This is a genomic window from Vibrio sp. ArtGut-C1, from assembly GCF_002105475.1.
Classification (GTDB): Bacteria; Pseudomonadota; Gammaproteobacteria; order Enterobacterales; family Vibrionaceae; genus Vibrio; species Vibrio diabolicus.
In genome coordinates, this window is the sequence record NZ_NCTH01000006.1 from 173,014 (window position 1) to 224,268 (window position 51,255).

Below are 51,255 nucleotides of genomic sequence, written 5' to 3' on the forward strand. Positions count from 1 at the left end.
AGAAACCGCCTCTATCTTTGCAGAAAACATCGTTCGTGATCATTTGATTTCGAAAGCGGAGAGCGTTGATGAAAAGCTAGAGATGTTGTGGGAAGAGTTGTCATCTGCGCTAGCTTTAATGATCAACATTCCGGTTCGCTACGAGTTTGAGAAATCGTTCTATGAACGCCGCCAGGATGGAGAGTTAACCGCAGATGAATTCTGTGAGTTGATGTCTGAAACTTGGAAAGAATGGTATGGCGACGTAATGAGCGAGCCGGATCCGTACTTCTGGGCAAGCAAGTTACATTTTTCTATCGATAGTGTGAGCTTTTATAACTACCCATACCTATTTGGTTTCTTATTCAGCAAGGGTATTTATGCACAGCGAGAAACCAAAGGCGGAGCGTTTTACACCGATTACATCAATTTGCTGCGCGACACCGGCTGCATGATGGCCGAAGATGTTGTCGAAAAGCATCTATCGATGGATTTAACTCAACCAACGTTTTGGCAGCAGAGCGTTGAGCTAGTGCGTGAAAAAGTCGATGAGTTTGAGCGTTTGCTCGCACAGCGCGGCTAAGTTTTTCGCATTGTTGATGCATAATCTGCTTTATAGCTACAAAAATTTGATCAAATCATAATGATCTTAATCAGGGCTGTGGTAAAGTTCACAGCCCTAACACTTTGTAATTGTTTAAAAATTAAACGCCTCAATGCTTGATTTGAGTGCCTGGCGCGAAAAGGTATCGGATTTTCGAGGGAAATAGTGATTTCTACTCATAAGTGAGATCGCAGCAACAAAAATCCTTTGTACAATTTATTAACATACCCGCCGTGCTATTAAGGAGTAACGCATGACGAAGTCTCTCTTTCGCCAATCGTTTTTAACTGACACGTTAGATGTTCATATCGATGTTGCACCAGCGGAGCAGGTGCTTTCTAACGGTGTAAAACTTAAACTCTATCAGCGTGGTGTATTAGAAGTAATCCCTGCGAATTATACTCAGGATACGAAGAACATCATCATCTCTTGTGGGGTTCACGGAGATGAAACCGCACCGATGGAGCTGGTGGATTCCATTATTCAAGACATAGAATCTGGGTTCCAGACGGTCGATACCCGTTGTCTGTTCATTATCGCTCACCCAGAATCCACTCTGGCGCACACGCGATTCCTTGAAGAAAACCTCAACCGTCTGTTTGACGAAAAAGAACACAAGCAGACAAAAGAGCTTGTCATCGCCGATACGCTTAAGCTGCTTGTTCGAGATTTTTATCAGGATACCGACCCGACAACACGCTGGCACCTTGATTTACACTGCGCGATTAGAGGCTCGAAGCACTATACGTTTGCAGTAAGTCCTAAGACTCGTCATCCTGTGCGCAGCAAGGCATTGATCGATTTCTTGGACAGTGCGCACATTGAAGCTGTGCTCCTGTCAAACTCACCATCGAGCACGTTTAGCTGGTACAATGCCGAGAACTTTGGTGCGCAGGCTCTGACGATGGAGCTTGGACGTGTGGCTCGTATTGGTGAAAATGACCTCGACAAATTGACTGCGTTTGATTTGTCTTTACGTAATTTGATTGCGGAAACGAAGCCAGAACACCTACCAAAACCATGCATTAAATATCGAGTAAGTCGCACAATCGTTCGCTTGAACGAAGACTTTGACTTTATGTTCGACGACAATGTTGAAAACTTCACCTCATTTGTTCACGGCGAAGTGTTTGGTCATGATGGCGACAAACCATTAATGGCGAAGAACGAAAACGAAGCGATTGTCTTCCCGAACCGCCATGTCGCAATAGGTCAACGTGCAGCTCTGATGGTTTGTGAAGTGAAAACCCGTTTTGAAGAGGGCGAGTTGGTTTACGATTAATCCAACATTGCTTTGAGAAGTTAATTGCAATTTACCGAGGCTTAACTGTAAGGTTAAGCCTCGTTTGTTTTTATCGGCCGCTATGGATTTTCAACAACTTATCCTGAACAAGGAACGACGCTGGCAACGTAACCTGATGGTTATGTCGATCGTGCTCGCTGTACTCTCTGCCATCCACTTGATGGTCGGAGAAATTTTCCTTTCTCCTTTTCAATCTTTATCTGCATTTGAACATAAGCTACTGGTGGACTTGCGTTTACCGAGGTTGGTGTCTGCGGCAATTATTGGTGCTGCGTTAGCGGTATCTGGCGCGACGTTACAAGTGTTGCTTGGGAACGTGTTGGCTGAACCAGGCGTACTCGGTATATCTGGTGGTGCAAGCTTAGCAATGGTCTTAATCATGTTCGCGTCACCTGTTCTTCCTACCCCGATTGTTTTTATGTTGGCAGCGATTGCAGGCTCGATGTTATTCACGTTTGTTTTGGTGGCGATAGCAAGGGCAATGCACCTGACGACGGCTCGATTGCTTTTGGTTGGGGTCGCATTGGGTATTTTATCGAGCGCGATTGTGACGTGGGCATTTTACTTTAGTGATGATCTCAGCTTACGCCAACTGATGTATTGGTTAATGGGCAGCATCGGCGGTGCAAGTTGGTATCAACATACCGTTACCTTGGTGATGCTGCCGGTGCTTATCTGGTTGTGTTGTAAAGGCAAGTCGCTTGATAAATTGATGCTTGGTGAGATTCATGCGACCCAATTGGGTGTCGATGTGCATCAAATGCGTTGGAAGTTGATCCTTGCCATTTCTATTTTGGTAGGTGGTTCAGTCGCTTTGGGAGGCATCATCAGTTTTGTTGGTTTGGTGGTACCGCACTTGTTGCGTTTGGCTTTTGGTACGGAAAACCGTTATTTATTGCCACTTTCTGCAATATCTGGTGCTGCGTTGCTTGTATTTGCTGACATCGGAGCAAGACTGTTATTGGACTCCGCAGAGTTACCTTTAGGTGTCATGACAACATCGATTGGCGCACCTATTTTCATCTGGATGCTGGTGAAGAGTCATGATGCACGTTAAACATATGTCGGTTGGTAGTCGATTATTGCCTCTTTCTTTTGAATGCAAAGCTGGCGAAATCGTACATGTGGTTGGGCCTAATGGTTCCGGTAAGAGTACGTTATTGGCTGCGATTTCTGGTACGTTAAGCCACCGAGAGGGTATGAGTGGTGAAGTGTACGTTGGCAACAAAAACTTGCTTACTTTACCGTTGTCAGAGCAAGCTCATGTTCGAGGTTATTTGTGTCAGCAATCACGTCCAGCGTTTAATGTTGATGTGTTTCAGTATCTCGCTTTATCTCTGCCAAGTGGTGCTGAGATTGCGGATATCAAAGTGCGTGATGCCGTCAATATGGTGGTGGAGCTGGTACAGCTGCAAGATAAGCTTCATCGCAGTATTCAAACATTATCCGGCGGTGAGTGGCAACGTGTCCGATTAGCAGGTGTATGTTTGCAGGTGTGGCGTACCATTAATCCTTTTTCGCAGTTTTTAATTTTGGATGAGCCAGCAGCACCGTTAGATATTGCGCAAGAGGGTCTGCTCTATCAATTGATTAACGCTATGGCGGCGCAGGGAATTGGAGTATTGGTTGCTAATCACGATCTCAACCGCACATTAAAGCACGCAGATAAAGTATTGCTGCTTAACAACGGTGTGCTGCACTCATCAGGAAATGCCGATACTGTGCTAACGGAAGAAGCCCTCGGGGAAGTATTCAATACTCAAGTCAAAAAGGTCATCGTAGATGAGCAACCTTATTTAATCTTTGATTAGTATTTAAGAGACAATAAAAAACGACCTACTTGAGGTCGTTTTTTTTAATCGAGATAGCCAAACTCAACGCTTACTGAGTTAGCGGTTTTAGATCTGCTGGGCGGTAGTAAACTGATTTGAGTACTTTGCCTTTACGAATGGTTTTACCTTCCGATACGAAATCTTCGGCGCATTTCGCGATGATGTATTCACCTTTCTGTACCGCCATCAACTTGATGCCTTGCTCCGCGTAGAATGCCTCTGTTTCTGAGTACTCTTGCTCGTTACGGCATACTTTGCTCATGTTGCTTGAGTGCACTTCATCCCAGCAAGGAATAAATTCGATACCACGGTTTACCGCAACGTTTAATAGAAGATCAATTAAGTAGCTGATCGCCAGGTTGTCTTCTACTTTGCTGTGGCCAAGATGAACGAGACGGCCCATTAATACATACACGCTGTCTACGATGGCATCTGCTTGCTCAGTTTTACAATCTGCTTCTGCTAGCTCTGTTAGCTCTTCGATCGCCAAAGAGGTGTGTAGTGTGTCTGCTTGCGCATCAAGGCTTGCAGCGTCTGCGACTGGTAAGTCGAACGTACTACGGAACTCGGTGATATCACGGTATAAGTGATCAAAAATCTCTTGGGTTAGCTTTGACAGTTGCATTCTAATTTCCATTGAATCGATTGAAGCGGCAATGATATCAAACCGCACTTTGAACCCCAAGGGCATTGCATCTAACTGGTGATAAATCTGCCTTTGGGGAATGGTGGTGCTTAACGAAATAGGTAAGGGAACAGCTTTTTACGTTCTTCCTCTGAAAGGGCGGAAACACGAGCGATGTTTGAATCGGGAATGGATTCAGGGTCAGGATAGTGTTTTAGTACCTTTTCCATACTCTCTTCGCGAATCAAATGGAAGATCGGGTAAGGAGAACGATTGGTTAGGTTTTCGTCGTCTTCAGGCCTTGCGCCGCCAAAACAGTAATCAGGATGGAAAGTCGCTACTTGGAAAATACCTTCCCAGTTCTGCTGCTTAATTAATCCTTCAACCCAATCTATGCAAAAGTTGTAGTCCCAGAAATCTTGTAGCATGTTGGGAACCACAACCAACGTTGTCTCAAGCTGTTCGGGTTCTGTGTTACTCAGCTCAATCAGCTGCAATAAAATATCTTCAAGAAGCGCTTCTTCTTGAGTCGCTTCACTAACAAAAATTTTGATTTGTTTATTACGTTGCGGTTTGGCAGCAAACGGACAAAGGTTGAGCCCGATTACCACATCGTTGAGCCATTGATCGACCTGTTGAGTGATCGCTTCGATATCTGTGTTTTGTGTTGAATGCGTTGACATACGACTTTCTGGTTTTTATTAAAGTAGCGCAAGCATAGCAGAGTTGGTTATCCAAGTAATCAGAGAGGTATTACGCAAATGAGCGTACCTTAGCTACTCTTTAAACTCGCTGCGTCAGGTGTTTGGTCTGTATGCTTTCTTTCGGCGATATGTTTCAAATACGCAATCGCAGCAAACATTGCTAGGTAGACTGCGCTTCCCCCCATGAGAACACTCGACCAACCACCATGTTGCCAACAATAAAGAAGTAAGAATCCTCCCAAACTACCGCCTACGTAGTAGTGCACTAAGTAGAGCGCTGTCGCGGTGGCTTTGGCGCGAGTGGCATTCTGACCGACCCAACCGTAGGCGAGGGTATGAGTAAAGAAGGCACCAAAACTTATCAGCAACAACCCAAATAGCATTGCAGTCAAGCTTTCAACCGCCGCAATCCACATCCCCGTCATGCTCACTATCGCGCCCAAGAACATACCGAGGATTGAGGAATAACGTTTACTCCAGTGGCCTGCACAACGAGAGGAGAAAGTCCCTCCCAAGTAACAAATAAAGATCAGTGAGGCCAACCCGACGGGCACATTGTGAGGTTCACTCACCAGACGGAAACCCATTACGGAATAAAGGTTGACGAACAAAGCAAAGTTGAGTCCTCCTATCAGCATCGCGAACCACACGCGTTGGTTTTTAAAATGACCAATAAGCGCACGATTTTGATGGCGCAAACTGCTTGATGACGGGGTGAAGTTGCGCTGTGTTGGCAATAAATAGTGAACACCAATGACACCAAGAAGAGTGAACACCATCATAACTTCAATGGCAACATCAACACTGAAATTGTCCGCCAATAAGCCGCCGCTAATACGCCCTGCAATACCGCCTAATGAGTTAGCCGCAATGTACGTTCCAATTGCCATCGAGAAAGCGTGCTTGTCGAGCTCTTCTGCCATGTAAGCTACGGCGACCGCAGCAAAAGCTGCGAGCGCGACACCGATCAGTGCTCGACATACCACCAAAAACAGAAATGAGTCACCAAACAGCATCAAAGCGGAAAGGGTAGGAATCGAAAACAGACCAACCATCATGACTGGCTTTCTTCCCACTGATTCTGACAACACAGCCATTGGAACGAGGCTAAAAGAGAGAGCGAGTGTTGAGGCCGCAAATAACCAGTTCACTTGCGTTTCTGAGATCGTGAAAATTTGAGCAAAAGTGGGCAGCATTGGCTGTAGTAGGTATAAATTTGAAAAAACCAAGAAGGAACCAAGCGCTAGCGAGAGCGTAATGCGTTTGTATTCCGGTGTGCCAAAACTGACCATGAATCCTGCCTAATGTGAGCAAATGGAGAGACTGTGATCAATCTATCAGTTCGTTATAAATTAAAAAAATATATTAAAAATATGGACACCATATATTTTTGATCTAATGGAATCGAAACAACTTAAACATTTTCTGGCGGTCGCTGAACATGGAAATATTACCCATGCGGCGAAAGCCCTGCATATTGCCCAGCCCGCATTAAGCATTTCTATCAAAAAGTTTGAGCAGTCTTTGGGCGTTACCCTATTTCGCCGTGATGATAAAAAAATCAGCTTAACGAAAGAGGGCGAAACGCTACTTGTACATGCCAAGCGGGTGATTCAACAGTTGCACGACGCGCAGCTCGCGATTAATGAGTTGAAAGGCTTAGCGAAAGGAGAAGTACGACTCGGAACGCCATCAATGATGGGCAGTTATTTCTTTCCACGAATTGTGATGGCGTTTAAAAGCCAGTTCCCGGAGTTAAAATTAACCTTGGTCGAAGCTGGGACTCAATCGATTCGTCGTATGCTGCTCAATGGTCAACTCGATATCGGTGTGATCAGTTGTGATAACGTGCCTGATGACCTAGAAACTGACCATTTGTTTACTAGCCAAATGGTCGCAGTTGTTTCACCTGAGCATGAGTTAGCCCAGAGAGAATCTCTTACTTTTGATGAGTTCTTTGAACACGATTTGGTTATGTTTCAGCATGGCTATTTTCACCGTGAATTTTTGGATCAGGTGAGTGAGGAGCATGGGTTTACCATGAAGTCATCATTCGAAACCAACTTACTGCCTTTGATTTTGAGTATTGTGAAACAAGAGTTTGCGATTACCGCGTTACTGGAATTGGTGACCCAACATGAGTCAGGCGTTGTTGGCGTGCCGTTTGAACCACCAGTGACGCTGGATCTGGCACTTGCTTGGCGCAAGCAGGGGTATTTATCAATAGCAGATCGAACGTTTATCGACTTTATCAAGCGCTACGTTTAAACGCAGCGCAGATTCATTGTTCGAGCACTAGTCGCCTTTGTACATCTTCTCGAAGTTCTTTGGGTTCCAGCCAATCATTACCCGATCACCAATTTTTAAAACTGGCACTGAACGAGCACCAAGCGCATCAAGTTCTTTGCGACCGCGTTGCATCTTAGCATTGCACAAACGATAGTTAATATTTTTCGAATCCAGATAACGTTGAGCATCTTTGCAGTGAGGGCATTTGTCTTTGACGCAAAGAACGACACGTTTCATTGAATTTCTCTCCATTATCATTGGGAGGCGAAGTTTAACGGCCTTTCACCATAAATGAAAGGCGAAAGCTAAGGTGAAACTGTCCTTTATCTCAGGTATATTGAGCGCCTTTATTTTGTCATAACAGACGTTAATTCTATGCATCCGTCACTTCGATACATTCAAGGCTACCCACAAAACATCGTAGAGCAGGTGAGCTCATTGATAGCGAGTGGCAAGTTTGTTCCTTGGTTCGAAAAGCGTTATCCCGATAGGCACCAAATCAAAAGCGAAAAGGCGCTCTATGAGTACGCCATGGCAATCAAAAACCGCTACATGAAGAAAGCCGCGCCAATCAGTAAAGTTGTCTACGATAAGAAAATTCACGCGGTAAACAACGCGCTTGGTTTGCACAGTGTTATCAGTAGAAACCATGGCGGCAAGCTGAAGTCGAAAAACGAGATTCGCATTGCCAATGTATTTAAAGATGCGCCCGAGCCACTATTAAGAATGCTGGTGGTACATGAGTTGGCACATACTCGTGAGAAAAACCACGACAAGGCGTTCTATCAGTTATGTTGCTACATGGAGCCTGAGTATCACCAACTCGAATTTGATGCTCGTTTGTTTATGATTTACCTCGATTTAAAAGCGAATTTGAATGAAGAACAATAATCACAACGCGAAGCAAGCAAAGCCAAAGGCTTCAATGGCGGGTCAGAAGAAAGACGCGAATAAAGCCAAGCCGAAGCGTGTTAAAGACAAAGTTGCGCGCAAATCCCCTCAGCCTGCAGGAAAGAGCGAAGTCGAGTTCATAAAAATAGCGAAGAATGGTTTGCATGAGCGTAATGTTCATCGAGGTCGTTACGATTTTAAAAAACTCGTGGAAAGTGAACCACAGTTAAAGCCATTCGTTATCAAAAATCCGAAAGGGGAAGATTCCATAAACTTCTCTGATCCTAACGCGGTTAAAATGCTCAATAAAGCATTGCTTGCTGCGTATTATGGTGTCGAGTTCTGGGACATTCCCGACACCTACCTTTGTCCACCGATTCCGGGCCGCGCTGATTACATTCACCGAGTGGCAGAACTACTTGATAGTGAAGTAAAAGGTCAGTACGCGCACCAAAAAGTGAAAGCGTTGGACATTGGCGTGGGAGCAAACTGTATTTATCCGATTGTTGGTGTAACAAAATACGGTTGGCACTATACGGGCAGCGATGTCGATCCAAAATCCATCCAATCGGCTCAAACGATCGTAGAGCACAATCGTGTTTTGACGGGAAAAATTGCACTGGTACAGCAACACAATGATGCCAATATTTATCGAGGTATCATTCAACCGAATGATCGTTATGATGTGACGACATGTAATCCGCCATTCCACCGTTCGGCGGAAGATGCCGCTATGGGCAGCCAGCGTAAAATCGATAATCTAAAAGCAAACCAGCGTAAGAAAGGGCTAAAACCTCAAACCGCACAAGTAAAGACAAGTAAGCCTGAGTTGAATTTTGGCGGTCAAAACGCTGAATTGTGGTGTGAAGGTGGAGAAGCGGCGTTTATCCGAAAAATGGCGAATGAAAGCCAAGCTTTTGCCGCGCAGGTCTTGTGGTTTACAACACTTATATCCAAAAAAGACAACGTTCGTCCGATGCGCAAGCAGCTTGAAAAATTGGGTGTGAAAGCCATTCGTGTGGTTGAAATGAGTCAAGGGCAGAAAGTGAGCCGCTTTGTAGCTTGGTCATACATGGATAAGCAACAGCGTAAAGCATGGATTGAATTAAAGTAACGTTGACTGTTTCACATTGAGCAATAAAGTAGAAAGCCCGCTGATATCAGCGGGCTTCTATTTTGGGAGATCTAAAACTTAATGATGGGCTCACAATCTAGTGAACTGAGAGAGACAAAAGTATCTGTTTTGGCATAGTACAAGCCACAGGTTTCACCTCTGATCTGCAACGTATATTGGTCTGGAAGATCCGTATAGCTGCCATCCAACAGTTGATTGTTGTTCCCTTTTACTCGTCCTTTTTCAATCAACAAATGCGGTGAGGATTCAAATACGTTATTTGCGATTCTAGGTGCTGGTGTCCCTTGGATTTCTGCGATCGCGTTTTGAATCTCTATGACTGTTTCCGGAGAGTTCTCTTTACTCAATGCTTCAACGGGTTCTTGTGACATAGCTTGGCATCCTATCAAAGAAATCGAAGTGCCTAAGAAAAGCGCAACCCGAATCAGCATTCGTAAAAAGTTAGTTGATCTCAACATGAATTGCCTCTGTTCGTAGCGGAGAGCGAAGATCGCTTAACTCCGGAGATGAAATGTTACGCGGCATGGCGTTGAAACTTGAAGAGGAGACTGGCGGACAGGTTCCCGTTTCCATGTAGTTTAGTGCCGCAGAAAGCATACCTTCAGACGGATCGCCTAATGGTTTTGTTAGGTCATCATTGACCCAGCAACCTTCCACTCTATTGTTTAAGCCTAGCTCGGTATTGATTTGGCTCTTTGGAGTAGGAATAAAACCATCAGAGAAGTCGCCAAATTTTTTCTCGTTCGCTGACTTGAACTGAATAGTGTAGTACATAGTGCCGCAGTTTTGTTCTGCTGAGAACCCATACGGTTTACCTGTGGTTGTTGAGCCTATTTGGATAACCTCAACATCAATGCCGCGCAAAGCGTTGATCAACAGTTCACTTGAGGAAGCCGTGCCTCCTGAAGTCAGCACATATACGCGCTTTTTGTTCAGTGTCGGCAGCACTTGGTCCGAATACTTTTGTGCTGCCCAGTCTATTGCTAGATTCGTAAAGCGATAGATGTTATCCCCATCTTTAATGGTACGCATCACTTTGTCGTTGTGAATCAACTCACTGAAGACTCGGTTCTGACCAGCACCGCTTAGCATGTAGCCTACTTGCGAGGACTGAAGGACTAAGCCACCGCCGTTGTAACGCAAATCAACGACGATCTCGTCAACATTCTCTGCCGAGAGCGTACTGAACGCCTCAATAAGCGGGGCTTGAGCGCTTGGTTCAAATGAGTTGTATTGTAGATAGCCAATTTGCATACCATTGTGTGCGATCACTTTGGCATTTTTAACTGGAGAAGTCATGACATCAGAGGCGGTAAGCGTCACGGTTTTCTCTAGGCCGTCAACACTCTCAAATGTGAAGGTGTAATCGTGATTGATGTCAGGGTTAAATAGAGTTTTATTAATAAAATCAATGTCGGACTGACTACCGGTGTTAACAACATCAATATTATTGATTTTTAGAAGCTTATCACCGCGAGCAATGCCGTTTCTATCAGCTGGAGAAGCTTCTTCAGTATAGGAGATACGAACGTCTCTAGGTTGTACGCCACGTAGGAATGCCCAGTTAAAACCAAACCCAGCGACTAAACCAGATTGCGATGATTTCATCTCATCTTCATAAGGGACGGTAAAGTGGAAGCGATCTTTCGGTTTACCAGTCGTGGTAGTAGCAGAGGTGACCAGTGTGTTGAAGTAATCCGTCACGGTTTTGTAGTTTGCTGGATTATTATCAGGAACTTCGTCATACCAAAGGTAAGTTTCGTTAGTAAAAGCTCTTAAAAAGAGTTTTTCGTGTAAAGCAGAACCTAATTTATCTGGATAGGCGGCATAATTGTTATATGGGTCTCGACCCACTCGTGGGGTTTCACATTGGTTGACAAACGAGCTTGATGGTTGGCTAAAATCACCGGCTTTCCATGTTGGTCCGGTTGCGCTGCTAGTTGACGGAGTAGATGAACCATCACCGCCGCCACCGCCACAACCTTGTAATAATGCGAGAGTGACTGCCGTTGCTAAAGAATACTTAAATTTCACTTTTCTATGTCCTTATAAATAATAGAATTATAATTATCTGTTTTGCTTTTTTATTAGCTAGATGAATGTATTAATTTAATTTGTTCGTCTGCAAATTTATAGTTAAATAGTGTGAGGTAAATAACGTAAAAATGTTTATCTTTTATTCTTATAAATCCATTAGTTATTCCTTAAGTTCCTTAGTAGTTTCAACGTAATAATAAGGAAAAAACAAAGATGAAATGGAGGGTTCTCTTAGTCGACTAATTGTTGTTTGCTAAATAGAAAGTAAGTTTCGGGACGGGAAACTCTACTTATTAGAGATTTGGCAGGAATAAATGATGCGTTCTAGGTTTGGGGTAAATTTTTAATCTGATGTTTTAATTTATTTTAGTCAATTGGGCGACGTGCTTTAACAGGCTTCCATCAATATCCGGCAAGTCATCTGCGAAAAATATCTGAGCGCCAGGCGTGCAGCGCATTAATATATTTGTTAGTTCACCTTCGTTGTTGGAAGTGTTAACTGCGTTAAGTTTCGCTAATTTATTACAAAGCTCGTCCTCTATTTGCACTTTTTGCTCTTCGGTGAGCCTAATGCGACCTATACATACACCTGGGTTGATGTTATGAGAAAGCGACTCTTGTTGAAATCGCTCTTTGAATAAGGTGTCCAATGCGGTACCTTCTTCCATAATAAATCGACGACCAGAACGGTAAAATAAGCCGTCTCCGAAGTTCTCCACATACCCTAGAATTTCCGCGATACGCAAATAGAATCGCAAGCTTGTATCAGAAAGTCCGTAAGTATGGGCTATCTCTTGCGGTTTAATATCACGAGAAGTCAGCATATAAATAAAATCAAGTAAATAAGGATGCTCAACGAAAAGGGCGCTCTCTTCATCTGTTAGCATTTGCTCGTTTTGGTGCTGAAGCTCGTTGGCTAAGGTTGCGAGTTCGATGAGATCGGTATTCAGGTAGTTCAGATAAATAAGTACTTTATCCAAACCTAAAGCCGGATTATGTAGGTGGCGTTTAATACTAGATAGAGGGATGCCACTTTTCTCTGACAAGGAATTGTAGCAAAGCCCTTCTTCTTTAATCTTTTGTCGTAGCGCTGCGAGTAAAAACTTTGGTCCAACATTCATCCTTGAATATCACCTTATTCGTTATTCCGTTTACTGGCTGATATTTTGCCTTTCAAGCAGCAGGTTTCGAATCGCTGTGCCTGCTTCTAGAATGTGTTTTTTCAGCAGATACTTGGCGCCTTCTATATCGCGATTTTTGCACATGTCAAACAAGCTTAAGTGCTCTTCTTCTGCCTTTTTAATGCCTGTTGTGAACAATAGCTGCATACGTATGTATCGGTCACACTTTGTGTTCAAGTTGTAAATGACGTCCATAGTTTCAGGCATGTTGGCTGGCGCATATAGGGCTTTGTGGAACTCGTAGTTGTAGTTGCTCCATTCTTCTACTTCGTCGCCACTGTTCACTACTGACTCGAAACGTTCGCGAACTTCTCGCGCGCGTTCAAGGTCAGCGTCTGTCATATTTTGAATCGCACGCTCTAAAATGTGGCATTCCACGACAGCGCGCAGTTCAAATAGCTCATTGATTTTCTCTGGAGATAGCTCAGTGACCGTCGCACCTTTGTGAGGTTCAAAGCTAACGAGTCCTTGTGCTTCCAATTGAACTAACGCTTCACGCACAGGAATTCGGCTAACATTAAACTCTTTTGCTAACGCATCTTGACGTAAAGGTTGACCAGTTTTTAACTCGCCCTTCAAGATCTGAGTTCGAATTGCTTCCTCAACGAGCTGAGTGCGCGTTTTAAAAACAGGTTTCTGTGACATTGAAGTCTCCCGTTAAATTAATATTGTATCCAATCCATTTTACTTTAGTAGTTTATTGTTTTTCTGGCACAAACCAACTAGGAAAGAAGGTTTTGAGAAGTAGAGTGAAATAAAAGGCATCAGTTGATGCCTTTTTGAGCCATTTGGTGAGCTTATTGGGACACTCTGCCGTCTATAGCGCGTTGAATACCCAGTGGGTTTGACGCTTTTAATGAATCCGGCAATAAAGATTCTGGTAAAGCTTGATAAGCGACGGGACGCAACCAACGATGAATAGCCTCCGCTCCGACAGATGTTGAGGCAGAATTGGTTGAAGCAGGATATGGTCCACCATGAACCATAGCGTAACCAACCTCGACGCCAGTTGGCCAACCGTTGAATACAATGCGTCCCGCGATTTCTTCCAAACTTGGAAGCAGTTGCTTCGCTTGTTCTTCGTCTTCAGCGGTAGTGTGAAGGGTTGCGGTGAGCGAGCCAGTCAGTGAATCACTCAGTTTCAACATGTCTTCGAAATCTTCACAGGTTACGATTAACGATTGAGGGCCGAATATTTCTTCCTCCCATTGCGGGTTTTTACGCCAGTTTTTACTGTCCGTCACGAACAGTGCTGGTGAGACATTGGTCGCTTCTGCTTGTTCAGAACGAGTGACGTTAATGCCTGTTTCGGAAGTTCGCTTATCCACTTCGGATTCATATGTTTCTCGGATTCCTTGCGTTAGCAAAGTGGCCGTTGATTGTTGTCGAATTAACCCTTGAGCGGTTTCGATAAAGGCTTGCGTTTCTGGGCTATTCAAGACAAATACAACGCCTGGTTTTGTACAAAATTGTCCACAGCCCAAAGTCATAGAAGCCACAAATTCTTCAGCCAATGATGCGTTTGCCCGTATGGCTGAAGGGAGAATAAATGTTGGGTTAATCGCCCCTAGTTCGCCATAGAAGGGGATTGGCTCTGGTCTTTGCTGAGCTAGATTAAACAGCGCACGGCCACCACCGACTGAGCCTGTAAACCCGACCCCTTTAATTTTTGGATGGGTAACGAGTGCTTGGCCAAGTGCGCGTTTGTTGCCTTGCAATAGCGTGAAGATGGCTTGCGGTAAGCACTCTTTCTCAAGTGCAGCCTCAATACACTCAGCAACAAGTTGACTGGTGCCAGGGTGGGCGGTATGGCCTTTTACAATCACAGGGCAGCCAGCAGCCAGTGCCGAAGCCGTATCACCACCTGCCGTAGAAAATGCGAGCGGAAAATTAGACGCACCAAACACGGCGACAGGGCCAATTGCGATTTGCTGACGACGAATATCTGGTTTCGGCAGTGGTTGACGGTCTGGGTTTGGCGTATCGAAAATTGCTTGATGGTGATTGCCCGATCTCACGACCTCGGCAAATAGTCGTAATTGGTTCGCGGTACGTCCTATTTCACCGCTTAAACGTGCTTCGGGAAGGGCAGTTTCCAAATGAGCACGAGCAACGATTTCTTCACTCTTCACTTCCAATTCAGAGGCGATAGAGCAAAGTAAGCTCGCTCGCTTTGCATTGCTTAGTTGGCGAAACTCACGCGCAACGCTTTGGGCGGCTGAGGCGGCTTGATTAACTTCTTGCTCTCCATGCACCGGAAACGCTGTGGGTAGAGGCTCACCAGTAAAGGCGTTGACTGCGTAAAAAGTGGTTGGTTCTTGTGGGTTCATCATTCTTCCTTACTATCCTTATTACTTCACTTCAAATCCGTACGCATATGGGTCTTCATCGTCTACCCATATCGTGTTGTGACCGTATACTTGTGCCCATCCTTCAATACTTGGCAAAATAGCGGCTTTGCCATTCACTTCGGTAATGCCTTCTATACGTCCTTGAAATAGGCTGCCGATGATACTTTCGTGAACAAAGTCTTCCCCTTGATTGAGTTTGCCCCTTGCATGCCATTGCGCCATGCGTGCACTTGTTCCCGTACCACATGGCGAGCGATCCAACGCTTTGTCACCGTAAAACACAGCATTTCGAGCGGTGGCGTTTTCTTGAGTAGGCTCTCCGGTCCATAGCACGTGAGAAACACCGCACACTGTTGGATCTTCTGGATGTACGCACTCAACCGCTCGAGATACCGCTTCGCGAACTTTTGGAGAAAGCATCAAAATTTCATCTGGAGAGTAGTGTTCAAGTCCGGCGTAGTTTTCTTGAGGGTCGACGATTACGTAATAGTTTCCGCCATAAGCAACATCGACAGTGAGCTCACCTAAGCCCTCTATGTCCACGGTTACGTCTTGGTGGGCAAGGTAAGCCGGTACGTTAAATATCTTTACCGACGTGACCTTGTCACCTTTTGTTTGGTAGTGCACTTCGATTTGTCCTGCTGGGACATCAAGTATCAAACGACCTTCTTTTTTGGGAGTGATAAGGCGATTCTCGATAGCGGTGGTGACGGTTCCAATGGTGCCGTGGCCACACATTGGTAAGCAGCCACTGGTTTCAATAAACAGAATTGAAGCGTCTGCGTTATCGCTGCAAGGAGGCAAGACAACTGACCCCGACATCATTGAGTGTCCGCGAGGCTCAAACATGAGTGCCTGACGAATCCAATCATAATGCTCAAGAAAGTATTGGCGCTTTTCGCTCATGGTATTGCCTTCGAGTGGAGGCACACCGCCTGCGACCAGCCTAACTGGGTTGCCGCAGGTGTGGGCATCAATACAGAAAAAAGTTCCTTGTCTCATTTTTCGCTCCTTGCTGAAAAAATGGTTGAATTAAACAATAGTGATGTTAACGTAATGTAAAATATATTGTATACAATCTACGTTTTCAAGTGTGACTCGGAGCATATTTATGTTGGTCAAGGATGAAACCAAAAAGGAAAGGATCGCCGTGATAGGTGCGGGGATTATTGGCTTATCAATTGGCTTGAAATTGCAGCAGCAAGGTTATCAAGTCACGATTTTTGATCCCAATGGCGTGGGGAATGGATGCTCTAAGGGAAATGCAGGCCATATCGCGACTGAGCAAATCTTCCCTCTTGCAACGCCAGCGCTGCTTCTACAATTACCTAAAATGCTGCTAGATCCCAAAAGTCCGGTTTCGATCCGTTGGCAAGATATTCCAAACACAATCGGGTGGATGATTCGTTTTCTATTACAAACAAAGCCATCAGCCGCGGAGCGGGCAAAAAACGCGATTAAGAGTCTTAACGAGCGGTCAGTGGCAAGTTGGCGTGGCGTGCTTGATTCAATCGGAAAAGCGCATCTAATAAAAATGAATGGTTCATTGCTCACTTTTGAAAACGAGAAACTGTTTCAGAATTATCAAAGCACGCTTAACTCACTGGCTAAAAACGGTGTGACGCATCAAGTTTGGACACAAGAGGAGATTCGAGAGCGGATACCTGATCTCAGCCATAAGGTTCGTATCGGAGTCTTTTTTCCCGAAACCGGTCATACGCTAGACCCTTATCAGCTCTGTGTTGAGCTAAATGAAGCTTTTGAAGTTCTTGGCGGTAAGGTTTTACAAAAAGGTGTATCTGCGTTGGCGAAACATGGCGATGTGCTGGTTGAGTCTCAAACACATTCATTTGACCGAATCATTGTTGCCGCTGGTGTACATTCTAAGCCTTTGATACGGCAACTAACCGGAGTTAAAGTGCCTATTCAAGCCGAGCGTGGTTATCACCTAATGGTGGATGACAAGCGTGATGTACTGCCATTTCCTATTAGCTCTGCCGATAGAAAATTCATCATGACTCCGATGTCTGGTGGGCTACGCTTGGCAGGCACTGTTGAGTATGCCGATGTAGAGTCACCACCCAATATGAAACGTTCAGAAATGCTTTTTCAGTTAGGTGATGAGATGTTTGAATCGGGGTTACATCCACTCAGGCAAGGAGAAAAGTGGATGGGGAATCGGCCTTCAACAGTCGACTCGTTACCGGTTATTGATAGCATTTGGGATGGAAATGTATTACTGGCATTTGGCCACCAACACCTTGGATTAACTCAAGCGGCGATTACGGCAGATCTCCTTTTAGAGCTTATCGAAGGAAAGCCGACATCGATTGATCTTTCACCTTTTTCACTACAACGATTTGCCTGAAAAAATTTAATATTAAATATTGTATAAAATATATTAAATTCTAATGTTAACTTAATTTTAACAAAAACTGGTGTCCAACAGCCGTACTCGGATGCCTCCAGAAAAACAACCAAAAGGAGTAATACATGTCACGAATGACCAAAGCACCATTGGCACTGTTGATTTCAGGAATGCTGTTGGGGACTTCTGCTTATGCTGAAGACAAATTGACGGTCGTATCTTGGGGTGGTGCATTCACCAAGAGCCAAGTGGAGGCATATCACAAGCCTTTCATTAAAAAAACAGGTGTAGAGATCGTATCCGAGGATTTCAGCGGCGGATTAGCCGAAATTAAAGCGCAGGTGGAAGCGAACAACGTGCGCTGGGATTTGGTTTCTCTCGACAAGCCGGACATTGTTCGTGGTTGTGCAGAAGGGCTATTAGAACCAGTGAGCCCAAGTATTTTGCCTCCGGGCGCAGATGGAACACCAGCACAAGAGGATTTCATTGATGGTGCGATTCACGAATGCGCAATCAATACCATCGTTGTGTCCACAGTATTAGCGGTGAACGAAGACGCTTTTAAAGGTAAGGCTTTGCCTAGCAAGTTGACCGATCTTTTTGACCTAAAAACTTTTCCAGGTCGACGTGCATTGCAAAAACAACCTCAGGGCAATCTTGAGTGGGCACTATTGGCTGATGGTGTAAAGCCAGAAGAGGTCTACAGCCTGCTCGAAACCGAAGCGGGGCGTGAGCGTGCTTTTGCTAAGTTGGATACGATCAAATCAGAAGTGCTGTGGTGGACAACAGGAGCCCAGCCACCTCAAATGCTTGCAGACAAAGAAGTGGTGATCGCCTCGGCGTTTAACGGCCGAATTCACAATGCCCGTAAAGATGAAGGTCAACCATTTCGAATTATATGGGACCGTCAAATGGGTTACATGAATGGATGGGCGATACCCAAAGGGAGTGAGAACACAAAGCTTGCATTGGACTTCATCGCTTTTTCTTCAGGAACAAAACCATTAGCTGATCAAGCTAAGTACGTTGCCTATGGGCCTACGCGTAAATCGTCTTCGGCGGAGGTGAACCCAGACATTTTAGCGAACCTTCCTACCGCCCCTCAAAACTTCCAAACCGCCTTCCTGATAAACGATGAATGGTGGTCAGACTACGCGGATGAACTAAATGAAGAGTTTAATACTTGGCTGCTTAATTAGGCGTTAATTTGTGTGTGGGGCCGAGTTTTCATCCATAAGCGAGGTTCCGTACTTTTCCTCAACTGTATTTATGTTTTCGGAGAAATGATGAAAGTCATCGAAGCACAGCAAGTCGCGCAATGTTTAACAATGAAGTCTCTTATTGAAACGATGCGTGAAATGTACTCGCGGCCAGCGACAATACCTCAACGCCGAGTTATGCCCTTAGAAGAGGGAGAATATGAGGCGTTTGCGCTACTTCCTGCTTGGAACCAGGAGTTGATTGCGGTGAAAGCCTTTACGTATTTCCCGCATAACCCTGAGCACGGCAAAGATACGCTTGCATCTAAGCTGCTTGTTTTTAGACGAAACGATGGTGAGCCGATCGCACTCGTAGACGGTAAAGTTTTAACGTTTTGGCGCACCGCCGCAGCTTCTGCGTTGGCAGCGGACTATTTAGCGCGCCCCAATGCTGATCGTCTGTTGATCTGCGGAACGGGCAATCTTGCGCCTTATTTTGCGTGGGCATACGCTGCGGTTCGCCCACTTAAGCAGGTTTACATTTGGGGGCGCAACCCAGACAAAGCCGAGGCGACGGTAGATGCCATCGTGTCATCTTCAGAGTATCAGTCGCTTCCCGATGAGCGTCGGTTTCGCGTTTCAGTCGTAGAAAATGTGGACCACGTTATCAAACACGTTGACATCATCAGTTGTATCACTGCATCAGCTGAGCCTTTGTTTAATGGCGCGGACGTGCAGCCGGGTACCCATATTGATTTGGTCGGTAATCATGACTTGGATAAGCGTGAATGCGACTCCGAAGCAGTGCAACGAGCGCAGGTGTATGTCGATAGCCGCATTAATGTATTAGCCGAAGCGGGCGATCTTCTCATTCCAATTCAAGAGGGCGTGTTCACGTCAGATGATATCAAAGGGGAATTACCGCAGCTTTGCGCCCAACAAATCTCAGGACGTCAAAACGATGAGGTCATTACTTTATACAAATCAGTTGGCAGTGCTTTGGCTGATTTGGCCGCTGTAAAGGCGGTGTTGTTAGAAAATGGCATAGATAGCCATGCCTGAGCATTTTTGCTCGTTTATTTAAATTGCATACAATATACATATAAGGAAAGTAGTTCATGAAAATTGATTGGAAAGGTGTTTATCCGGCGGTCAGTACGCAATTTCGTCAAGATCAGTCAATCGACTTAGACGCAACGCAAACTGTTATAGATAACCAAATTAAAGATGGTGTGAATGGCATTATCTGCTTGGGTACCGTCGGTGAGAACTGCGCGTTGTACCCGGAGGAGAAACGCCAGGTCTTGCAAGCGGTAAAAGAAGTCGTAAATGGCCGTGTGCCTTTGATTGCTGGTACAGCAGAGTCTATTACCACAGCAGCTGTTGATTACATGCAGGATGCGTACAAAATTGGTATCGATGGTTGTATGGTGATGCCTGCCATGGTTTACCGCACGTCTGAGAGCGAAACGTTCGAATATTACCGCACGCTAGCAGAAGCAACGCCAGAAATGCCAATCATGATTTACAACAACCCGGTTGCTTATGGTGTCGATGTAAACCTCGATATCATGGCGAAACTGGCTGAGTTTGAAAGCATTGTAGCTATCAAAGAGTCGACCACTGATACTCGTCGTATCACCGAGCTTTACAATAAATTTGATGACCGATTTACCGTGTTCAGTGGTGTTGATGACATCGCTCTTGAATCATTGATGCTAGGCGCGACCGGCTGGATTTCTGGTTTAACCAACGCATTCCCAGAAGAGTCCGTCGCGATTTATAAACTGGCAAGCCAAGGTCGTTATGCTGAAGCGTTAGAAATCTACCGTTGGTTCTTACCGCTACTGCGTTTAGACACCATTCCTACGCTGGTTCAGTGCATTAAACTGGCCGAGCAAATCTGCGGACGTGGATCTGAACAAGTTCGTGCGCCACGCCAACTTTTACAAGGTGAAGAGCGTCAACAAGTCATTCAAATGGTTGAACATGCGTTAGAAACCCGCTTAGACCTATCCAAATACAATCTGTAATTGTGCTGTTTAGTAGAGCGTTAACTGACGCTCTACTCATTCGTAATATTCAAAAAATGAGAAGAGGGAAGTCATGAGCACGGAAAACAAGGACTATGTCAGCTTTCAACACGTTAAGAAAACCTACGATGGCACGAATTTGGTGGTGAAAGACTTCAACTTAGATATTGCTCCTGGAGAGTTCGTTACTATGTTGGGGCCGTCAGGATCGGGCAAGACCACTTGCTTAATGATGCTAGCGGGCTTTGAAACAGCGACCGGTGGAGACATTTATATCGATGGTGTTCCCGTTAATCATCTCGCGCCGCACAAGCGCGATATCGGTATGGTGTTTCAAAACTATGCGTTGTTTCCACATATGACCATTGCCGAGAATCTTGCGTTTCCTTTAAAGGTGCGAAAACTCGACAGTGACACGATTCAAAGCAAAGTTCAGAGTGTATTAGGAATGGTCGAGCTTGAGCATGTTGCGACTCGATACCCAAAGCAGTTATCAGGTGGTCAACAACAACGTGTTGCGCTAGCGCGAGCGTTAGTGTTTGAGCCTAAACTTGTGTTGATGGATGAACCGCTCGGCGCATTAGATAAGCAGCTGCGTGAGCAAATGCAGATGGAAATTAAACATTTGCATGAAAAGCTTGGCATCACCATTTTGTATGTGACGCACGATCAAGACGAAGCTCTCACTATGTCCGACCGTATTGCGGTTTTTAATCACGGCGAAGTGCAACAACTCGCGACACCAACCGAGCTTTATGAATCTCCGAGTAATACGTTTGTTGCGCAGTTTATCGGAGAAAACAACCAACTCTCAGGTTTAGTCAAAGAGTGGAACGGAAAGTATTGCCAAGTGCTCGTTGGGAAAGAGTTATTTACTGCGAAACCTGTCAGAGTATCTGAGCAAGGGCAGAGGACAACACTTTCCATTCGACCAGAAAAGATTGTTATTCAACCAGAGAAAGCGTCTTGTGAGAACCAAGTCTCAGGCGTCCTACGAGAATTGATTTATCACGGTGATCATTACCGTCTGGTCGTCGAAGTAGAGAGCGTTGGTCACTTCATCGTTAAAGTACCTAACGATAATCGTAAACACTTGCAGTTAACGCCTGGCTCAATTTGTCGTATTGGTTGGCAAAGTGACGATTGCCATGCTCTTGATGGGACACAAACTCAAAGTAGCGAGGTAGCAGCATGAGTCGAGAGCTAACCGCATTAGATTCTGTATTGGAGATCGAACGCCAAGTTCATCAGCAAGAAACCAATCTGAAAGCGCAGTTGCAAAAGGCAGAGCGCCGAAAAAAGCTTCGCTCCATTATGCTCACAACGCCATTGGTGTGTTTTATTCTGCTTACGTTTGCTTTTCCTATCCTCGATATGCTTTATCGAAGCGTGGATAACCGAGAAATATCCCAGTCACTACCACAAACTATTCAAGCATTAGAAAGTTGGGATTATCAAGGTCTGCCTCATCAAGAAGTCATTGAGGCATTCTCTGTTGAAGTACTTGCGCTTTATCAAAGCAAAGAGCTACCGAAAATAGCCAGCCAAATGAATATTGAAGTGTCTGGTATGCGCAGCTTATTGATGAAAACAGGTAGAAAGTTGTCTCGTTTGGCGTCGCTGCCGAGCTCGGTGACACAGCTGGCTAAGCTGGATAAGCGATGGGCTAATCCTAAATATTGGGCGGCGTTTAAGAATCTTAGTGGCGCATTAACATTCAGTCATTATCTTGCTGCGCTAGACTTGCAAGTGAATGAGTTTGGAGACATTGAGCCCCAACCAGAAAAACGCCAAATATACGTCGACCTTTTCTTTAAAACTTTTTGGATGTCTATTTCAATCACCTTAATTTGTTTGGTGATGGCGTACCCCGTTGCTTACCTGCTTGCCAATTTACCTGATAAGCGCGCGAACTTACTTTTAATCATTGTGCTGCTGCCATTTTGGACGTCATTATTAGTCAGAACCACGTCTTGGATTGTTCTGCTGCAAAACCAAGGGGTCATTAATGATCTCCTTATTTGGTCGGGTTTTACTTCCGAACGAATTCAGATGATTCACAATACCTTCGGAACGGTGGTGTCTATGGTTCACATTCTGCTGCCGTTTATGATCCTGCCTCTGTACAGCGTAATGAAAGGAATTAGCCCAACTTATTTCCGTGCCGCTCGCTCTCTAGGCGCGACGCCTTTCATTGCGTTCATCAAAGTTTATATGCCGCTTACGTTACCGGGGATAGGTGCGGGGGCCTTGCTCACTTTCATTCTTTCTATTGGTTTCTACATTACGCCCGCTTTGGTTGGTGGAAGAAGCGGACAGATGATATCCAATATGATTGCCTATCATATGCAGACATCACTGAACTGGGGGATGGCTGGCGCATTGGGTGGACTGCTTTTGTTCGTTGTACTGGTTCTGTTTTATATGTTCAACCGTGTGGTTGGCATTAACAACCTTAAGGTAGGGGGATAACCATGGCATTACCAAACTATGCATCAAAAGTAGAGCGAGTCGCTTACGCAGGTTACTTAGTTTTTTGTGGGTTGGTGCTGTTCTTTTTAATCGCTCCAATTCTGACCATCATCCCGTTATCGTTTAATGCAACGCCTTACTTTACTTTTACCGAGGGGATGCTAAACCTTGATTCGGCAGCGTATTCTACTCGCTGGTATCAAGAAATGTTTACTAGTGATCAGTGGCTGTTGGCGCTGAAAAACAGCACGTTCATTGCTTTTATGGCGACACTCGTTGCAACAGGGCTAGGAACTCTGGCGGCGTTGGGTTTAGCCAGTAGTAATTTGCCTTTTCGCAATACGATTATGGCGCTGTTGATCTCACCTATGATCGTACCAGTCATTATCTCTGCTGCTGCGATGTACTTTTTCTACACACGCCTTGGCTTATCACAAACTTATCTAGGCGTCATTTTGGCACACGCCGCGTTAGGTACGCCTTTTGTTATCATTACCGTTACTGCGACCTTAAGCGGCTTTGATCATAGCCTGGTAAAAGCGGCGGCTAGCTTAGGAGCAAACCCTGTTTATACTTTCAGACACATTACCTTTCCGCTGATTCGTCCGGGGATGATTTCTGGCGGCTTGTTTGCCTTTGGCACCTCGTTCGACGAGGTTGTGGTGGCGTTATTCCTGACTGGGGCAGAACAAAAAACCGTTCCGAGGCAGATGTGGTCAGGAATTCGAGAGCAAATTAGTCCGACCATATTGGCGGTCGCTACGTTGTTGATTTTTATGTCGGTGTGTTTGCTCGTGACTTTAGAAGTTCTACGTAGGCGTAATGTACGCATTCGAGGCATTCAAGAATAACCAAACTTTTTCTTTGTTGCTCGCTATGCACTTTTGTTTAGGGGCTCCTCAATTTTTGACCAAATGCGCCTCATTGTAGGCGCTTGTCTTTTTTGTTTATCGTCAGCGATGACTGACATGTCACTCTTGTAGCTTAATGCCAGCCTGCTCGAAACGTGCCAAAGGCGACTTGTTCGATTGCTGATACCAACTAGCTGGCATGTTTGGTTTAAGTCGGGCTTTTTCTTCCTTGCTAATCACAACATAGTGTAAAAACGCATCAAGTGTGGTTCCCATCACGTCAAACGTCATTTCCCCATCTTTGCTGATGGTTTTCAATAATCCAACGACGGCTTCCTCAGGGACTAACGGTTCAACCACCGCGTATTTTCGCTTTTTTATTAATGTTGAAGCGGGCAGGTTTGCACGTGCCGTCTCCCAGCAAACTTTGTTGGTTTTACTGACAAGGTTGTGCTTGTAGCAGTAGTAACTGAATAAAAAGCGTGGCAGGTTTTGCCAGCGTTCGGCTTGGACTTCTAACCAAAGGTGTTGTAGCTCAATATCAGCGTCGGTCATAAATATTATGGAAGATTACTAAAGTAGTGGCATTCTAACGTTTCATCAGTAACCCCGTCTATGATCAGCATAGTCCGATGTAGTATGTTGAAATTTTGGTTCTCAATGAAATAGTGGCTTTTCATTACTGCAATAGTTAGTGTTTTGTCCAATCTCTGACATTGATATTTGACTTTGGCGGTAGAGTGTGGGCGTTTTTGTTTTTATAGTGTCAATCTTATACCGTTACATACTTGGGATTGCCTTTTCTAAAATAAATACTTTTATCAAAGTAACTGTGTGATTTTCATTCAAATAGTTGGTGGTTCTAAGTGATGAAAATTCTGTTTATTACGTTACAATCGAGATTAGGTAGTAATGTGTAGCGTGCTGACGAAAACCTCGCGTCTTCTATCTTGCTTTTTGTGTGCTACTTTTTAGTAAGTATCTTTTGGGTGGATTTTTATGTTTGGAGTTAAAAGAAATGCTGCTATATCTGGCTTGTATCAAGCAAGTGAGTTAAAAGCAAAGCTGTTCTCCAAGGAGTTGGAAATCTTAAGACTTAGGGCTGAGTCTGAGTTTAATAAAGTGCTCGATGAGTTACTAAGAATTAAAGATAACAATACCAGACTACGTGAAAGTGGACTTATTGATAAGCTCGAGCAAGAAAAGTCTAAGTGGAACAGCGGTCAGCTTAAAGATATCGAACAGCGCATAAGTAACGTTGAGCTCTTTATCAAGGATTGTGTTTTATATATCAGCAACATTGAAACCCAATTCGCTAAAGATAGCGACTCAGGGTATGGTGAATTGAGTTGCCGTGCTCTTGAAGATGAATTGGAAACACTGTCTTTTAGTAAGATCCTTAACGCATCAGCGCATGAGTACTTTTATAATTCTAAAGAGTATGAAATGTACCTTGAAAACACACCAAATACCGAATTTTTGCACGCGTTAAAAGAACAAATTACCGCACTCTTCGACCACAAAGCAGCCTAGAACCTACAGAGTATTAGCCCATTGTCCGATTCCTTCTTTAGGGGCTTTGATTCGCGAGTTTTTACCGACCCGCTTTGGAGTATACCTAGCCATTTAACGTGCTGGGTATACCCGTTTAACTACACGTTTCTTCTCTAGCTCATCTCTATTTTTTAACAAATACGAATTTTTAAAGCTCACTCCGTGTTCCTTCTGGTACCAAAAACTGATACCGCCACACCCAGTTGTTAACAAAATGTTTCTTCTTGTCTTGCGAGTAGATTATATGGAGATGCTCTTGCAGTAATAAGGGCAGTGGCGATGCAAAAGACGTAATGCATCTAAGGAAAACTCAATATAGAAGAAATTAGATGGAACTGAAGATTTTGAGTGTCGCGATTGCGACAACATTAACCAGCACTGGCGTATTTGCGTTAAGCGAGCCAGTTTCTCAAGTTACAGAGCAACATGCACATTCGGCTCATACACACGGTGTTGAATCCAATCGAGTTGAATACCAACCAACCGCAACTCTCCCAATTCAGCCCTCCAAGGTAACTCGAGTACAGTCACTTGAAAGCCTTGATGAGTCGAGCACTGCTTGTGATTTGGAGGCATTGATTACCGAAAGTAGTAACCAATTGATCAGCGAAATTTTAAGTCAGGGCGCGACGTGTGTGAACCAGTTATTCTCTGCTGAAAGTCGGATTCAAGAGTCGGTATTTAGCTCCGATCATATGTACAACATCGCTAAGCACACTACGACGTTGGCGAAGGGGTATACGGGTGGCGGGAGCGATGAACTAGAAACGTTGTTCTTATACTTACGCGCGGGTTATTACGCCGAGTTTTACAATGACAACATCTCATTTATTGAATGGGTCACCCCAGCGGTGAAAGAATCAGTGGATGCGTTTGTTAACAACGCAAGCTTCTACGAGAACAGCGACCGTCACGGCAAAGTGCTTAGTGAGGTCATCATCACTATGGATAGTGCCGGCTTGCAGCACGCGTACTTACCGCAAGTGACCCAGTGGCTTACACGTTGGAATGATCAATACGCCCAGCACTGGTATATGCGCAATGCGGTTAATGGTGTTTTCACTATTTTGTTTGGTGGGCAGTGGAACGAGCAATTTGTGCAAATAATTGGCAACCAAACGGACCTTGCCAAAGCTTTAGGCGATTTTGCTCTGAGGGCGTCATCAATCGGTACTGAAGATGAGTTTATGGCTGCGAATGCGGGGCGAGAGCTCGGGCGTCTGACCAAGTATACGGGTAACGCGAGTTCTGTGGTGAAGAGTCAGCTAAGTCGAATCTTTGAACAGTATGAAATGTATGGTCGGGGTGACGCGGTTTGGCTTGCGGCGGCAGACACCGCCTCATATTACGCAGATTGTAGTGAGTTCGGAATTTGTAATTTCGAAACTGAGTTAAAAGGCTTGGTGCTATCGCAAACTTATACTTGTAGCCCGACAATCCGAATTTTGTCTCAGAATATGACGCAAGAGCAACACGCGGCCGCATGTTCTAAAATGGGCTACGAAGAGGGTTACTTTCATCAGTCATTAGAAACTGGTGAACAGCCAGTAAAAGATGATCACAACACTCAGCTCCAAGTCAATATCTTCGATTCAAGCACCGATTATGGTAAGTACGCAGGGCCAATTTTCGATATTAGTACTGACAATGGCGGTATGTATTTGGAGGGCGACCCTTCCCAGCCGGGGAATATTCCCAACTTTATTGCTTATGAAGCCTCTTATGCGAACGCGGATCACTTTGTCTGGAACCTAGAGCACGAATATGTGCATTACTTAGATGGTCGATTTGATCTCTATGGAGGGTTTAGTCATCCAACTGAAAAAATAGTGTGGTGGAGTGAAGGTATTGCAGAGTATGTCGCTCAAGAAAATGACAACCAAGCAGCACTTGAGACGATTTTAGACGGCTCGACGTATACCTTAAGTGAGATTTTCGAGACTACTTATGATGGGTTTGATGTCGATCGAATTTATCGTTGGGGGTACTTAGCTGTACGTTTTATGTTTGAAAATCATAAAGATGACGTAAACCAAATGCTGGTGGAAACACGCCAAGGGAATTGGAGCAATTACAAAGCAACGATCACCCAATGGGCGAATTTATATCAAAGTGAGTTTGAGCAGTGGCAGCAAGCCCTTGTCTCAAATGGTGCACCTAATGCAGTCATAACCGCAAACAACAAGGGGAAAGTCGGTGAAAGCATTACATTTAGCAGTGAAAACAGTACAGACCCAAACGGGAAGGTCGTCAGCGTCTTATGGGACTTCGGTGATGGCTCGACAAGTACACAAACCAAGCCGACGCACCAATATGGGAGTGAAGGGGAGTATTCGGTCAGCCTAAGTGTGACAGACAGTGAAGGCTTGACGGCAACCGCCACTCATACTGTTGTTATCTCAGCGTTGGGCGGTAATGACACATTGCCACAAGACTGCGCGGTGCAAAGTAAAGTAAGCGGTGGACGCCTAACAGCAGGAGAGCCTGTTTGCTTGGCAAATCAACAAACCATTTGGCTGAGCGTGCCAGCTGTGAATGAGAGCTCAAATCTGGCGATAACGACGGGAAACGGTACGGGCAACCTAAAGCTTGAATACAGTAACTCTGGTTGGCCGGATGGTACTAATCTTCACGGGTGGTCAGATAATATTGGTAATGGAGAGTGTATTACGTTGTCAAATCAGAGTAACTACTGGGGCTACGTTAAAGTCTCTGGTGACTTTGAGAATGCCGCCATTGTCGTTGATTTTGATGCTCAGAAGTGTCGTCAGTAGGGCATTTTAACTGCATCACTTTAATTTAATTGATCGCCTCGCTAACATTGCGGGGCGTTTTTGTTTTTCACGCCGTTATCTCTATAAAAAAACCAGCCCGAAGGCTGGCAAACAAGGAGTTTGAGATGAAAATGAAAACGTTATAAAACTGGCTTATATCCTATTTCTCAATAAGTTGGGTTGTGCTTTGCAGCCAGTTTTTATCTTGCGTATCAAGAAAAGGGCTAAGCGCCTGATAGACACGTGAATGGTAATGATTAAGCCAGTCTAGCTCTGCTTGATCTAGCATTGATAAATCAAGGGCGTTGGTCGCAATTGGAGCAAGAGTGATGGTCTCAAAACCGTAGAACGTGCCGAACTCATTTTGTTCTACTTCTACAACTTTAAGAATGTTCTCTATTCTTACCCCGTACTCACCTTCGCGATAAACGCCTGGTTCATTAGTAATGACCATACCTGGTTTTAGCTCAACCTCGTGGTGGCTTTGCGAGAAATTTTGTGGGCCTTCGTGAACATTCAAGCAAATGCCTACGCCGTGTCCAGTGCCGCACTTGTAATCAATACCATGTTGCCATAAGACGCCACGCGCCATGATATCAAGATTGGCACCCGTAGAGCCTTTCATGAATCGAGTCTGAGTCAGTCGGATGACCGCTTTGAGCACCAAGGTATAATCTTTGCGCTGCTTAACGGTCGGTGACCCGAAGTGGAAAGTACGGGTGATGTCTGTTGTCCCGCCAAGGTATTGACCACCAGAATCGACGAGAAAGAAGTTGCTTTCATTGACTACTGCATTGCTTTCTTCATCGGCGGCATAATGCATTTTTGCCCCGTGAGCTGCGAAGCCTGCAATAGTGCGGAAACTGTCACTTACATAATGTCGGGTTTGACGGCGATAGTGATTCAGTTGTGCCTCAGCAGACAATTCTGTAACGAGTCCGCTTGGGACTTGCTCTTCTAGCCAGTTCATAAACCTTACTATTGCCACACCATCATCCGTTAATGTCTGCTCTAGGCTAGTTAGTTCGGTCGCATTTTTTATGGCCTTCATTGCCGTTACAGGGCAAGCCATTGGTTTTAGATTCACATTCTGTTCAATCGAACTCACCAATAAGCTGTCTGTGTGGGTCGGGCTAAAAGCGATCGATAATCCCTCACATTGCTGATTCAAATACTGACTTACGTAGTTGTAATGGCGAATGTGTACACTCTGCTCGGTCAACGACTTTTCAACGTCTTGAGGCAGTTTGGCTTTATCAATAAACAGTGTCGCAAGTGATTGCTCTACGATTAGATAAGCTTCAGAAACTGGGCAATAATTCGTATCACCACCTCGAATATTCATTGTCCACATGACATCATCTAGCGTTGACACTAATAAGCTATCTACTTGGTTCTCGGTTAACCAAGAACGGATTCTCGCTAACTTATTTTCTGTGTCAACGCCAGCAAAAGCGGTGGGATGCTCGAATACGGGTGCACTTGGGCGAGGTGGTCTTTCAAGCCAAATCGGTGCGAGTAAATCCAGGTCGAGAATGATCTTAATGTTTTTCGCTTCAAAGGCTTGTTTGAGGCCTTGATAATAAGCGTAACTGATGGCGCGCCCGTCAACCGCGATAATACTGTTTTCAGGGAGCGTGGTAGCTAGCCATTTGGCAATTGTCGGCGTTTCTGGTTGTTTGGCTTTAAACAGTTCAAGTCCTGTGCCGTGTAACTGTTCTTCAGCTTGAATATAGTAACGACCATCAGTCCACAGGCCACCACCTTGTTGGGTAATGACGACATCGCCTGCTGAGCCGGTAAAACCTGAAATCCAGCTTCGCGCTAACCAATGATCCGCTGAGTATTCACTGTTATGTGGGTCATTGTTGGTTACGATATATGCAGATACGTTGTGAAAGGACATTGCCTCACGCAATAACGTAAGGCGTTGGTTTACTGAGTTAGTATTGTTCATTAAATGGTTCCTAAAGTCATATTTGAGCAATAGATATGATGCTGCTCCGAGCCTGTTTTTATTGGGTTCTGTTGCCCGCATACTTCTGTGGCTTCTGGGCATCGAGTACAAAAAACGCAACCGCTCGGTGGGTTAAGTGGAGAAGGAAGATCGCCGGGCAATAGTTGTATTTCACGGTCACGTGCTAATTGCGGATTAGCTATCGGGACAGCAGATAACAGTGCTTTGGTGTAGGGGTGTTGAGCATCATCAAATACTTGATCGTAACGTCCTACTTCCATAGGTTTACCAAGATACATCACCATAACGCGGTCGCTGATATGGCGCACCACGCTTAAGTCGTGCGCAATCATCACCAGTGTTAACCCCATTTCTTGTTTAAGATCGTCTAGAAGATTGATGACCTGAGCTTGTATGGAGACATCTAGCGCACTAACAGGTTCATCACACACGACCAAATCTGGATTAAGAATTAACGCTCTGGCAATGCCCACACGCTGGCATTGACCTCCGGAAAATTCATGTGGATAGCGGTTTCGCTGGCTCGCCAAGAGACCCACTTTATCCATCATAGCGATGACGCGCTTTTCTACCTCTGCTCGTTTAAGTTGTGGCTCATGGGTGAGCAGTGGTTCGGCGATGCATTCTGAGATGGTTAATCTCGGATTCAAACAAGCGGATGGGTCTTGAAACACCATCTGAAATTCTCTACGTCGAGAGGAAAGCTCTTTTTTACTAAACCCGAGCATGTCTTGACCTTTCCAAGTCAACTCGCCATGTGTAGGTTCAATTAAGCGAAGTAAGGCGCGTGCAAGCGTTGATTTTCCGCAGCCCGATTCCCCCACAATGCCAAGTGTTTCACCTCGATAAACATCTAAGTCGATACCATTGACCGCTTTCACGATTTTACGTCGACTTGGAATAAGGTGACGCGACACTGGAAAGTGGACGTTTAAATCACGAGCAGACATGAGGACTTCTTTTTTATTCATAATGCCTCCTTAAGCTTTTATTTGAATAGGAGTGATAACGCTGGGTGCGTTAACGTGACAGGCAATGGACTGGCTCGTGTTCAATGGGGAAAACCGTGGGGTTTCGTATTGGCAACGTGTCTCTCGATGCTCGCACCGCTCTCTAAACGGACACCCTTGATGGTTAATCAACGCACTTGGTGGGTTACCTGGGATGGTTGGTAAATGCGGCATATCTTCAGTGATGGAAGGAATCGCCTTTAGCAGGCCTTGAGTGTAGGGGTGCGCAGGTTGAGCGAACAATGTCTCGGTATCGGATTGCTCCATTTTTTGACCACCATACATGACCAATACGCGATCACACATCTCGGCGACGACGCCCATATCGTGAGTGATCAGTAAAATTGCGGTGTTGAACTCTTGTTGTAAGTCTCGTAATAGCGTCAAAATTTGAGCCTGAACGGTCACATCCAGCGCGGTAGTTGGTTCGTCTGCAATTAACAACTCGGGCTTACACAACAATGCCATCGCTATCATGATTCGCTGACGCATTCCGCCAGATAATTCGTGAGGGTATTGATTCATCCGAGTCTCGGGAGAGGGAATACGCACCGCATCCAACATGTGAATCGATTCAATTTTTGCTTGTTTTCGGGTCATTCCTTTATGAATCATGAGAACTTCACAAAGCTGTTTGCCAATTTTCATAAATGGGTTGAGTGACGTCATCGGATCTTGAAAGATCATTCCGATTTTCTCTGCTCGGATGCGGTTGATCTGTTTTTTCGACATCGCGAGTAAATCATCATCGTGGAACATCGCGCTGCCAGACACAGCGCCGTTATCCGCGGTTAACCCCATTAACGCGAAGACAGACTGGCTTTTTCCCGAACCTGACTCTCCAACAATTCCAAGAGTTTCGCCTGCTTTAATCGAGTAGGAGAGATTACTGACCGCTTGCACTTGCCCATCTGGCGTATCGAAGCGCACGTTCATGTTTTCAATAGATAGCATGGGTTTGTCCTTATCGGTCTTTCGGGTCAAGAGCATCACGTAAGCCATCGCCGATGAAGTTAAAACAAAAGAGGGTGGCAACTAAAAACAGAGATGGAAAAAGCAGCATCCACAATGCCACGTCAATCGTTTTTGCGCCTTCGGAAATTAGGATTCCCCAGCTCGTGTCGGGTGGTTGAACACCAAGCCCTAAGAAGCTTAAAAACGATTCGAACATAATGAATCCTGGTACCATTAAGGAGGAATAAACCATCACGATCCCAAGCACATTAGGCAGAACATGGCGTCGGACAATTGTCAATTTAGAAACCCCAATAGAGTGTGCGGCTTCGATGAACTCTCGCTTTTTGAGACCGAAGGTGACACCACGTACAACACGGGCAATGCCCAGCCAAGATACCATTCCGATCACGATAAAAATCAGGTAGATGTTGTTGCCAAAAAGGGTAACAAACAGGATAACCATAAACATAAATGGCACCGAATCGAGCACCTCAATAATGCGCATCATTACGCTATCGACAACGCCGCCAAGATAGCCGGAAATACTTCCCCAAATCGTACCAATAACAACGGCGACTAAGGCGCCAACAAAACCTACCAAAATAGAGAGCCTGCCGCCTTGCATCGTGCGAGCAAAGACATCTTGCCCGAGATCATCGGTACCAAAGTAATGACCACTGCTCAGTGAAGGTTTTCCTAGCTCGTATGGATCGATGAGCACTTCCCAGTCAATTTCATCATGGCCAAAAGCGGCAAGAGAGGGGCCGAAAGTGATGCATAAGGTAATGAACGCCAAAACATACACTGATGTCATCGCGGCTCTGTTTTTACGAAATCGAGTCCATGCATCCTGCCAAAGACTGCGACCTTCGACGGCTTCAATATTGTCGACGACTTGATCTTGAAGAGCTTGTGTATCCAGTTTTTTGATCGTTAACATGCCGGACTCCTAAACGCGTATACGAGGGTCGATAATCGTATATAGCAAGTCGACCACAAGGTTAAAGAAGATAGTGAGTGAAGCGACAATCAGAGTAATGCCCATTACTAGGCCGTAGTCGCGGTTGAGAGCCCCAGACACAAAGTGTTGTCCCATGCCACCTGTACCAAAGAAAATGTCGATAATCACCGAGCCTGTCACGACAGAAACAAACGCAGGGCCGAGCATCGCAACGACGGGAATCAGGGATGGTCGCAAAGCGTGATGGAATAAAATGTAGGTTGTGGACAAACCTTTGGCTTTTGCCGTTCGAATGTATGGTTGGTTGAGCGTTTCAATCATTGCGCCACGCATGACACGCGCAATACTCGCAATGGAGCCAATCGCCAGGCTGAGCACGGGAAGAACAAGAAAAGCCAGCTTTCCTCCTTCCCAACCACCAGCAGGGAACCAGCCGAGCTGAATAGCGAAGATCATGACTAAAACTGGAGCAAGCACGAAAGCTGGAACCACAACTCCAGTCATCGAAAGTGTCATCAGGCCGTAATCTAGGCGGCTATTTCGGTTCAATGCCGCAATGGTGCCAAGCAACATGCCAAGTGGAACGGAAATACAAAAGGAGAGTACGCCTAATACTGCTGAAACTGGCCATGATTGTGCGACGAGCTGTGTAACACTGAAGTCTTGATAAACGAAGCTCGGACCGAGATCTCCTTGTATGAAATTACCAATGTAAATCCAAAACTGAGTAAGGAAGGGCTGGTCCAAATGGAATTTTGCTTCGATATTCGCACGTACCACTTCTGGCATAGGCCGTTCCATATCAAATGGTCCCCCTGGTGCAATGTGCATCAGCCAAAATGATACGAGTGCGATGAATAGAAGCGTGGGGATAGCGATAGTTAATCGCTTAACAATGTACCAAATCATGATCCATCATCCTTTGGTCATCCGAAATCACTTCGAACGGTTATGAATAAAAAATGGTCTGAGCTCAGGTTGCCTTCTCCACCGAGATATATGAGGAACGACAAGTAAACATTGAACTTGCCGACTCAGACCGAAAACATGCTTTTAGTGGGCTTTCACATAGACATTCTTTCGGTAATACGAAGACTCAGGGTTTGTCAGTTCGTAGCCGCCCACATAAGGCTTGATGAGATATTGATCGTTACCCGGACGATAAATAGGAATAATGGCCATGTCTTCAATCAGCATGCTTTCTGCTTGTAGATACAGTTCTGATGGGTTGCTCATGGTCTTTGAGCGAGCCATTAACTCGTCGTATTGCAGGTTGTTATAACGAGAATCGTTGTACTCGCCACTAGAAACGAAGATATCCAACCATGTAGAGGCTTCATTGTAGTCGGCCGTCCAGCCGCCGCGAGTAATGTCGGTCGGCTCTTTAAGTGCGTAGAACACTTTCGGTTCTAGCTGTTTTATCGTGACTTGCGCACCCAATCGGCTTTTCCACATGCCTGCCATGGTTGTTGCCATTTTTACGTCCATCGAGAAAGTTGGTACGGTAAACGTTAACTTAAGCGGATTGCTTTTATCGTATCCAGCTTCTGACAGTAATTGCTGCGCTTTTTCGATACGTTTATGGCGGTTCCAAGTCGCGAACTCAGGAGTGTGAGATTTAAAACCATCTGTTTGAGGTGGCACAAGGGTATACATTGGAATCCCACCGTTTCTCAAGATAGCACTCGTTAACAGTTGACGGTCAATGGCATATGAGAGGGCTTTACGGACCCGCGCGTCTTTTGTTGGTCCTTGTTGAGTGTTGAGGTAATAGAATGAGGAACCAAGAGAGGCACTGGTGCTTGCCACTTCTTGTGGGCGTTGTTGAATTAACTTTTTCTTCTGAGCGGCAGGAATGGAAACTGCTTGGTCTATCTCACCGGCTAGGTAGCGGTTTAGCACTACGTTTGCATCACCAATTGGTAGCCAGGTGACTTTTTCCAGCACTACATTGCTTGCGTCCCAGTAATGTGGGTTTTTAACCATCACCATTTTTTCGTTAACTTTCCATTCAGAGACAGTAAACGCCCCATTTGTAACGATATGTTCTGGCTGGGTCCAACGGTTGCCATGTTTTTCAACGGTCGCTTTGTGAACGGGGGCAAGCACTGGATGACTTAATAGTTTCGTAAAGAAGGGAATAGGCTCTTCGAGTGTTACCTGGAATGTTTTTTCATCCAGCGCCTTCACGCCCAAAGACTCGGGTTCGGCTTCGCCCTTCATAATCGCTTGCGAGTTTTCGATATTTGGAATGGCCGCAAACCAAGCGTATGGTGAAGCAGTGCTTGGATTCAGTAAGCGTTGCCAGCTGTAGACAAAATCTTGCGCAGTGACCGTTTCGCCATTGGACCATTTTGCATCACGTAAGTGGAAGGTATAAACCGTATTGTTGTCATTGACTGACCAAGACTCAGCAACACCAGGAATGGTTTTACCTTGCTTATCTTGAATGACCAGACCTTCAAACAGGTCTCGGCCGAGATTAAATGCAGGCTCTGCGGCTTGCTTGGCTGGGTCAATAGAAGTAACTTCAGCCCCATTGTTTAGCGTAATTTCCTGTGTCTCATCGAGGGTCACACCTGCGGGATACGGCGCGGCATAGCTTGATGTTGCCAGTATTGGGCTCATCATCGATGCTAACAGAAGCAACTTAGGTAATTTCATCCTTGTCTCACTCTTTTCATCCTGAAAGATGCTAGAAATGTATATTGTATAAATTGTCCACACAATCGAGTTTTAACAATGTTGTAACAGGGTGCCAAATGTTGGGCTATTTGGTATCAAAAAGTGAGCTGGGGGGATTGATATGGAGCTGGTGCTAAGTCTGCATTACGGGGTAGGCTTTGTTTCGCGCAAATAAAAAATCCCCTTCAAGCGCGCGCTAAAAGGGGAGGGTAGTTCGTCTGCTCTTCAAAAGGTACGACGTTAACTGACTAGGAAATGTTTTACGAACTCAGTGATTTTGACCATATCACTTACCGCGATAAACTCTTCTGTCGTGTGTACTTTTGCCATGCCAGTTGAAAGGTTGACCGTTGTGAGACCTTTCTTGTTAAAGTTGTTAGCATCGCTACCGCCGCCAGTGCCTTTTGTGAAGGCGTCAATTCCCAACTCTGAAAACGCTGCTTTTATAGCGCTAACGTGTGGGTGGTTTTCTTCAATAACAAAAGCGTCGTAGGCTCGGCTAGATTCAATTTCGACTTCTGCACCGTGTTTTTCACAGACAGACTCTAATGTTGAGATCATATGATTGACCTGAGCATCTAGTTTATCGCCATTCAGGGAGCGTGCTTCCGCCACGATTCTTAATTCAGGCATAACAATGTTTGTGGCCTGACCGCCGTTAACCATACCGATGTTGGCTGTCGTTTCTTCGTCGATGCGAAGCAGCTTCATTTGGTTGATGGCATCTGCCGCCACCATGATAGCACTGATGCCTTCTTCTGGCGCAAGCCCTGCATGTGCTGGTCGACCTTTGATTGTTGCCACGATTTTTTGCTGGCCTGGGGCTGCGGTCACAATAGTGCCAATAGGACCACCCGTATCTAACACGATTGCTTCCGTTGAAGTGACGTGTGACATATCGAAGTATTGTGAACCGAATAAACCGCCTTCTTCATACACGGTGAAAGCAAGTTCTAACGTTTTGTGCTCACGGTTTTCCGCTTGAATACAACGAACGGCTTCCATGATGGCAGCAATACCAGATTTATCATCGCCACCAAGAATCGTATTGCCTTTTGAACGGATAACGCCGTCTTCGATGATTGGCTCAATGCCAATACCTGGAGTGACCGTATCCATATGACAGCTCATTAGAATAGAGCCGTCTTTTTTGCCGTCTAAACGGGCGTACACGTTAAAACCGTTAGAAATATGCTCAGGCACTGGAAGCTTGTGCACGGTAAAGCCTAGCTCGCCTAGCTGTTCTGCCAGTGTTTCTGCAATTTGTTTTTCGTTTTTTGATTCGCTGTCGATACGTACTAGTTGGCAAAAGTGTTCAACTAGGCGTTCTTGATTGATGTGTGTCATTAGATGTCTCTTTTTCTGATCGAGCGTGAAGCACTGTGGCTAGGGCTCGATAGGGAACAGAGCACCACTTATGGCACAGTTACTTTTGAATAAAACTGAGGTGAATCAATAAAGGAGTATCCATGACACGATTCTGACCGATGAGCCTTTCGAACTGTATGAAGCGTCACGAAACATTACTTTTGATGTTTTGCAGGATCAAATGAATAAATCGGATAGAGATAGGGTGCAATAGATTTTCCATCCCCTTTTACTTTTTGAGTTACGTTGCCAAGATAAAATGACAAAGTAACAACTTATTTACATTTTATGTGTTGGCGTAAAGCCGAAAATATCAATCTAATATATTGAAAGTAAGCAGTTTATTTGATGTTTACGAAAGTGGATTCGACGCGCTCCCTGTGTGTAACATATATTTTACAATTGTGCGTAAAAATCGCCAAGGTAAAGATTTCTCCCAACGTATTCCAATTTCTCAAGACCTGCGCCAAGTTAGAAAAATAAGTCCAAACAAAAGCTACTGAGACAAGGAGAAAGTCATGGTTGATGCATATAACCCACTAGGAACAGACGGATTTGAGTTTGTTGAATATACCGCTGCAGACAACAAAGGCATTCAACAGCTTAAAGATCTGTTTATATCGTTAGGTTTTGCGGAAATTGCAAAGCATCGCTCAAAAGAAGCGTGGTTATATCGACAAGGTGACATTAGCTTTATTGTGAATGCGCAGCCGCATAGCCAAGCTGAGGGATTCGCCAAAGTCCACGGTCCGTCGGTTTGTGGCATGGCATTTCGAGTGAAAGACGCGACCGTTGCTCTGGCGCATGCGTTAGAGAATGGCGGTAAAGAATATAAAACGGAAATTGGGCCGATGGAGCTAAGCATTCCTGCTATTTATGGCATCGGTGAAAGCTTGCTTTATTTTGTCGATCGTTATGGAAAGCAGAGTATTTATGATGTCGATTTTCGTTTTTATGATGATGCTGATGAGCGTTTATCAAAAGCGAATGTTGGTCTTTACGAAATCGACCACTTAACGCACAACGTTAAGCAAGGCAACATGGATGTCTGGTCTGGTTTCTATGAGCGCATTGGTAACTTCCGCGAAATTCGTTATTTCGATATCGAAGGTAAGCTGACTGGTCTTGTCAGCCGTGCGATGACCGCACCTTGCGGCAAAATCCGAATTCCTATCAATGAGTCGTCAGATGATAAATCACAGATTGAAGAGTTTATCCGTGAATACAATGGCGAAGGTATTCAACACATCGCATTGACCACTGACGACATCTACGAAACGGTCAAAACCTTGCGTGAGCGAGGCATGGACTTTATGCCAACGCCAGATACTTATTACGAGAAAGTCGATCAGCGTGTTGAAGGCCACGGTGAAGATGTAAGCAAGCTTCGTGATTTACAGATTCTTATTGATGGCGCGCCAACGAAAGATGGCATCTTGCTACAAATCTTTACTCAAACCGTTATCGGCCCTGTGTTCTTCGAAATCATCCAACGTAAAGGCAATGAAGGCTTTGGCGAGGGTAACTTCAAAGCGTTGTTTGAATCGATAGAAGAAGACCAAATTCGCCGAGGAGTATTGAGCGATGCATAAATGGATCACATTCCCTCACCGGGAGGGAGTGTGCTCTAAACAAGCGCATGCTGACTTCCCGGAAGAGGCAATTTATGAACGTGAGGCAGGTCGAAGTGGCTTCTTCGGCCCCGCAACACATTTTCATCATCAACATGCCCCAACGGGATGGTCTGAGTGGGAGGGCGAGCTACGTCCACGAGCGTTCGATTTTAATTTAGTCGAGAAAGCCAGCCATATTACCCCTTGGGCAGTCCCGCATCTATTACACAACGCGAATTGTAAAGTTCGTGTCTGGCGTATGGATGAAAAAATGGACTTCTTGGTGAGAAATGCGGATGGCGACGAACTGCTATTCATCCACCAAGGTACGGCAGATCTGTATTGTGATTATGGTCATTTGAAAGTGAGCGAAGGGGATTATGTCATGATCCCACGCTCGACGAGCTGGCGTTTAGAGCCAAGCGAGCCGATGTTCATTTTGATGATCGAAAACACCGATGCGGCCTATACATTGCCCGAAAAAGGCATGGTTGGAAACCACGCGGTGTTTGATCCAGCGGTTTTGGAAACGCCGTCGATCAACGATCAGTTCCGTGATCAATATTCTGAGAATCAAACACAGGTTCAGGTGAAACGCCACGATAAAGTCAGTGTTATCACTTACCCATTCAACCCGTTGGATGCGATTGGCTGGCATGGTGATTTGGCGGTAGTAAAAGTGAACTGGCGTGATATTCGTCCACTTATGTCACATCGTTACCACTTACCGCCTTCTGCACATACTACATTTGTAGGAGCAGGATTTGTGGTGTGCACCTTTGTTCCTCGTCCGATTGAAAGTGATCCCGGAGCGCTCAAAGTACCGTTCTATCACAACAATGACGATTATGACGAAGTCTTGTTCTACCATGCAGGTGACTTCTTTAGTCGTGACAACATTGAAGCGGGTATGGTGACATTCCATCCAGCAGGTTTTACACATGGTCCACACCCGAAAGCTTTCAAAGCAGGGCGAGAGCATAAGAAGACTTTTACCGACGAAGTCGCGGTGATGATAGATACGCGCCACGCGCTTCAGTTCTCGGATGAACTGGAAAAAGTAGAAAACAAAGAATACGTCTATAGCTGGCAAGAGAAGTAAGAGGCAAGGATGAAATTAGCAACCAAGAAAAATGGCACTCGTGACGGTTTGTTGATGGTCGTGAGCAAAGACTTAACGCGCTGCGTACCTGCGACAGAAATTTTCCACCCAATGAATTTGGCAGCTACGATGCAGGTGGCACTTGATAACTGGGATGCGCTAGCACCGCAACTGGAAGAGCTGTACGTCGCACTGAACAACGGTACGGTCGCAGGGTATGAAGAGTTTGAAGCGCATTACTGCGAGTCGCCGCTTCCTCGCGCTTATCAGTGGGCAGATGGCAGTGCTTACGTAAACCACGTTGAGTTGGTTCGAAAAGCTCGCGGCGCTGAAATGCCTGAAAGTTTTTGGACGGATCCGTTGATGTACCAAGGAGGCTCTGATGCCTTTATTGGTCCTTGTGACAACATCGAGTTTGCCAGTGATGAATGGGGTATTGATTTCGAAGGCGAAGTTGCTGTGGTAACTGGTGACGTCCCGATGGGCGCAAGTGTTGCAGAGGCTCAGGAGTCGATTCGTTTGATCATGCTGGTGAATGATGTGTCGCTGCGTGGACTAATTCCCGCAGAATTAGCTAAAGGGTTTGGTTTTTTCCAATCTAAACCTTCTTCTGCGTTTTCTCCTGTGGCAGTAACACCTGACGAACTAGGCGATGCGTGGTACGAAAACAAAGTGCATTTACCATTGGTCTCGACATACAACCACAAGCCGTTTGGTCGCCCAAATGCGGGTATCGATATGACGTTTGATTTTGCAGACTTAATTGTTCATGCGACTAAAACGCGCCCGCTATCTGCTGGGGCGATCATAGGTTCTGGCACGGTATCTAATAAGCAAGGCACCGAACATGGCACTTCGATTGAGGAGGGTGGTGTTGGTTATTCATGTATCGCGGAAGTTCGCATGATTGAAACCATTCGTGATGGTAAACCGTCGACTAACTTCATGTCGTTTGGAGATTCAATCAGATTGGAAATGTTCGATGCGGATGGCAACAACATCTTTGGCTCGATTGACCAACAAGTTAGCCAATATCTCAAGCATTAAGAGCGCCAGTTGGGAGACGATATGAGCGATAGCATGGTTTTGTACGGATATTGGCGGTCTTCAGCGGCGTATCGTGTGCGTATTTGTTTGAATCTTAAAGAGTTATCGTATGATTCAAAATCGGTACACTTGGTGCGCAATGGTGGCGAACAACACAGTGACGAGTACCATGAATTAAACGCTTCTGAACTGGTTCCTGTACTGGTGGATGGGGAGGTTCAGTTAACCCAGTCACTGGTCATCATTCAATACTTAGAAGAATACTATCCGGATGTCACTGTGATCCCCGAGCAAACGCCGCTTCGATATCAAGCACTAGCTTTGGCTCAGGATATTGCAATAGAGGTTCATCCCCTGAATAACTTGAGAGTTCTACAGTATTTAGAGGGGGAGTTAGCTTGCGAGCCAGAGCGCAAAGTCGCTTGGATTCATCACTGGATCCACAAAGGTTTTGCAGCATTAGAAGAGAAACTTCAGAAGCATCGTAAACTAAATGGTGATTGTAAGTTTAGCCTGACAAGCTCGCCATCTATTGTCGATATTTGTCTGGTACCACAATTTTATAACGCACAACGCTTTGGTGTAGATACTTCTCTTTACCCAACCATTAACGCTGTTGTGCAAGCATGCAATCAACTGCCTGCATTTATTGATGCGATGCCAGAGAATCAGCCAGACGCTAATAGTTGATTCTTAGCATCATAATGTATTAACAAAATTTAAACGAGCCAATCCGAGTGTGTGATTGGCTCGTTTTTATTGGGGAGCAAAATTTTCTGTTTCTCGCTATCGTCGTGGCTCCTCAAAATTGCGAGGTTTTGTTGCTCTGCATAGCATTTCCATTTACGCTTTGAGCAACGAGTTGTTTTGGATGCACTTTATTTATGACCAACATTTTTATCATTGTTGTTCTTCTGGTTTTATTCTTCTTTGTTATTCAAAAGTACGTGATTAAGCACGACGACACGCGTGATTATCCTTATCGCTCGAAAGGACCGCTACTCAGGGGGCAAGAGAGCGCATTCTATAATGCGTTGAGGGCAGCGGTAGGTGAACATGCGGTGGTATTCGCGAAAGTAAACATGTCCAGTTTGGTTACGCCAAAAGAAATCAAAAATAAGAAGCAGTTTTTTGTCGCGAACAATCGCATATCTCGAAGTTATTTTGATTACGTTATTTGTGATCCTAGGACGCTAGAGCCGCGTGTGATCGTTGAATTGGATAACGGGCAAGAGTTAAGCAAGGGCAAGGTAGAAAGACAAAAGTTACTGATTCATGTTTGTAAGACGGCCAACCTGCCTTTAATCGGCGCTTCTGTAAAGCACAGTTATCAAGTTGGGCGATTACGTCGTTTGCTTGCTGCACACATTGATTTGATTGAGCCTGACAAGGAAGTACGCTTTTGTAAAAAATGCGGCAGCCCGATGATCATTAAAACCGCAAGCCAAGGTGAATTCAAAGGTCGACGCTTCTTTACTTGCAGCCGCCAACCAAATTGTACTTACACCGAGAATTACAATGTGGTGTTTGAGTCGGACGACTAAAGACGACAGTTGAACAGCAAAACTGATGAGGCTTTGATTCGAGATGATCAAAGCCTTTTTTGTATCAGTCCTCAAGGCAAGACCTATACTTTGAAAAAGAGTGCAGAATAGGGAAGCCATATGCGATACGGATGGATTTTGTCAGCGTTGTTCATCGCATCTAATGTTAGTGCGATACCTAATTTGAAACCACTGGAGTGTGAGTTAACGGAGACACCCCAAGATCATTTCTTGTTTTACCGAGAACAAATGGTTTACCACAGTGAGCAGTTTGTCATATTTCAAAACTTCAAAGGCAGGGTGAGCACTCAAGTGGACGTCAAAACAGGAGAGTTGATCCGTACAACCTATATCGGCGAACCATTTAAACCTAAATATCAGATTTTGTTCGGCACTTGCCCTAAGGTATCGCAAACCTTACAGATTTGGATGCTCAGTGAAGTGCCTTACGACAATTAAGTGAGATAATAAAAGTTATATAGATCACACTTTTAAACCCTGCAGGCTCAGTCCTTGTCGATAAAATCATCTGAAAACGCGTGTTGAGTTTACATTTTCGCCAAACGGTTCAAAGTTGGTAAATTTGTGCTTGCACCGTCGTTCGCTTATAGCTAATATCCTCGTCGTTCCAGAGAAATGCGTCCGTAGCTCAGCTGGTTAGAGTATCGCCTTGACATGGCGGGGGTCGGTGGTTCGAGTCCACTCGGACGCACCATTCTGAATTGAATGGTTAGGAACACAAAATTTGGGTCCGTAGCTCAGTTGGTTAGAGTACTACCTTGACATGGTAGGGGTCGGCGATTCGAGTTCGCCCGGACCCACCAAATTTTAGAAAAAGCCCACCAAACGGTGGGCTTTTTTGTATCCATAATTTGTTGATACTCAGATTTAAACACCTTACTTTTCCTTTGCACACTTTCTACAAATACTCCGCATTGCCATCAGTGTAAATTTGAGTGGTTTTACAAGAATTTAACTCGTTCATCTAAACATTCATTGGAGCCCATTTCGAATTCGCGGCAAATCCAAGGCCTATTTTCGTAAATCGTACACATTAATGTGTCTCTGTCTAAAGCTGCACACCAACCATCATTTAGCCGCATCATTGTTTCGCCTCCATACTGGTCACGCGCAATAAACTCTTCAGGTACGCCAGTATCTGAAATAATCATAACCTCGAGACGGCAACAACAAGCCTTACAGTTAGAGCAAGATACATCAGAGGGCAGGGGAGAGGGAGTCTTAGTTGGTATAATCATGAATAACTACAATTTGGTCAATTATGCATGGTACCGTAAATTTAGCACGAATGAACTTTATTTCTGAAATAGAACACCCTATGAACGATAAACCTAGTGAACGCATTTTATGCGTTCACTTGCATTTCTTTCCGAGTAAGTCGGTAGAACTGACAGTGATTCACACCAATTAACCTTTAGTCAGTGTGAATTTGAACGCCGATTCTTTGTCATACGCGTACTTTACACAAGATCTGCTTCTGTAAAGTTTGTTTTAAATGTGAAAGCAAATGGCGTATCTCCGTTTTCGCGCAAATGCTGAAGGCGTAACAAGGCTTCTTGTGGTGTTGGTATATAACCGTCTTCTACCCACCACAGAACATAGCTATCCTCCGCTAAACGATGAAACCATTCGCTTTTTCGGCGCATGAAATCTCTATGACCGGTACGAAACATAAAGTTTTTAAGTGAGTCAGTACTTCCCCAAATAGACATGTTTACAATCATGTTCGGGTCATCAAATAATTTAATGCTTGTTGCATCACCGGAGTCGTCTTTTAGACGCCAGATAAAGCCTTCACTTTCTTCAGCTATACCATTAATTAAGTCCAAATTGTCTACGAAATCTTTAATTTCTGGTGCATCCAAAGGATATTTAGCAAGCGCAATATTTAATTGAGCTAATTTCATTTCATGACCCTCCCTGGTCGATAAGCCTGTAATGCTGGTAAAAAGCTCTAAGTAACTTTTCCTATTTTATCATGCAGTGTGTTGCTAGTGCCTTCAAAGGTCAATTAGAAAGTTAGTGACTGTGGCGAGTCATTGGATGGCAAAAAAGTCGTTTTATACATTGGTTATGTTGAGCATAAGCCCCTCTTTTCTCGCGATTATCGTCGGTAAGTCTCACTCAAGAGAGTTGCTATCTTGGATATGCAGCAGTACTCTCATTTTCTGTGGCAAGCCTTGCGCTTCTATACTTCTTATTGAGATTCGATCCTCACTTTTTGGTGTGTGAACGTGAGATAGTGTTCATGTCACTCTTTAATTTAAGTTGTTTGGCTGAACGTTAGGAGGAGCTTTGATTACAAAGATAACAAGAAATGCCATTTTGCTTGGCCTAGTTCCCATTGCAGTTTTTGTTGTGGCTTTTAATTCAATAGCCAATTTTTACATCAGCTATATCAAAGAGACTAAAATAGACACCTATGTCGATTATTTACACCAACGATCCATGTATTTGGATGAGGCGATTGTAAAGCAGGTTGCGCAGTTAGATTTCACGTGCAGTAATAGTGATGTTAGAACATTACGCGATCCACGTTTTTATAATCGTTACATCCGTTTTATTGCGATGGAAACGAATGACGGTAAAACATGCTCCACGATTGGTCGCGAAGTATCTCATTTATCCAGTGCGCAACGATTTCAGCTTGGCGAAAACTTTTTTGCATCACTTATTTTACCGGAACACCAAGATCAAGTTGAGTGGATGGTCATTTATGAAAATGAACATGTTGAAGTTGTCTGGGTTCTCGATAATAGTTGGGTCAAAGAAGTGATAAAAACGCCTTGTGAAGACTGTTTGTTCGTCGAGTTTATATATGATGAGCCTGTATTTGGAGATTTAACAATAAGTCGAGGAAAACCAACCATTGCAGCAGAAGAAGCGGCAGTTTCAAAGGAGTTATTCTTTTCGGCTGATTCTCAAGCCAATATGCTCATCAAAATACACAGTGGCGAGAAACTGAAGAGCTATGTTCAGGAAAGAGTCTTTCTATGGGGAGGCCTAGTCAGTGTGCTTATGGGGTTGGCTTTTGTGTTTGTATATGTGTCCAGTAAGAGCTTGAGAAAGTCTATCAAAGGCTTGATCCAGAATGGGATTAATAATGCGGAATTTGTCCCTTATTACCAAGCGATTGTCGATAGCCGTGATGGTGTAACAGTGGGGTATGAAGCACTGATTCGGTGGTCTCGCCGTGATGGTATGGTGCCGCCAAACATGTTCATTGGCGCTGCAGAAGAAAGTGGTCTGATTGTCCCAATGACGAATCAGCTTATTCGTAAAATCATACAAGATCTTAGTGTGTTACCTGAGCATGTGTGGGTCAGCATCAATATTGTTTCTTCCCATTTAGAGTCAGGTGAACTCACTAAGTTACTGTCAGAACTGAATTGGCCATGTCCGAAGAGAGTGCATTTTGAGTTGACCGAGCGAATTCCTGTAAAAGATACAGAGGCAGCGAAAAAAGAGATTTTGTATCTGGCGAATAAAGGCTACAAGTTCAAAATTGACGATTTTGGGACTGGGTATGGCGGCTTTTCTTATTTGCAAGATCTGGGTATCCGATGCTTGAAAGTGGATAAGATGTTCATCGACCCAATAGGCTCTGATGACCAAAAATTGAAAGTGTTGGATTCTATTGTCTCGGCAGCAAAGAAAGCGGAATGTGAGATGATTGCAGAAGGTGTAGAGAGCGAGGCTCAAGTCGCGTATTTGGCTCAGCATTCTATTTACCTTATTCAAGGGTATGTCTACGCTAAACCAGAGCCTATTAACAACCTTGCGATGACTTAAAGTAAGGCATAATGGGGCGTATTCATTATTAAAGGTGTCTTTCGGCACCTTTTTTATTGCTGAACCTTTTCGGGTTCACTGTTCGATAAAAAACCTGTTGAAGTCTTAGAATTCAAACAGAGTTTACAGAGAATATGAACGCCCGATTTTAGCATCGGGCGTTAGGATTTTACTTAGGAAGAAAGGGCGGCTTTTTTAGTTTTTAATGAAGCGATCAATTGAGGGAGCAATGACATAACAATCATCCCTAGCATCAAGCTGTATTGGAGAGGGGTGAAAGTCTCACCTAATAGCAGCAAACCTGACACAATGCCCGCAACGGGGTTGGCAATGCCACCAAAAGTAAAGTCAACGACCGACATACGCTGCAATAGCCAAACATACATGCCGTAGCCTAATGCAGTGTTCAGAATGATCACCCACAGCAGCCCAAGGGTGTTCGTCATTGATAAGTTTTGAATGGCTGTAACGTATGGCTCTGGATTGTTTATTGCTAGCACGCTTGTTGCGACAGACATAATCACACCACCCAAAATGAGCTGCCATGTTAATACTGTCCACCAATGCATTTTCGTTCCTAGTGATTTCGTTACGCTACTGCCTACCACAATACACATGATGGCGGAGATCATCGCCAGCAAACCCATAGGGTTGAGCGAAATAGAACTAGGATCAAATAAGAACCAAGCCAAAGCAATCAAAGTCGCTCCACTTATTGCCTGTATTGCGCTTGGCTGGCGCTTATAGACTGCCCAGCCAAACAGCATCGCAAAAACGGGCACTGATACCATACCTACACCTGAGATCGCAGAAGGAAGCGTCAACGCCATGACAAAAATGAGACCAAAGAAGCAAGCGATGTTGATAGTTCCTAAAACAAGCAGCACTTTCCATTCACTCTTTTTCGGGAAAGATGGCTTTATTGCGAGCAACAAAAGACCCGCAGGCAATGCTCTTAGCGCACCAAGTAAAACGGGAGGCCAGTCCGGAAGCGTAAACTGAGTAACAGCATAAGTTGTCCCCCAAAAAAAAGCCGGGATCATTGCAAGCAAAATGTTCATGTTAAATATCTTTACGTTGAGATAATTAATTGTAAAGATATCGGTAAGGTTACTTTTTGTAAAGTATCTTTATGTTAAAATAAAAATTAAATGACGTTTGGAGAGAAACCATGGACGCAATTGATAGAGTGGTAGAGCAGTGGGCTAAGGAGAAGCCAGAGCTCGACACTGAACCGATGGCAATTATGGGTCGGCTAATGCGAATTGCTAAGCACATGGAGTGTCGGGTCGCTGACCTACATAAGAAGTACGATCTTAAGATGGGTGAATTTGATGTGTTGGCGACACTTCGCCGAGCAGGTTCACCATATTGCCTTACTCCCTCAGCGCTAATTGATTCGATGATGCTCACTTCGGGCGCGATGACGAACCGATTAGATAAACTCGAGAAGAAAGGCTTTATTACCAGAACACACAGTAAAGAAGATAGACGCAGTGTCACCGTTGAGTTAACTGAAAAGGGCTTAACCTTAATTGACAAGTTGATCTTAGAGCATGTGGACGTTCAGCAATCGCTGCTACATGGTTTAGAAGGCAATGAGAAAGCGCAGGTTAACCAGGCGTTAAGACTACTATTGCCTTTGTTTGAGTAAAAGATACAGGAAGGGTGGGACGGAATGAGAAGCAAAGAGTTAGAAGGTTATTTAAGTACCTTTATGTGTGCGGAGAGTGATTTCCCATTTGGGCCAGAAGCGCTTGTATACAAAATCAAAGGTAAAATGTTTGCGATTATTGCAGAGAGAAACGGTCGGGAGTATGTCAGCGTAAAAGTAAAACCAGAAGATGGAGAAGTCTTAACATCGCAGTTTACGGACATCACTCCTGGTTATCACCTAAATAAGCGTCACTGGATAACGGTTTATTTTAATGGTGATGTGGAAGATGGATTGATTCAGGATTTATGTGAACGCTCTTATACTCTCGTCGTTGCCAAACTACCAAAAGTGCAACGAGCATTGCTTGGTCAGTAATAGCTATTACAGAAAAATTCGCACCTTTTCCATCCTCAAGCTATATAAGAATAAGTAGGCGGAAAAGTAGGAATGATATGCGAGCATTATCTGAATGGCTAAAAGAATATGGGGAGAGCCATCAAAACCCCATCAACCAAAAGATTCACACAATCGCAGTTCCGGGTATTTACCTATCTGTGGTCGGTCTAATTTGGTCAATACCTCAAATCTCCATCTTGGGTTTCGAGTTTAACTGGGTCTGGATTGCTGTCATACCCGTATGGGTTTTCTATTTTCGTTTGTCTCTCAGCGTCTTTATGATGATGTTAGGGTATACATTAGCGTGCATCGGCCTGATATGGTCTTTGGAGATATTGGCGCTGCCCGTACTGCATATTTCGATGCTCCTATTCGGTGTCCTGTGGATCTTGCAGTTCATTGGTCACAAAATAGAAGGAAAGAAACCGTCTTTTTTCGAAGATTTGCAGTTTCTTCTTATTGGTCCAATTTGGGTGTTCCGAAAACATTAACTCACTCCGTAATTAACAAGCTGATATCTCCCTGTATTGCGCGATCATGCTAGCGTCCATAAAGTCGTAAAATGCGCAGCATGATGTGCCGCTTTCTCATTGCCATGACAAGCATTCGCTTCTAATTCACACTATCATTAGAGTGCAGCTAAAGCCTGTTACTTTGCCTGAATGTTTGTGGCTAGTGACATTGTCACTTGGGGGATGAATGTACGACCGACAACATAAATATGCCTATTGGCGAGAAGAGCGTAAAAAAGGCAAATGGCATTACATCATGAAGTCTTTTTTTATGATTTGTTGCGCACTATTGCTTGGTAAAGTCATTGGTTTATTCATTTTTGGTGAGCTGCACTCCTTGAGTGATATTTTGGAGCAACTGCCCGCGGATCTTTTTATCATGATGCTAGTGGGCTTCCCGGTTAGTGTTATCGGCTGGTATCACGAGGAGTCGAAGTTTTTCCGAGCGTTACGACGTAAAGAAAAGCGCTTGAAAATGAAACGAGACAAACAAAGCTAACTCTGCATCGAGCTTTGTGTTATTTACTCGTCTGATTCACATATTTCTTTCAAGTTATTCGGTATTTTGCGTTATGCCTCGCAAGCATGTCATTAAACTTATTGCAAAAAACGACATCATGCATTCTGTTAGCCAATCTTGACAGGAACTCGTATTGCGAGGTGTTCCAGCAGCCTGAAGCTACTGAGATAGAACGGAGGATATTATGGATAGTGAATCAATGCTTCATAGTCAGAAAATATATTTTTGTAATGATGAAGCGTTAGTCGAGCAGCAAACACAGTGTTTAGAAGTTCTTTACGATTACAATCAAACTCGGCCTTCTGAATCTGAAAAGCGTACAGAAATATTACGACGTTTGCTCGGCGCTGTTGGTGACAACTGCTATTTTGAGCCGCCGCTTCGAGCGAATTGGGGGAGGCATACATACGTTGGTGATAACGTGTATGCAAACTTTAACTTAACCCTAGTCGATGATACGTATATCTACATTGGCAATAGCGTCATGATTGGGCCCAATGTGACACTAGCAACGGCAGGCCACCCGATTGAACCGGAGCTCAGAAGAGAAGTTGCGCAATTCAATATCCCTATTCATATTGGTGATAATGTATGGATCGGCGCTAACTCAGTGGTATTGCCTGGCGTCAAGATTGGAGAAAACAGCGTAATTGGTGCTGGTAGCGTGGTAACGAAAGATATACCAAGTAATGTTGTTGCGGTAGGGAACCCGTGTCGTGTATTGCGAGAGATAGACGAACATGACAAAGAATTCTATTACAAAGAGCGTCAAATCACGCGCAACATGTATCAACGATAACAAAGGTAAATTCCCACGGTTTATACGGTGTCAGTATAGAAAAGTTAAAAAACGAAATTTAACATCAGGGTGTAAAGGTTGGCGCTGTTATCTTCTGGTATTGATGAAAACGCGCCAGTATCGTTATTATGGGCGTTAAACTTTTGCCATTCAGCATTCAGTGACACGTTATAATCTAGGTCGTATCTCACTCCAAACAGATAGCTGTCCCCATTCTTTGTATCACTGCTATTAAACTGCTGGCCGTAAACTATGTAGGGGGTCAATTTATTCACGTTGTAACTCGTTGTTGCGTACCAAGAGGAGGAAATGTTGCTGTTTTGTCCTTCAGCCATTATCACAAGGTTATCAAGCTCATACCTTACTCCTAGAGAAAACTGGTCAATCGTGTTGCCTTTTTCTTTTAGAACCAAGCGGTCAATTAACATGGCTCCCCCTTCAGGTGTGGATTGCTTGGTATTGGAGAGAACCGTAGTTTGGTCATAATCGCCATGTAGATAAGAAAAGTTCAAACGGTAGGCATTTCCGCTGAGTGTTAAGTTTATTCCGGCTGTGTTGTCTGATTCGATCTTCAGTTCAGTATCTTCGTTGAGGGTGACATCACTGCTGTCTTTAAACCCTATAAACGGCATTGCAGTAAGCATGATTTGCTCATTGAGGTCGTGATTCCAGCGAATGGATAAACCATTGTAAGCGGTGATGCCTAATATGCTGTCATACACTTCATTTGGTGGTCGAGCTTGGGTAAAAGCGTGACCGACATAATTATACTCAGACATCAAAAACAGCGGCAGCCTCAATCGTCCCCCACGTATCTCTACATTTTTATAGGTATAAGCTAAATATGCCCACTCTAATTGGGGCGAGCTCCAATGATCTTGCGGACGCTTGACTATCTGTGCGGATGCTCGAAATGCCTTGTAAAAGTAATCAAGCTGCAGGCCGAAGGTTGTGTCACAATCGTAGCAGGCTTCATCATGAATAAAGCGGTTGACGAGAACCGTTGTGGAGTTATCCGACTTAGAACCTATCCCAAAAGGGATTTATTCCAAACAATGAGGCCACAAGCAAAATGCAACATGGCCTCGTAGTTTTCGATTTTCTTTTCCCA

49 protein-coding genes, 2 tRNA genes and 2 pseudogenes (1 of these 53 only partly in view) are annotated in these 51,255 nt (G+C 44.6%); 30 read left to right on the forward strand and 23 right to left on the reverse strand.

The window, feature by feature from the left end; translation table 11 throughout:
* The 4 genes from B7360_RS07615 to btuD all read left to right on the forward strand — a co-directional run.
* Positions 1-562 carry the end of a M3 family oligoendopeptidase gene (locus B7360_RS07615; protein WP_085343188.1) on the forward strand. Its footprint begins 1,235 nt before the window's first position, so only the last 562 of its 1,797 coding nucleotides appear in the window; its start codon lies beyond the left edge, outside the window; its stop codon occupies positions 560-562.
* 274 nt (positions 563-836) lie between these two features.
* The gene (locus B7360_RS07620) at positions 837-1,865 is read left to right on the forward strand and encodes a succinylglutamate desuccinylase (RefSeq protein ID WP_085343189.1); all 1,029 of its coding nucleotides are present in this window, start codon (positions 837-839) and stop codon (positions 1,863-1,865) included.
* A gap of 82 nt (positions 1,866-1,947) precedes the next feature.
* Entirely contained in the window at positions 1,948-2,943 is a 996-nt protein-coding gene (gene btuC, locus B7360_RS07625) for a vitamin B12 ABC transporter permease BtuC (protein WP_085343190.1), read from the forward strand.
* The gene (gene btuD / locus B7360_RS07630) at positions 2,930-3,697 is read left to right on the forward strand and encodes a vitamin B12 ABC transporter ATP-binding protein BtuD (RefSeq protein ID WP_082245220.1); all 768 of its coding nucleotides are present in this window, start codon (positions 2,930-2,932) and stop codon (positions 3,695-3,697) included. Before btuC ends, btuD begins: the two co-directional genes overlap by 14 nt.
* A 70-nt stretch (positions 3,698-3,767) precedes the next feature.
* Here btuD and B7360_RS07635 read toward each other — a convergent pair whose 3' ends face one another.
* From B7360_RS07635 to B7360_RS07645, 3 genes are all read right to left on the reverse strand, one after another.
* Entirely contained in the window at positions 3,768-4,343 is a 576-nt protein-coding gene (locus B7360_RS07635) for a nucleoside triphosphate pyrophosphohydrolase family protein (RefSeq protein ID WP_005397767.1), read from the reverse strand.
* A gap of 110 nt (positions 4,344-4,453) precedes the next feature.
* On the reverse strand, positions 4,454-5,026 hold the full coding sequence (locus tag B7360_RS07640; protein ID WP_012841901.1) for a DUF1415 domain-containing protein: 573 nt from the start codon (positions 5,024-5,026) through the stop codon (positions 4,454-4,456).
* A gap of 89 nt (positions 5,027-5,115) precedes the next feature.
* On the reverse strand, positions 5,116-6,339 hold the full coding sequence (locus tag B7360_RS07645) for an MFS transporter (RefSeq protein WP_085343191.1): 1,224 nt from the start codon (positions 6,337-6,339) through the stop codon (positions 5,116-5,118).
* A 106-nt stretch (positions 6,340-6,445) separates the two neighbouring features.
* Between B7360_RS07645 and B7360_RS07650 the strand changes: the two genes are divergently transcribed.
* Complete coding sequence (locus B7360_RS07650) at positions 6,446-7,315, forward strand: LysR family transcriptional regulator (protein ID WP_085343192.1); 870 nt, start codon at positions 6,446-6,448, stop codon at positions 7,313-7,315.
* Positions 7,316-7,342: 27 nt separating this feature from the next.
* Here B7360_RS07650 and B7360_RS07655 read toward each other — a convergent pair whose 3' ends face one another.
* Positions 7,343-7,573, reverse strand: coding sequence for a glutaredoxin family protein (locus B7360_RS07655; protein WP_085343193.1), 231 nt, complete (start codon positions 7,571-7,573; stop codon positions 7,343-7,345).
* Positions 7,574-7,711: 138 nt separating this feature from the next.
* On the opposite strand from B7360_RS07655, the gene B7360_RS07660 reads away from it, so the two are divergent.
* Positions 7,712-8,227: a M48 family metallopeptidase gene (locus B7360_RS07660; RefSeq protein ID WP_054867354.1), complete on the forward strand. Its 516-nt coding sequence runs from the start codon at positions 7,712-7,714 to the stop codon at positions 8,225-8,227.
* Positions 8,214-9,341, forward strand: coding sequence for a 23S rRNA (adenine(1618)-N(6))-methyltransferase RlmF (gene rlmF, locus B7360_RS07665; protein WP_085343194.1), 1,128 nt, complete (start codon positions 8,214-8,216; stop codon positions 9,339-9,341). Before B7360_RS07660 ends, rlmF begins: the two co-directional genes overlap by 14 nt.
* A 71-nt stretch (positions 9,342-9,412) precedes the next feature.
* On the opposite strand, the gene B7360_RS07670 is transcribed toward rlmF, so the two are convergent.
* From B7360_RS07670 to B7360_RS07695, 6 genes are all read right to left on the reverse strand, one after another.
* Positions 9,413-9,733, reverse strand: coding sequence for a hypothetical protein (locus B7360_RS07670; protein ID WP_085343195.1), 321 nt, complete (start codon positions 9,731-9,733; stop codon positions 9,413-9,415).
* Positions 9,734-9,803: 70 nt separating this feature from the next.
* Positions 9,804-11,396: a S41 family peptidase gene (locus B7360_RS07675; protein WP_085343196.1), complete on the reverse strand. Its 1,593-nt coding sequence runs from the start codon at positions 11,394-11,396 to the stop codon at positions 9,804-9,806.
* A 359-nt stretch (positions 11,397-11,755) separates the two neighbouring features.
* Positions 11,756-12,520: a transcriptional regulator gene (locus tag B7360_RS07680; protein WP_085343197.1), complete on the reverse strand. Its 765-nt coding sequence runs from the start codon at positions 12,518-12,520 to the stop codon at positions 11,756-11,758.
* Between the two features lie 30 nt (positions 12,521-12,550).
* Positions 12,551-13,225, reverse strand: a complete 675-nt coding sequence (locus tag B7360_RS07685) for a GntR family transcriptional regulator (protein WP_085343198.1) — start codon at positions 13,223-13,225, stop codon at positions 12,551-12,553.
* Positions 13,226-13,377: 152 nt separating this feature from the next.
* Positions 13,378-14,910, reverse strand: a complete 1,533-nt coding sequence (locus B7360_RS07690; protein WP_085343199.1) for an aldehyde dehydrogenase (NADP(+)) — start codon at positions 14,908-14,910, stop codon at positions 13,378-13,380.
* A 21-nt stretch (positions 14,911-14,931) separates the two neighbouring features.
* Entirely contained in the window at positions 14,932-15,933 is a 1,002-nt protein-coding gene (locus B7360_RS07695; RefSeq protein WP_005389764.1) for a 4-hydroxyproline epimerase, read from the reverse strand.
* A 109-nt stretch (positions 15,934-16,042) separates the two neighbouring features.
* On the opposite strand from B7360_RS07695, the gene B7360_RS07700 reads away from it, so the two are divergent.
* From B7360_RS07700 to B7360_RS07730, 7 genes are all read left to right on the forward strand, one after another.
* Positions 16,043-17,299: an FAD-binding oxidoreductase gene (locus B7360_RS07700; protein ID WP_085343200.1), complete on the forward strand. Its 1,257-nt coding sequence runs from the start codon at positions 16,043-16,045 to the stop codon at positions 17,297-17,299.
* Positions 17,300-17,424: 125 nt separating this feature from the next.
* Positions 17,425-18,498 carry a polyamine ABC transporter substrate-binding protein gene (locus B7360_RS07705; protein ID WP_017633955.1) on the forward strand — a complete coding sequence of 358 codons (1,074 nt, stop codon included), beginning with the start codon at positions 17,425-17,427 and terminating at the stop codon, positions 18,496-18,498.
* Positions 18,499-18,585: 87 nt separating this feature from the next.
* Positions 18,586-19,560, forward strand: a complete 975-nt coding sequence (locus B7360_RS07710; RefSeq protein ID WP_085343201.1) for an ornithine cyclodeaminase family protein — start codon at positions 18,586-18,588, stop codon at positions 19,558-19,560.
* 56 nt (positions 19,561-19,616) lie between these two features.
* A complete protein-coding gene (locus tag B7360_RS07715) occupies positions 19,617-20,531 on the forward strand; it encodes a dihydrodipicolinate synthase family protein (RefSeq protein WP_085343202.1) in 915 nt (304 codons plus the stop codon).
* 73 nt (positions 20,532-20,604) lie between these two features.
* Positions 20,605-21,726 carry an ABC transporter ATP-binding protein gene (locus B7360_RS07720; RefSeq protein WP_085343203.1) on the forward strand — a complete coding sequence of 374 codons (1,122 nt, stop codon included), beginning with the start codon at positions 20,605-20,607 and terminating at the stop codon, positions 21,724-21,726.
* Positions 21,723-23,003, forward strand: coding sequence for an ABC transporter permease (locus tag B7360_RS07725; protein WP_085343204.1), 1,281 nt, complete (start codon positions 21,723-21,725; stop codon positions 23,001-23,003). Before B7360_RS07720 ends, B7360_RS07725 begins: the two co-directional genes overlap by 4 nt.
* Positions 23,004-23,005: 2 nt before the next feature.
* Positions 23,006-23,854, forward strand: coding sequence for an ABC transporter permease (locus B7360_RS07730; RefSeq protein ID WP_085343205.1), 849 nt, complete (start codon positions 23,006-23,008; stop codon positions 23,852-23,854).
* Positions 23,855-23,974: 120 nt separating this feature from the next.
* Here B7360_RS07730 and B7360_RS07735 read toward each other — a convergent pair whose 3' ends face one another.
* Positions 23,975-24,409 carry a hypothetical protein gene (locus tag B7360_RS07735; protein WP_085343206.1) on the reverse strand — a complete coding sequence of 145 codons (435 nt, stop codon included), beginning with the start codon at positions 24,407-24,409 and terminating at the stop codon, positions 23,975-23,977.
* 444 nt (positions 24,410-24,853) lie between these two features.
* On the opposite strand from B7360_RS07735, the gene B7360_RS07740 reads away from it, so the two are divergent.
* Positions 24,854-25,387, forward strand: a complete 534-nt coding sequence (locus B7360_RS07740; RefSeq protein WP_012841894.1) for a hypothetical protein — start codon at positions 24,854-24,856, stop codon at positions 25,385-25,387.
* A 350-nt stretch (positions 25,388-25,737) separates the two neighbouring features.
* Positions 25,738-28,182 (forward strand): collagenase, encoded by a 2,445-nt coding sequence (locus B7360_RS07745; protein WP_085343207.1) that lies wholly within the window; start codon positions 25,738-25,740, stop codon positions 28,180-28,182.
* 160 nt (positions 28,183-28,342) lie between these two features.
* On the opposite strand, the gene B7360_RS07750 is transcribed toward B7360_RS07745, so the two are convergent.
* The 7 genes from B7360_RS07750 to B7360_RS07780 form a co-directional block, all read right to left on the reverse strand.
* On the reverse strand, positions 28,343-30,139 hold the full coding sequence (locus tag B7360_RS07750; RefSeq protein ID WP_085343208.1) for an aminopeptidase P family protein: 1,797 nt from the start codon (positions 30,137-30,139) through the stop codon (positions 28,343-28,345).
* Positions 30,139-31,131, reverse strand: coding sequence for an ABC transporter ATP-binding protein (locus B7360_RS07755; RefSeq protein WP_085343209.1), 993 nt, complete (start codon positions 31,129-31,131; stop codon positions 30,139-30,141). Before B7360_RS07755 ends, B7360_RS07750 begins: the two co-directional genes overlap by 1 nt.
* Before the next feature lie 9 nt (positions 31,132-31,140).
* A complete protein-coding gene (locus B7360_RS07760) occupies positions 31,141-32,124 on the reverse strand; it encodes an ABC transporter ATP-binding protein (RefSeq protein ID WP_085343210.1) in 984 nt (327 codons plus the stop codon).
* Between the two features lie 10 nt (positions 32,125-32,134).
* Positions 32,135-33,067 carry an ABC transporter permease subunit gene (locus B7360_RS07765; RefSeq protein ID WP_005377839.1) on the reverse strand — a complete coding sequence of 311 codons (933 nt, stop codon included), beginning with the start codon at positions 33,065-33,067 and terminating at the stop codon, positions 32,135-32,137.
* Between the two features lie 9 nt (positions 33,068-33,076).
* Positions 33,077-33,997 (reverse strand): oligopeptide ABC transporter permease OppB, encoded by a 921-nt coding sequence (gene oppB / locus B7360_RS07770; RefSeq protein WP_006741624.1) that lies wholly within the window; start codon positions 33,995-33,997, stop codon positions 33,077-33,079.
* A 144-nt stretch (positions 33,998-34,141) separates the two neighbouring features.
* Positions 34,142-35,752 (reverse strand): peptide ABC transporter substrate-binding protein, encoded by a 1,611-nt coding sequence (locus tag B7360_RS07775; protein ID WP_085343211.1) that lies wholly within the window; start codon positions 35,750-35,752, stop codon positions 34,142-34,144.
* Positions 35,753-36,013: 261 nt separating this feature from the next.
* The gene (locus tag B7360_RS07780; protein ID WP_085343212.1) at positions 36,014-37,120 is read right to left on the reverse strand and encodes a M20/M25/M40 family metallo-hydrolase; all 1,107 of its coding nucleotides are present in this window, start codon (positions 37,118-37,120) and stop codon (positions 36,014-36,016) included.
* A gap of 539 nt (positions 37,121-37,659) precedes the next feature.
* Between B7360_RS07780 and hppD the strand changes: the two genes are divergently transcribed.
* The 8 genes from hppD (at position 37,660) to B7360_RS07820 (ending at position 43,271) form a co-directional block, all read left to right on the forward strand.
* The gene (gene hppD, locus B7360_RS07785; protein ID WP_005377835.1) at positions 37,660-38,733 is read left to right on the forward strand and encodes a 4-hydroxyphenylpyruvate dioxygenase; all 1,074 of its coding nucleotides are present in this window, start codon (positions 37,660-37,662) and stop codon (positions 38,731-38,733) included.
* Positions 38,726-39,856: a homogentisate 1,2-dioxygenase gene (locus tag B7360_RS07790; protein WP_031780345.1), complete on the forward strand. Its 1,131-nt coding sequence runs from the start codon at positions 38,726-38,728 to the stop codon at positions 39,854-39,856. Before hppD ends, B7360_RS07790 begins: the two co-directional genes overlap by 8 nt.
* 9 nt (positions 39,857-39,865) lie before the next feature.
* Positions 39,866-40,903: a fumarylacetoacetate hydrolase family protein gene (locus tag B7360_RS07795; protein ID WP_085343213.1), complete on the forward strand. Its 1,038-nt coding sequence runs from the start codon at positions 39,866-39,868 to the stop codon at positions 40,901-40,903.
* A 21-nt stretch (positions 40,904-40,924) separates the two neighbouring features.
* Positions 40,925-41,593, forward strand: coding sequence for a maleylacetoacetate isomerase (gene maiA / locus B7360_RS07800; RefSeq protein WP_085343214.1), 669 nt, complete (start codon positions 40,925-40,927; stop codon positions 41,591-41,593).
* Positions 41,594-41,787: 194 nt separating this feature from the next.
* A complete protein-coding gene (locus B7360_RS07805) occupies positions 41,788-42,447 on the forward strand; it encodes a DUF2726 domain-containing protein (protein WP_085343215.1) in 660 nt (219 codons plus the stop codon).
* Positions 42,448-42,567: 120 nt separating this feature from the next.
* Positions 42,568-42,906, forward strand: a complete 339-nt coding sequence (locus B7360_RS07810) for a hypothetical protein (RefSeq protein WP_005377830.1) — start codon at positions 42,568-42,570, stop codon at positions 42,904-42,906.
* A gap of 179 nt (positions 42,907-43,085) precedes the next feature.
* A tRNA-Val gene (locus tag B7360_RS07815) sits at positions 43,086-43,162 on the forward strand.
* A gap of 32 nt (positions 43,163-43,194) precedes the next feature.
* Positions 43,195-43,271 (forward strand) — tRNA-Val (locus B7360_RS07820).
* 138 nt (positions 43,272-43,409) lie between these two features.
* Here B7360_RS07820 and B7360_RS07825 read toward each other — a convergent pair.
* Both B7360_RS07825 and B7360_RS07830 read right to left on the reverse strand, forming a co-directional pair.
* Complete coding sequence (locus tag B7360_RS07825; RefSeq protein ID WP_074191235.1) at positions 43,410-43,706, reverse strand: YkgJ family cysteine cluster protein; 297 nt, start codon at positions 43,704-43,706, stop codon at positions 43,410-43,412.
* A gap of 222 nt (positions 43,707-43,928) precedes the next feature.
* Positions 43,929-44,375: a DUF3291 domain-containing protein gene (locus tag B7360_RS07830; protein ID WP_085343216.1), complete on the reverse strand. Its 447-nt coding sequence runs from the start codon at positions 44,373-44,375 to the stop codon at positions 43,929-43,931.
* 388 nt (positions 44,376-44,763) lie between these two features.
* Between B7360_RS07830 and B7360_RS07835 the strand changes: the two genes are divergently transcribed.
* Entirely contained in the window at positions 44,764-46,260 is a 1,497-nt protein-coding gene (locus tag B7360_RS07835) for an EAL domain-containing protein (RefSeq protein WP_085343217.1), read from the forward strand.
* A gap of 173 nt (positions 46,261-46,433) precedes the next feature.
* Here B7360_RS07835 and B7360_RS07840 read toward each other — a convergent pair whose 3' ends face one another.
* Complete coding sequence (locus tag B7360_RS07840; protein WP_005393452.1) at positions 46,434-47,321, reverse strand: DMT family transporter; 888 nt, start codon at positions 47,319-47,321, stop codon at positions 46,434-46,436.
* Positions 47,322-47,431: 110 nt separating this feature from the next.
* Here B7360_RS07840 and B7360_RS07845 point away from each other — a divergent pair, with 110 nt between their 5' ends.
* The 5 genes from B7360_RS07845 to B7360_RS07865 all read left to right on the forward strand — a co-directional run bounded on the left by B7360_RS07845 (position 47,432) and on the right by B7360_RS07865 (position 50,144).
* Positions 47,432-47,914 (forward strand): MarR family winged helix-turn-helix transcriptional regulator, encoded by a 483-nt coding sequence (locus B7360_RS07845; RefSeq protein WP_005393451.1) that lies wholly within the window; start codon positions 47,432-47,434, stop codon positions 47,912-47,914.
* Between the two features lie 24 nt (positions 47,915-47,938).
* Entirely contained in the window at positions 47,939-48,292 is a 354-nt protein-coding gene (locus tag B7360_RS07850) for an MmcQ/YjbR family DNA-binding protein (protein ID WP_005393450.1), read from the forward strand.
* A gap of 77 nt (positions 48,293-48,369) precedes the next feature.
* Positions 48,370-48,804, forward strand: coding sequence for a DUF962 domain-containing protein (locus B7360_RS07855; protein ID WP_085343218.1), 435 nt, complete (start codon positions 48,370-48,372; stop codon positions 48,802-48,804).
* A gap of 208 nt (positions 48,805-49,012) precedes the next feature.
* Positions 49,013-49,324 (forward strand): hypothetical protein, encoded by a 312-nt coding sequence (locus B7360_RS07860; protein WP_046874879.1) that lies wholly within the window; start codon positions 49,013-49,015, stop codon positions 49,322-49,324.
* 205 nt (positions 49,325-49,529) lie between these two features.
* Positions 49,530-50,144, forward strand: a complete 615-nt coding sequence (locus B7360_RS07865) for a sugar O-acetyltransferase (RefSeq protein WP_085343219.1) — start codon at positions 49,530-49,532, stop codon at positions 50,142-50,144.
* Positions 50,145-50,188: 44 nt separating this feature from the next.
* Here B7360_RS07865 and B7360_RS07870 read toward each other — a convergent pair.
* Positions 50,189-51,169: pseudogene (locus tag B7360_RS07870) on the reverse strand (outer membrane protein); the annotation flags it as partial.
* Positions 51,170-51,171: 2 nt separating this feature from the next.
* A pseudogene (locus B7360_RS24425) lies at positions 51,172-51,255 on the reverse strand (IS5/IS1182 family transposase); the annotation flags it as partial.

What these genes read in the sequence shown, in the direction of transcription:
- B7360_RS07620 (WP_085343189.1), top strand. Translation starts at nt 837, where the DNA reads ATGACGAAGTCTCTCTTTCGCCAATCGTTTTTAACTGACACGTTAGAT.
- btuC (WP_085343190.1), top strand. Translation starts at nt 1,948, where the DNA reads ATGGATTTTCAACAACTTATCCTGAACAAGGAACGACGCTGGCAACGT.
- btuD (WP_082245220.1), top strand. Translation starts at nt 2,930, where the DNA reads ATGATGCACGTTAAACATATGTCGGTTGGTAGTCGATTATTGCCTCTT.
- B7360_RS07635 (WP_005397767.1), bottom strand. Translation starts at nt 4,343, where the DNA reads ATGCAACTGTCAAAGCTAACCCAAGAGATTTTTGATCACTTATACCGT.
- B7360_RS07640 (WP_012841901.1), bottom strand. Translation starts at nt 5,026, where the DNA reads ATGTCAACGCATTCAACACAAAACACAGATATCGAAGCGATCACTCAA.
- B7360_RS07645 (WP_085343191.1), bottom strand. Translation starts at nt 6,339, where the DNA reads ATGGTCAGTTTTGGCACACCGGAATACAAACGCATTACGCTCTCGCTA.
- B7360_RS07650 (WP_085343192.1), top strand. Translation starts at nt 6,446, where the DNA reads ATGGAATCGAAACAACTTAAACATTTTCTGGCGGTCGCTGAACATGGA.
- B7360_RS07655 (WP_085343193.1), bottom strand. Translation starts at nt 7,573, where the DNA reads ATGAAACGTGTCGTTCTTTGCGTCAAAGACAAATGCCCTCACTGCAAA.
- B7360_RS07660 (WP_054867354.1), top strand. Translation starts at nt 7,712, where the DNA reads ATGCATCCGTCACTTCGATACATTCAAGGCTACCCACAAAACATCGTA.
- rlmF (WP_085343194.1), top strand. Translation starts at nt 8,214, where the DNA reads ATGAAGAACAATAATCACAACGCGAAGCAAGCAAAGCCAAAGGCTTCA.
- B7360_RS07670 (WP_085343195.1), bottom strand. Translation starts at nt 9,733, where the DNA reads ATGTCACAAGAACCCGTTGAAGCATTGAGTAAAGAGAACTCTCCGGAA.
- B7360_RS07680 (WP_085343197.1), bottom strand. Translation starts at nt 12,520, where the DNA reads ATGAATGTTGGACCAAAGTTTTTACTCGCAGCGCTACGACAAAAGATT.
- B7360_RS07685 (WP_085343198.1), bottom strand. Translation starts at nt 13,225, where the DNA reads ATGTCACAGAAACCTGTTTTTAAAACGCGCACTCAGCTCGTTGAGGAA.
- B7360_RS07690 (WP_085343199.1), bottom strand. Translation starts at nt 14,910, where the DNA reads ATGAACCCACAAGAACCAACCACTTTTTACGCAGTCAACGCCTTTACT.
- B7360_RS07695 (WP_005389764.1), bottom strand. Translation starts at nt 15,933, where the DNA reads ATGAGACAAGGAACTTTTTTCTGTATTGATGCCCACACCTGCGGCAAC.
- B7360_RS07700 (WP_085343200.1), top strand. Translation starts at nt 16,043, where the DNA reads ATGTTGGTCAAGGATGAAACCAAAAAGGAAAGGATCGCCGTGATAGGT.
- B7360_RS07705 (WP_017633955.1), top strand. Translation starts at nt 17,425, where the DNA reads ATGTCACGAATGACCAAAGCACCATTGGCACTGTTGATTTCAGGAATG.
- B7360_RS07710 (WP_085343201.1), top strand. Translation starts at nt 18,586, where the DNA reads ATGAAAGTCATCGAAGCACAGCAAGTCGCGCAATGTTTAACAATGAAG.
- B7360_RS07715 (WP_085343202.1), top strand. Translation starts at nt 19,617, where the DNA reads ATGAAAATTGATTGGAAAGGTGTTTATCCGGCGGTCAGTACGCAATTT.
- B7360_RS07720 (WP_085343203.1), top strand. Translation starts at nt 20,605, where the DNA reads ATGAGCACGGAAAACAAGGACTATGTCAGCTTTCAACACGTTAAGAAA.
- B7360_RS07725 (WP_085343204.1), top strand. Translation starts at nt 21,723, where the DNA reads ATGAGTCGAGAGCTAACCGCATTAGATTCTGTATTGGAGATCGAACGC.
- B7360_RS07730 (WP_085343205.1), top strand. Translation starts at nt 23,006, where the DNA reads ATGGCATTACCAAACTATGCATCAAAAGTAGAGCGAGTCGCTTACGCA.
- B7360_RS07735 (WP_085343206.1), bottom strand. Translation starts at nt 24,409, where the DNA reads ATGACCGACGCTGATATTGAGCTACAACACCTTTGGTTAGAAGTCCAA.
- B7360_RS07740 (WP_012841894.1), top strand. Translation starts at nt 24,854, where the DNA reads ATGTTTGGAGTTAAAAGAAATGCTGCTATATCTGGCTTGTATCAAGCA.
- B7360_RS07745 (WP_085343207.1), top strand. Translation starts at nt 25,738, where the DNA reads ATGGAACTGAAGATTTTGAGTGTCGCGATTGCGACAACATTAACCAGC.
- B7360_RS07750 (WP_085343208.1), bottom strand. Translation starts at nt 30,139, where the DNA reads ATGAACAATACTAACTCAGTAAACCAACGCCTTACGTTATTGCGTGAG.
- B7360_RS07755 (WP_085343209.1), bottom strand. Translation starts at nt 31,131, where the DNA reads ATGAATAAAAAAGAAGTCCTCATGTCTGCTCGTGATTTAAACGTCCAC.
- B7360_RS07760 (WP_085343210.1), bottom strand. Translation starts at nt 32,124, where the DNA reads ATGCTATCTATTGAAAACATGAACGTGCGCTTCGATACGCCAGATGGG.
- B7360_RS07765 (WP_005377839.1), bottom strand. Translation starts at nt 33,067, where the DNA reads ATGTTAACGATCAAAAAACTGGATACACAAGCTCTTCAAGATCAAGTC.
- oppB (WP_006741624.1), bottom strand. Translation starts at nt 33,997, where the DNA reads ATGATTTGGTACATTGTTAAGCGATTAACTATCGCTATCCCCACGCTT.
- B7360_RS07775 (WP_085343211.1), bottom strand. Translation starts at nt 35,752, where the DNA reads ATGAAATTACCTAAGTTGCTTCTGTTAGCATCGATGATGAGCCCAATA.
- B7360_RS07780 (WP_085343212.1), bottom strand. Translation starts at nt 37,120, where the DNA reads ATGACACACATCAATCAAGAACGCCTAGTTGAACACTTTTGCCAACTA.
- hppD (WP_005377835.1), top strand. Translation starts at nt 37,660, where the DNA reads ATGGTTGATGCATATAACCCACTAGGAACAGACGGATTTGAGTTTGTT.
- B7360_RS07790 (WP_031780345.1), top strand. Translation starts at nt 38,726, where the DNA reads ATGCATAAATGGATCACATTCCCTCACCGGGAGGGAGTGTGCTCTAAA.
- B7360_RS07795 (WP_085343213.1), top strand. Translation starts at nt 39,866, where the DNA reads ATGAAATTAGCAACCAAGAAAAATGGCACTCGTGACGGTTTGTTGATG.
- maiA (WP_085343214.1), top strand. Translation starts at nt 40,925, where the DNA reads ATGAGCGATAGCATGGTTTTGTACGGATATTGGCGGTCTTCAGCGGCG.
- B7360_RS07805 (WP_085343215.1), top strand. Translation starts at nt 41,788, where the DNA reads ATGACCAACATTTTTATCATTGTTGTTCTTCTGGTTTTATTCTTCTTT.
- B7360_RS07810 (WP_005377830.1), top strand. Translation starts at nt 42,568, where the DNA reads ATGCGATACGGATGGATTTTGTCAGCGTTGTTCATCGCATCTAATGTT.
- B7360_RS07825 (WP_074191235.1), bottom strand. Translation starts at nt 43,706, where the DNA reads ATGATTATACCAACTAAGACTCCCTCTCCCCTGCCCTCTGATGTATCT.
- B7360_RS07830 (WP_085343216.1), bottom strand. Translation starts at nt 44,375, where the DNA reads ATGAAATTAGCTCAATTAAATATTGCGCTTGCTAAATATCCTTTGGAT.
- B7360_RS07840 (WP_005393452.1), bottom strand. Translation starts at nt 47,321, where the DNA reads ATGAACATTTTGCTTGCAATGATCCCGGCTTTTTTTTGGGGGACAACT.
- B7360_RS07845 (WP_005393451.1), top strand. Translation starts at nt 47,432, where the DNA reads ATGGACGCAATTGATAGAGTGGTAGAGCAGTGGGCTAAGGAGAAGCCA.
- B7360_RS07850 (WP_005393450.1), top strand. Translation starts at nt 47,939, where the DNA reads ATGAGAAGCAAAGAGTTAGAAGGTTATTTAAGTACCTTTATGTGTGCG.
- B7360_RS07855 (WP_085343218.1), top strand. Translation starts at nt 48,370, where the DNA reads ATGCGAGCATTATCTGAATGGCTAAAAGAATATGGGGAGAGCCATCAA.
- B7360_RS07860 (WP_046874879.1), top strand. Translation starts at nt 49,013, where the DNA reads ATGTACGACCGACAACATAAATATGCCTATTGGCGAGAAGAGCGTAAA.
- B7360_RS07865 (WP_085343219.1), top strand. Translation starts at nt 49,530, where the DNA reads ATGGATAGTGAATCAATGCTTCATAGTCAGAAAATATATTTTTGTAAT.